This window comes from Ornithinimicrobium carbonis (assembly GCF_050703245.1).
In the GTDB taxonomy this organism is placed as follows: domain Bacteria; phylum Actinomycetota; class Actinomycetes; order Actinomycetales; family Dermatophilaceae; genus Ornithinicoccus.
Genome location: NZ_CP192647.1, coordinates 1,355,945 through 1,411,429, shown reverse-complemented (window position 1 = coordinate 1,411,429; position 55,485 = coordinate 1,355,945). Strand labels below are relative to the sequence as shown.

The 55,485-nt window shown below is 73.5% G+C and carries 57 protein-coding genes (2 of these 57 only partly in view); 19 read left to right on the top strand and 38 right to left on the bottom strand.

The window, feature by feature from the left end:
* From ACQ95T_RS07120 to ACQ95T_RS07085, 8 genes are all read right to left on the bottom strand, one after another.
* Positions 1–232, bottom strand: the 5' end (the start) of a protein-coding gene (locus ACQ95T_RS07120; protein ID WP_425940591.1) for an anti-sigma factor domain-containing protein. The gene continues 614 nt to the left of window position 1, outside the view; 232 of the gene's 846 nt are visible here — the first part of the coding sequence; the start codon lies at positions 230–232; its stop codon lies off the left edge, out of view.
* Entirely contained in the window at positions 229–831 is a 603-nt protein-coding gene (gene sigK, locus ACQ95T_RS07115; protein WP_425940589.1) for an ECF RNA polymerase sigma factor SigK, read from the bottom strand. The genes ACQ95T_RS07120 and sigK overlap by 4 nt, the downstream gene beginning before the upstream one ends.
* Positions 798–1,268 (bottom strand): DUF3040 domain-containing protein, encoded by a 471-nt coding sequence (locus ACQ95T_RS07110; RefSeq protein ID WP_425940587.1) that lies wholly within the window; start codon positions 1,266–1,268, stop codon positions 798–800. Before ACQ95T_RS07110 ends, sigK begins: the two co-directional genes overlap by 34 nt.
* Positions 1,269–1,335: 67 nt before the next feature.
* Positions 1,336–2,598 carry a DNA polymerase IV gene (gene dinB / locus ACQ95T_RS07105; RefSeq protein WP_425940585.1) on the bottom strand — a complete coding sequence of 421 codons (1,263 nt, stop codon included), beginning with the start codon at positions 2,596–2,598 and terminating at the stop codon, positions 1,336–1,338.
* Positions 2,592–2,744 carry a hypothetical protein gene (locus ACQ95T_RS07100; RefSeq protein ID WP_431473697.1) on the bottom strand — a complete coding sequence of 51 codons (153 nt, stop codon included), beginning with the start codon at positions 2,742–2,744 and terminating at the stop codon, positions 2,592–2,594. The genes dinB and ACQ95T_RS07100 overlap by 7 nt, the downstream gene beginning before the upstream one ends.
* A gap of 5 nt (positions 2,745–2,749) precedes the next feature.
* Entirely contained in the window at positions 2,750–6,535 is a 3,786-nt protein-coding gene (locus ACQ95T_RS07095; RefSeq protein ID WP_431473696.1) for a DNA polymerase III subunit alpha, read from the bottom strand.
* A 102-nt stretch (positions 6,536–6,637) separates the two neighbouring features.
* Complete coding sequence (locus ACQ95T_RS07090) at positions 6,638–7,108, bottom strand: SAV_6107 family HEPN domain-containing protein (RefSeq protein WP_425940581.1); 471 nt, start codon at positions 7,106–7,108, stop codon at positions 6,638–6,640.
* A gap of 104 nt (positions 7,109–7,212) precedes the next feature.
* Positions 7,213–7,524: a DUF6504 family protein gene (locus tag ACQ95T_RS07085; protein WP_431473695.1), complete on the bottom strand. Its 312-nt coding sequence runs from the start codon at positions 7,522–7,524 to the stop codon at positions 7,213–7,215.
* A 378-nt stretch (positions 7,525–7,902) separates the two neighbouring features.
* Here ACQ95T_RS07085 and ACQ95T_RS07080 point away from each other — a divergent pair, with 378 nt between their 5' ends.
* Entirely contained in the window at positions 7,903–8,994 is a 1,092-nt protein-coding gene (locus ACQ95T_RS07080; RefSeq protein ID WP_425940577.1) for a polyprenyl synthetase family protein, read from the top strand.
* A gap of 108 nt (positions 8,995–9,102) precedes the next feature.
* On the opposite strand, the gene ACQ95T_RS07075 is transcribed toward ACQ95T_RS07080, so the two are convergent.
* A complete protein-coding gene (locus tag ACQ95T_RS07075) occupies positions 9,103–9,465 on the bottom strand; it encodes an Rv2175c family DNA-binding protein (protein ID WP_425940575.1) in 363 nt (120 codons plus the stop codon).
* A gap of 168 nt (positions 9,466–9,633) precedes the next feature.
* Here ACQ95T_RS07075 and ACQ95T_RS07070 point away from each other — a divergent pair, with 168 nt between their 5' ends.
* Positions 9,634–10,938 (top strand): LysM peptidoglycan-binding domain-containing protein, encoded by a 1,305-nt coding sequence (locus ACQ95T_RS07070; RefSeq protein ID WP_425940573.1) that lies wholly within the window; start codon positions 9,634–9,636, stop codon positions 10,936–10,938.
* 107 nt (positions 10,939–11,045) lie between these two features.
* Positions 11,046–13,172: a Stk1 family PASTA domain-containing Ser/Thr kinase gene (pknB, locus tag ACQ95T_RS07065; protein WP_425940571.1), complete on the top strand. Its 2,127-nt coding sequence runs from the start codon at positions 11,046–11,048 to the stop codon at positions 13,170–13,172.
* Between the two features lie 3 nt (positions 13,173–13,175).
* On the opposite strand, the gene ACQ95T_RS07060 is transcribed toward pknB, so the two are convergent.
* From ACQ95T_RS07060 to ACQ95T_RS07040, 5 genes are read right to left on the bottom strand one after another with little or no spacing between them, the layout of a single operon-like run.
* A complete protein-coding gene (locus tag ACQ95T_RS07060; protein WP_425940569.1) occupies positions 13,176–13,778 on the bottom strand; it encodes a molybdopterin-dependent oxidoreductase in 603 nt (200 codons plus the stop codon).
* Between the two features lie 10 nt (positions 13,779–13,788).
* Complete coding sequence (locus ACQ95T_RS07055) at positions 13,789–14,853, bottom strand: threonine aldolase family protein (protein ID WP_425940567.1); 1,065 nt, start codon at positions 14,851–14,853, stop codon at positions 13,789–13,791.
* Positions 14,854–16,227, bottom strand: a complete 1,374-nt coding sequence (locus ACQ95T_RS07050; protein ID WP_425940565.1) for a class II 3-deoxy-7-phosphoheptulonate synthase — start codon at positions 16,225–16,227, stop codon at positions 14,854–14,856.
* A 35-nt stretch (positions 16,228–16,262) separates the two neighbouring features.
* Complete coding sequence (locus ACQ95T_RS07045) at positions 16,263–17,000, bottom strand: 1-acyl-sn-glycerol-3-phosphate acyltransferase (protein WP_431473694.1); 738 nt, start codon at positions 16,998–17,000, stop codon at positions 16,263–16,265.
* Positions 16,928–17,155, bottom strand: coding sequence for a hypothetical protein (locus ACQ95T_RS07040; RefSeq protein WP_431473693.1), 228 nt, complete (start codon positions 17,153–17,155; stop codon positions 16,928–16,930). The genes ACQ95T_RS07045 and ACQ95T_RS07040 overlap by 73 nt, the downstream gene beginning before the upstream one ends.
* Before the next feature lie 97 nt (positions 17,156–17,252).
* Between ACQ95T_RS07040 and ACQ95T_RS07035 the strand changes: the two genes are divergently transcribed.
* Positions 17,253–17,846: a hypothetical protein gene (locus ACQ95T_RS07035; RefSeq protein WP_425940562.1), complete on the top strand. Its 594-nt coding sequence runs from the start codon at positions 17,253–17,255 to the stop codon at positions 17,844–17,846.
* Between the two features lie 72 nt (positions 17,847–17,918).
* Here ACQ95T_RS07035 and ACQ95T_RS07030 read toward each other — a convergent pair whose 3' ends face one another.
* The 3 genes from ACQ95T_RS07030 to ACQ95T_RS07020 all read right to left on the bottom strand — a co-directional run bounded on the left by ACQ95T_RS07030 (position 17,919) and on the right by ACQ95T_RS07020 (position 20,713).
* On the bottom strand, positions 17,919–18,620 hold the full coding sequence (locus ACQ95T_RS07030) for an endonuclease/exonuclease/phosphatase family protein (RefSeq protein WP_425940560.1): 702 nt from the start codon (positions 18,618–18,620) through the stop codon (positions 17,919–17,921).
* A gap of 135 nt (positions 18,621–18,755) precedes the next feature.
* Positions 18,756–19,754, bottom strand: coding sequence for an ROK family glucokinase (locus ACQ95T_RS07025; protein ID WP_425940558.1), 999 nt, complete (start codon positions 19,752–19,754; stop codon positions 18,756–18,758).
* Positions 19,751–20,713 carry an ROK family glucokinase gene (locus tag ACQ95T_RS07020; protein WP_425940554.1) on the bottom strand — a complete coding sequence of 321 codons (963 nt, stop codon included), beginning with the start codon at positions 20,711–20,713 and terminating at the stop codon, positions 19,751–19,753. Before ACQ95T_RS07020 ends, ACQ95T_RS07025 begins: the two co-directional genes overlap by 4 nt.
* Before the next feature lie 227 nt (positions 20,714–20,940).
* On the opposite strand from ACQ95T_RS07020, the gene ACQ95T_RS07015 reads away from it, so the two are divergent.
* Positions 20,941–22,749: an AMP-dependent synthetase/ligase gene (locus tag ACQ95T_RS07015; RefSeq protein WP_425940552.1), complete on the top strand. Its 1,809-nt coding sequence runs from the start codon at positions 20,941–20,943 to the stop codon at positions 22,747–22,749.
* 92 nt (positions 22,750–22,841) lie between these two features.
* Here the strand turns inward: ACQ95T_RS07015 and ACQ95T_RS07010 are convergent, their stop codons facing one another.
* A complete protein-coding gene (locus ACQ95T_RS07010; protein ID WP_425940551.1) occupies positions 22,842–23,204 on the bottom strand; it encodes a hypothetical protein in 363 nt (120 codons plus the stop codon).
* Positions 23,205–23,308: 104 nt separating this feature from the next.
* Here ACQ95T_RS07010 and ACQ95T_RS07005 point away from each other — a divergent pair, with 104 nt between their 5' ends.
* Positions 23,309–24,619 (top strand): DEDD exonuclease domain-containing protein, encoded by a 1,311-nt coding sequence (locus ACQ95T_RS07005; protein ID WP_431473692.1) that lies wholly within the window; start codon positions 23,309–23,311, stop codon positions 24,617–24,619.
* Entirely contained in the window at positions 24,538–25,062 is a 525-nt protein-coding gene (locus ACQ95T_RS07000) for a hypothetical protein (RefSeq protein WP_431473691.1), read from the top strand. Before ACQ95T_RS07005 ends, ACQ95T_RS07000 begins: the two co-directional genes overlap by 82 nt.
* A 77-nt stretch (positions 25,063–25,139) precedes the next feature.
* Here ACQ95T_RS07000 and ACQ95T_RS06995 read toward each other — a convergent pair whose 3' ends face one another.
* From ACQ95T_RS06995 to ctaE, 6 genes are all read right to left on the bottom strand, one after another.
* Entirely contained in the window at positions 25,140–25,421 is a 282-nt protein-coding gene (locus tag ACQ95T_RS06995; RefSeq protein WP_075958909.1) for an Lrp/AsnC family transcriptional regulator, read from the bottom strand.
* 36 nt (positions 25,422–25,457) lie between these two features.
* The gene (locus ACQ95T_RS06990) at positions 25,458–25,793 is read right to left on the bottom strand and encodes a metallopeptidase family protein (protein ID WP_425941019.1); all 336 of its coding nucleotides are present in this window, start codon (positions 25,791–25,793) and stop codon (positions 25,458–25,460) included.
* 88 nt (positions 25,794–25,881) lie between these two features.
* Positions 25,882–27,693, bottom strand: coding sequence for a cytochrome bc1 complex cytochrome b subunit (gene qcrB / locus ACQ95T_RS06985; RefSeq protein ID WP_425940548.1), 1,812 nt, complete (start codon positions 27,691–27,693; stop codon positions 25,882–25,884).
* Complete coding sequence (qcrA, locus tag ACQ95T_RS06980) at positions 27,690–28,766, bottom strand: cytochrome bc1 complex Rieske iron-sulfur subunit (RefSeq protein ID WP_425940546.1); 1,077 nt, start codon at positions 28,764–28,766, stop codon at positions 27,690–27,692. Before qcrA ends, qcrB begins: the two co-directional genes overlap by 4 nt.
* A 1-nt stretch (position 28,767) precedes the next feature.
* Positions 28,768–29,571 carry a cytochrome bc1 complex diheme cytochrome c subunit gene (gene qcrC / locus ACQ95T_RS06975; protein WP_425940545.1) on the bottom strand — a complete coding sequence of 268 codons (804 nt, stop codon included), beginning with the start codon at positions 29,569–29,571 and terminating at the stop codon, positions 28,768–28,770.
* 76 nt (positions 29,572–29,647) lie between these two features.
* Positions 29,648–30,301, bottom strand: a complete 654-nt coding sequence (gene ctaE, locus ACQ95T_RS06970; RefSeq protein ID WP_431473801.1) for an aa3-type cytochrome oxidase subunit III — start codon at positions 30,299–30,301, stop codon at positions 29,648–29,650.
* A 215-nt stretch (positions 30,302–30,516) separates the two neighbouring features.
* Here ctaE and ACQ95T_RS06965 point away from each other — a divergent pair, with 215 nt between their 5' ends.
* Complete coding sequence (locus ACQ95T_RS06965) at positions 30,517–30,939, top strand: hypothetical protein (protein WP_425940543.1); 423 nt, start codon at positions 30,517–30,519, stop codon at positions 30,937–30,939.
* 114 nt (positions 30,940–31,053) lie between these two features.
* The gene (gene trpD, locus ACQ95T_RS06960; RefSeq protein ID WP_431473690.1) at positions 31,054–32,040 is read left to right on the top strand and encodes an anthranilate phosphoribosyltransferase; all 987 of its coding nucleotides are present in this window, start codon (positions 31,054–31,056) and stop codon (positions 32,038–32,040) included.
* Between the two features lie 159 nt (positions 32,041–32,199).
* On the opposite strand, the gene ctaF is transcribed toward trpD, so the two are convergent.
* The 7 genes from ctaF to trpS all read right to left on the bottom strand — a co-directional run bounded on the left by ctaF (position 32,200) and on the right by trpS (position 38,991).
* Positions 32,200–32,475: an aa3-type cytochrome oxidase subunit IV gene (gene ctaF / locus ACQ95T_RS06955; RefSeq protein WP_431473689.1), complete on the bottom strand. Its 276-nt coding sequence runs from the start codon at positions 32,473–32,475 to the stop codon at positions 32,200–32,202.
* Positions 32,476–32,606: 131 nt separating this feature from the next.
* Entirely contained in the window at positions 32,607–34,382 is a 1,776-nt protein-coding gene (gene ctaD / locus ACQ95T_RS06950; protein ID WP_425940538.1) for an aa3-type cytochrome oxidase subunit I, read from the bottom strand.
* Positions 34,383–34,397: 15 nt separating this feature from the next.
* Positions 34,398–35,285 (bottom strand): aa3-type cytochrome oxidase subunit II, encoded by an 888-nt coding sequence (ctaC, locus tag ACQ95T_RS06945; RefSeq protein WP_425940536.1) that lies wholly within the window; start codon positions 35,283–35,285, stop codon positions 34,398–34,400.
* A 26-nt stretch (positions 35,286–35,311) separates the two neighbouring features.
* Positions 35,312–36,061 carry a leucyl/phenylalanyl-tRNA--protein transferase gene (gene aat, locus ACQ95T_RS06940; RefSeq protein WP_425940534.1) on the bottom strand — a complete coding sequence of 250 codons (750 nt, stop codon included), beginning with the start codon at positions 36,059–36,061 and terminating at the stop codon, positions 35,312–35,314.
* A gap of 179 nt (positions 36,062–36,240) precedes the next feature.
* Complete coding sequence (locus tag ACQ95T_RS06935; RefSeq protein WP_425940533.1) at positions 36,241–36,594, bottom strand: HesB/IscA family protein; 354 nt, start codon at positions 36,592–36,594, stop codon at positions 36,241–36,243.
* 169 nt (positions 36,595–36,763) lie between these two features.
* Positions 36,764–37,858, bottom strand: a complete 1,095-nt coding sequence (locus tag ACQ95T_RS06930; protein ID WP_425940531.1) for a glycerate kinase — start codon at positions 37,856–37,858, stop codon at positions 36,764–36,766.
* 2 nt (positions 37,859–37,860) lie between these two features.
* The gene (trpS, locus tag ACQ95T_RS06925) at positions 37,861–38,991 is read right to left on the bottom strand and encodes a tryptophan--tRNA ligase (RefSeq protein ID WP_425940529.1); all 1,131 of its coding nucleotides are present in this window, start codon (positions 38,989–38,991) and stop codon (positions 37,861–37,863) included.
* A 360-nt stretch (positions 38,992–39,351) separates the two neighbouring features.
* Between trpS and ACQ95T_RS06920 the strand changes: the two genes are divergently transcribed.
* Entirely contained in the window at positions 39,352–39,852 is a 501-nt protein-coding gene (locus ACQ95T_RS06920) for a hypothetical protein (protein ID WP_425940527.1), read from the top strand.
* A 76-nt stretch (positions 39,853–39,928) separates the two neighbouring features.
* Here ACQ95T_RS06920 and ACQ95T_RS06915 read toward each other — a convergent pair whose 3' ends face one another.
* Positions 39,929–40,888 (bottom strand): glutathione S-transferase family protein, encoded by a 960-nt coding sequence (locus ACQ95T_RS06915; protein ID WP_425940525.1) that lies wholly within the window; start codon positions 40,886–40,888, stop codon positions 39,929–39,931.
* Positions 40,881–42,260, bottom strand: a complete 1,380-nt coding sequence (locus ACQ95T_RS06910) for a dipeptidase (protein ID WP_425940523.1) — start codon at positions 42,258–42,260, stop codon at positions 40,881–40,883. The genes ACQ95T_RS06915 and ACQ95T_RS06910 overlap by 8 nt, the downstream gene beginning before the upstream one ends.
* Positions 42,261–42,328: 68 nt before the next feature.
* On the opposite strand from ACQ95T_RS06910, the gene ACQ95T_RS06905 reads away from it, so the two are divergent.
* On the top strand, positions 42,329–42,928 hold the full coding sequence (locus ACQ95T_RS06905) for a DUF3043 domain-containing protein (protein ID WP_425940521.1): 600 nt from the start codon (positions 42,329–42,331) through the stop codon (positions 42,926–42,928).
* A gap of 221 nt (positions 42,929–43,149) precedes the next feature.
* Here ACQ95T_RS06905 and ACQ95T_RS06900 read toward each other — a convergent pair whose 3' ends face one another.
* Positions 43,150–43,368, bottom strand: coding sequence for a hypothetical protein (locus ACQ95T_RS06900; RefSeq protein ID WP_425940520.1), 219 nt, complete (start codon positions 43,366–43,368; stop codon positions 43,150–43,152).
* Positions 43,369–43,554: 186 nt separating this feature from the next.
* Here ACQ95T_RS06900 and ACQ95T_RS06895 point away from each other — a divergent pair, with 186 nt between their 5' ends.
* Both ACQ95T_RS06895 and ACQ95T_RS06890 read left to right on the top strand, forming a co-directional pair.
* Complete coding sequence (locus ACQ95T_RS06895) at positions 43,555–44,163, top strand: DUF937 domain-containing protein (RefSeq protein WP_431473688.1); 609 nt, start codon at positions 43,555–43,557, stop codon at positions 44,161–44,163.
* A 259-nt stretch (positions 44,164–44,422) separates the two neighbouring features.
* Positions 44,423–44,944: a bifunctional adenosylcobinamide kinase/adenosylcobinamide-phosphate guanylyltransferase gene (locus ACQ95T_RS06890; protein WP_425940517.1), complete on the top strand. Its 522-nt coding sequence runs from the start codon at positions 44,423–44,425 to the stop codon at positions 44,942–44,944.
* A 97-nt stretch (positions 44,945–45,041) separates the two neighbouring features.
* Here the strand turns inward: ACQ95T_RS06890 and ACQ95T_RS06885 are convergent, their stop codons facing one another.
* Entirely contained in the window at positions 45,042–45,275 is a 234-nt protein-coding gene (locus ACQ95T_RS06885) for a hypothetical protein (RefSeq protein ID WP_431473687.1), read from the bottom strand.
* Positions 45,276–45,497: 222 nt separating this feature from the next.
* On the opposite strand from ACQ95T_RS06885, the gene ACQ95T_RS06880 reads away from it, so the two are divergent.
* A complete protein-coding gene (locus ACQ95T_RS06880; RefSeq protein WP_425940513.1) occupies positions 45,498–46,316 on the top strand; it encodes a helix-turn-helix transcriptional regulator in 819 nt (272 codons plus the stop codon).
* Between the two features lie 61 nt (positions 46,317–46,377).
* Here the strand turns inward: ACQ95T_RS06880 and gcvT are convergent, their stop codons facing one another.
* Positions 46,378–47,484, bottom strand: coding sequence for a glycine cleavage system aminomethyltransferase GcvT (gene gcvT / locus ACQ95T_RS06875; protein WP_425940511.1), 1,107 nt, complete (start codon positions 47,482–47,484; stop codon positions 46,378–46,380).
* An 86-nt stretch (positions 47,485–47,570) separates the two neighbouring features.
* Between gcvT and ACQ95T_RS06870 the strand changes: the two genes are divergently transcribed.
* On the top strand, positions 47,571–49,091 hold the full coding sequence (locus ACQ95T_RS06870) for a leucyl aminopeptidase (protein ID WP_425940509.1): 1,521 nt from the start codon (positions 47,571–47,573) through the stop codon (positions 49,089–49,091).
* 130 nt (positions 49,092–49,221) lie between these two features.
* On the opposite strand, the gene ACQ95T_RS06865 is transcribed toward ACQ95T_RS06870, so the two are convergent.
* A complete protein-coding gene (locus ACQ95T_RS06865; RefSeq protein WP_425940507.1) occupies positions 49,222–49,398 on the bottom strand; it encodes a DUF5302 domain-containing protein in 177 nt (58 codons plus the stop codon).
* 207 nt (positions 49,399–49,605) lie between these two features.
* On the opposite strand from ACQ95T_RS06865, the gene lpdA reads away from it, so the two are divergent.
* From lpdA to ACQ95T_RS06845, 4 genes are all read left to right on the top strand, one after another.
* Positions 49,606–50,985: a dihydrolipoyl dehydrogenase gene (lpdA, locus tag ACQ95T_RS06860; protein WP_425940505.1), complete on the top strand. Its 1,380-nt coding sequence runs from the start codon at positions 49,606–49,608 to the stop codon at positions 50,983–50,985.
* 86 nt (positions 50,986–51,071) lie between these two features.
* Positions 51,072–53,156, top strand: a complete 2,085-nt coding sequence (gene sucB, locus ACQ95T_RS06855) for a 2-oxoglutarate dehydrogenase, E2 component, dihydrolipoamide succinyltransferase (RefSeq protein ID WP_425940503.1) — start codon at positions 51,072–51,074, stop codon at positions 53,154–53,156.
* Between the two features lies 1 nt (position 53,157).
* Positions 53,158–53,709, top strand: coding sequence for an NAD-dependent epimerase/dehydratase family protein (locus tag ACQ95T_RS06850; protein ID WP_431473686.1), 552 nt, complete (start codon positions 53,158–53,160; stop codon positions 53,707–53,709).
* Complete coding sequence (locus ACQ95T_RS06845; RefSeq protein WP_431473685.1) at positions 53,679–54,200, top strand: DUF1731 domain-containing protein; 522 nt, start codon at positions 53,679–53,681, stop codon at positions 54,198–54,200. The genes ACQ95T_RS06850 and ACQ95T_RS06845 overlap by 31 nt, the downstream gene beginning before the upstream one ends.
* Before the next feature lie 144 nt (positions 54,201–54,344).
* On the opposite strand, the gene ACQ95T_RS06840 is transcribed toward ACQ95T_RS06845, so the two are convergent.
* Positions 54,345–55,485, bottom strand: partial view of a protein kinase domain-containing protein gene (locus ACQ95T_RS06840; RefSeq protein ID WP_431473684.1) — the 3' portion only. Its footprint extends 746 nt past the window's final position; 1,141 of the gene's 1,887 nt are visible here — the last part of the coding sequence; its start codon lies beyond the right edge, outside the window — the gene reads right to left on this strand; the stop codon is at positions 54,345–54,347.

The window sequence follows — 55,485 nt, the reverse complement described above, 5'->3', positions numbered from 1 at the left end:
CGGTCTCGGCAGCGACCGTGTCCAGCACCCGGCGGCGGAGCGCGGCCGGAGGGGCGACCTCGAGGCCGGCGGACAGGTCGACGGCCGCCTCGCGCAGCTCCTGCACCACGGCGGTGCAGTCGGAGCAGCCCTCCAGGTGCGCCTCGAAGCGAGCGCGTTCGGTCTCGTCGACGGCGTCGACGGCGTACGCCGCGGCCAGGTCGTGGACCTGGTCCGTCCCGTCCTCGTTCATCCCTGCTCACCTCCTGACATCGTCCGGCGCAACGTGCGCAGCCCGTCGCGGATCCTCGTCTTGGCCGTCCCCAGGGGGACCTGGGTGCGCTCGGCCACCTCGCGGTGCGTCAGCCCCTCGAAGTAGGCGAGCATCAAGGCCGTGCGGTGCGGCTCCCCCACCGTGTCGATGGCACGGCGCACGCGCGTGGCCTCCACGCGCAGCTCACCCGCCTCGGCCGTGGAGTCGAAGGGCACGGTCTCGTGCAGGGATTCGTAGCGGTGCAGCCGTGCGGATTGGGCCTCCTCGGAACGGACCCGGTCCACGGCCCGGCGGTGGGCGATCGTCATCAGCCAGGCGAGCGCCGAACCGCGACCGGGATCGAAGGCTGCGGCCTCGCGCCAGACCTGCAGGAGGACCTCCTGGGTGACGTCCTCGGCCATGGCGGGGTTGCGCAGCACCCGCAGGGCCAGTCCGTGGATCCGCGGCGCCACGGCGTCGTAGAGGTCGGCGAAGGCGTCCTGGTCCTGGTCGGCGACGCGCAGCAGCAGGGCGGCCAGCTCGGTCGCCTCGGTGGTCGAGGGACTCAGAAGGGGCCCTGCTCCTTGCGGCGGTCCCACTGCTGCTCCATGCGGTCCATGAACGAGCCGCCCTTGGGTCCGCGAGGTGCCTTGGGTCCACGACCGCCGCCGCCACCACCGCCACCGTCGCCTCCACGTCCGCCGCGTCGAGGACCACCGCCCCGCGGCCTGCCGTCGGGACCGACGGAGGTGAGGGTGGGTCCGTGGTGACCCGGCGTGGCCGCCCAGGCTCCGCCGAGCACCATGGCCAGGAAGCCGATGGCCCCGACCCAGATCATCTGCGACATGACCCCGACCAGGACGAGCGCGAGACCACCGACGGCGACGAGGACGCCCAGCGCGAGGCGGCGGCGGTCCAGCCCGTGGCCGGGTCCGGACGCGGTGCTCTTCAGCGTGGTGGCCAGGCGGGGATCCTCGGCGTAGAGGGCCTTCTCCATCTGCTGCAGGACGCGCTGCTCGTGTTCGGAGAGGGGCACGGGGACCTCCGGTGGGTGGTGAGGCGGGTTCCGGCGGTGGTGCTGCCGACACCCATGTCGTTGAGGATCAGGATATGACGCCAACGCGCGAATCACTAGCGGGAGTTCCCGCCCGCCCGGGGGGAGTCGTCGCACGGTGCTCCTGGTGCTGCCGGGACCGGTCCGGGAGCAGGCTGGCGGGCCGGACCGCGTGCCGTCCGAACCGGGCTGCGGCCCGGTCCACGGCACGCTCGGCCTCCCGCCATCCCTTCTCCGGCTCGTCCAGGCGGCCCTGGACCAGCGTGGTCCCGGCGTCGGTGACGCCCTCGACCCGCACCCCCAGCATCCGGATGCGGGCCCGCTGCAGGCCCAGGGAGTCGTAGAGCGCGCAGGCGGTGGCGTGGACGTCCCTGGTCACGTCGGTGGGCACGGCGACGGTGCGCGAGCGGGTGATCGTGGTGAAGTCGGAGAACCGGACGGTGAGCACCACGGTCCGGCCCAGGACGGCGGCGTGCCGCATCCGGCTGGCCGTGCGCTCGGACAGGTGGAGCAGCTGGCGGCGGACCACCGCCGGGTCGTCGACGTCGTGGGCGAAGGTCTCCGAGGACCCCACGCTGCGCTCCCGCCGGGCGGGGGTGACGGGGTCGTCGTCCCTCCCCCAGGCCAGGTCGAGCAGCCGGTGGGCGGTCTGCTCCCCGAACGCCCGGCGCAGGGTGGCGACCGGCACGTGGGCCAGCTCGCCCACGGTGTGCAGCCCCAGCCGGTGCAGCTCCGTCTCGGTCGCCTCCCCCACCCCCCAGAGGGCCCCGACGGGCAGGGGGTGCAGGAAGGGCACCACCTCGCCGCGGGTGACCAGGCGCATCCCGTCGGGCTTGGCCGCCCGGGAGGCCATCTTGGCCACGGTCTTGGTCGGGGCGCCGCCCACGGAGCAGGTCAGCTCCTGCTCGTCGGCGACGGTGTCGCGGATCCACTGGCCGATCTGCTCCGGGGTGCCCCACTGCCGGCCGGTGCTGGAGACGTCGAGGAAGGCCTCCTCCATCGACACCGGCTCCACCCGAGGGGTGACCTCGGCGAAGATCGCCATCACCGCCTCCGACACCCGGGCGTAGCGGTCGTGGTCGGGGCGCACCACGGCCGCCGCTGGGCACAGGCGGCGTGCGGTGGCCATCGGCATCCCCGAGCGCACCCCGAACGCCCGCGCCTCGTAGGTGGCCGACAGCACCACGCTGCGCCATCCTCCTCCGACGACCACGGGCCGCCCCCGCAGCTCGGGCCGGTCGAGCAGGGACACCGCCGCGTAGAAGGCGTCCATGTCCACGTGCAGGACCTCCACCGCAGCGGGCCTCACCATCCCGAGCTCCCCGGGCTGGAGTGCCACAGCTTGGCGGCCGGGGTGCTGCGGGCGTGGCCGCCCGCCGGACGGATGTCGGCGTAGGGCGACTGCCGGAACCCCGAGGCGTGCACGAGGACCCGCCGGGTGCCGTCGCCGGTGGGCACCGGTGTCAGTGCCCGGGCCTGTTCCTCGACGGCCGCCATCGCCGCCCGCACGCCCTCGAGCCCGCCGCGCTCCCACGCGCCGGACAGCATCCCGAGCTCCCACGCCCCCGTCGCCCGGACCGAGACGCCGCGCGGCCCGGTGCGGCGGACCACCCCGCGCACGAGCAGCAGCCAGGAGTGGAAGATCGTCGTCGCGTACGGACCCTGCACGTCCTCGAAGAAGGTCGCGTCGGCCGGGCCGGTGCCGTCGTCCAGGGTGAGGAAGACCACCCGGCGGCGGAGCGCACCGGCGGGGTCTGGGTGGCCACCTTGGCCCCGGCCAGGAGCACCTCGGCGGCGTTGCGCCGGGAGAGCAGGTCCCGGGAGCGGGTGGCCCCCAGCGCCTCGAGCATGGGCCGGTAGGTGGCGACCACGTGCTGGCTGACGTCCAGGCCGAGCACCTCCAGCTCGGCGTGCAGCTGCTCGGCCGGGGTCATCTCCGGCAGCCCGCTGCCCACCACCTCCGGTTCGTCGCCCAGGTCCAGGGCCAGCTGGGTGGACGGCCCGGGCTGCTCGTGCCAGCCGCGACGCCCCACCGCCTGGGCGCGGGTCCGGGCGGCCACCTCCCCCTCGACCACGGGGGCCGGACGGCGCCGGCCCGCGCGGGTGCGTCCCGAGGCGGTGTCGGCGTGCCGGCTCCACCGGTCCAGCTCGCGCACGTGCAGCAGCAGGTCGCGACGGGTCAGCCCACCCCGTCCCGCGGCGCGGCGGCCGACCCGGTGCAGGGCGTCGAACCCGCCGGCCATCACCAGCCGCTCGGCGGTGGGGCGGCTGGGCCGCGCCCGCTGCCACAGGTCCGACAACGAGGAGTAGGGCTGCCCGGCGACGATCCGGCGCACCTCGTCCTCGCTGATGCCCTTGACGTCGGTCAGGGACAGCCGGACGCCGTAGCCGTGCGCCCGGTGCTCCACCGCGGACATCACCCGGTCGACCCGGTCGGGGCGCCGGCCCAGGACGGCGCGCCGGGTCAGGTCCTGACCGCCGTCCCCGTCACCGCCGCCCGACCCGTCGGCCGCCCCGCCCGGCCCGTCGCCCTGGTCCGGGCGTCCGTACCCGTCCCCGCCGTCCTCCTCCCCCTCGCCGGGACCGACCCGCTCCACCCGGTAGACGTCGGTGGAGGCGTTGACGTCCAGCCCCAGGACGTGGACCCCCATGCTGCGGGCCTCGTCGAGGATGAGCCGCTTGGGGTACATGCCCGGGTCGTGCGTGAGCACCCCGGCCAGGAACGCGGCCGTGTGGTGGGTCTTCAACCAGGCCGACTGGTAGGTCGGCAGCGCGAACGCCGCCGCGTGCGCCTTGCAGAAGCCGAACGAGGCGAACGCCGCCAGCACCTCCCAGATCCGGTCGACGTCCGCCGGCCGGTAGCCCCGGTCGGCCGCCGCGGCCCGCCACCACAGCTCGACCTCGGCCTGTCCCTGGGGGGTGCCCATCGCCCGGCGCACCTCGTCGGCCTGGGCCAGGCTCACCCCGGTGGTCTCGGCCACGATCTGCAGCACCTGCTCGTGGAAGACCACCACCCCGCAGGTCTGCTCCAGGTAGGGCACGAGGCTGGGGTGCAGGTACTCCGGCTCGCCCCACCCCTGCCGGGCGTTGAGGAAGGGCCGGATCATGTCCGACTTGACCGGGCCCGGCCGGAACAGGGAGATGTCGATGATGATGTCCGAGAACGTCTCCGGGGCGAACTTGCCGACCAGCTCGCGCTGTCCGGGCGACTCGATCTGGAAGCAGCCCAGGGTACGGGTCGACTGGATCAGGGCGTAGGTCTCCTCGTCGTCCAGCGGCACCTGGGACCGGTCGTTCAGGTCGACCCGGACCTCGTCGACCCGGGCGACCTCCTGGACGGCGTGGGCCATCGCCGACTGCATCCGGATCCCGAGGACGTCGAGCTTGAGCAGCCCCATCTCCTCGACGTCGTCCTTGTCGAACTGGCTCATCGGGAAGCCCAGCCAGCTGGCCTCCACCGGGGTGCGGTCCAGCAGGCCGGTGTCGGACAGGATCACCCCGCAGGGATGCATCGCGATGTGCCGGGGCAGACCGTCGAGGGACTCCACCAGCTCCAGCAGCAGCTGCATCCGGGGGGCGTCCAGCCCGGCGGCGCGCAGCTCGGGCAGGTCGCGGACCGCGGCCCGGGCGTCGCGGGCACGCACGTGGGGGAAGGCCTTGGCCAGCACGTCGACCTCCCCCGGGGGCATCCCCAGGGTCGCGGCCACGTCGCGGACGGCGTGCCGCACCCGGTAGGTCTCGGCCATCGAGACGCAGGTCACCCGCTCGGAGCCGAACCGCTCCAGGATGCGTTCGTACATCTCGGTGCGCCGGGCGGACTCCACGTCGACGTCGATGTCCGGCAGCTGCGCACGCAGCGGGGAGCAGAACCGCTCCATCAGCAGGCCGTGCTCCATCGGGTCGACCCCGCTGATCCCCAGCAGGTAGGTCACCAGGCTGCCGGCGCCCGAGCCGCGCGCCGCGACCCTGACCCCGTTGTCGCGGATGAGGTCGCACACGGCGGCGACGGTGAGGAAGTAGGTGGGGTAGCCCAGTCCGGCGATCACGCCCAGCTCCTCGTCCAGCCGGCGGCGGACCCGGTCCAGGTATGCCGTGCCCGCACCGGGGTAGCGCCCGGGCACGGCGTCGGCGCACCGACGGGTCAGGACCTCGTGGGCCTGGCCGACGCCGCTCACGCCGAGCACCTGCGGCTCGGGCAGGTGGACCGAGCCGATGCCCAGGTCGGAACGGGCGTCCTGGGAGCACTCGCCCGCCAGGGCCAGGGTCTCCCGCAGCAGCGCGCCGGCGTCGGCACCGCCACCGGCGGCCTCGGCCAGGGACCGGGCCCGGGCGTGCATGGTCGCGGTGCTGGCGAGGTGACCGGCGGTGCTGACCCGGTCCAGGTGCCGCTCGTCGAGGGCGACCATCCGCCGGGCCGCGTCGAGGACGTCGACCACCCTGGCCTGCTCGGGGACGGCGTGCCGCACCGCCGCCGTCAGCACGGCGGGGACGCCGCACTCGAGGGCCAGCGCCCAGGTGCGCGCGGCGTGCCCGAGGCTGCCGGGGGTGCCCTCAGGACCGCCGTGGACGACGAGCTCGACCCGCAACGACCCCGGCGGCAGCAGCCGGCGCCACGCCTGCAGCCGTGCCCGGGCCAGGTCGCGGCGCCGGGCGAGCACGGCCCGCCCCACGTCGGAGTCGGGACCCAGGAGCACGACGACCGGGGAGACGCCCTCGACGGGCGAGGCAGCCCGTGCGAGGAGGTCGGTCCGGGTGCGCGGAACCCCCCGCTCCCCCGCCAGGTGGGTCTGGGTGACCAGCCGGCACAGCCGTCCCCACCCGGTGCCCGGCGCCAGTCCGGCCCGCTGCCCCCGGGCCAGGACGACGACCCGGGGCTGCTGGTCGTCCACGAGGCTGCCGCCCTTGGCCGGGGAGGAACGGCCCGGCGCCCCCAGCTCGATCCGGGCCGGGCCGGCACCACGGTCCTCCCCGGGCCGGGCGAGGACGCCCCCACCCGCACCGGTTCCGGCTCCCTGCCCGAGGGCCAGGTCGACCCCCAGCACCGGGGTCAGCCCCGCGGCCGAGCAGGCCCGGACGAACCGGACCGCGCCGTAGAGCCCGTCCCGGTCGGTCAGGGCGAGCGCCGGCTGGCCCAGCTCGACCGCCCGCTCCACCAGCGCGTCCGGGTGGGACGCGCCGTAGCGCATGGACGCGCTGGAGGCCACGTGCAGATGGACGAAGTCGTCGGGCGACGGTGAGAGCGAGGGCATCGGGATCAGGGGTCCTGTCAACGAAAGAGGGGGACGCCGGCCGGGGGCCGGCCGGTCGGGGCTCAGCTCGGCCGGTCGGGGCTCAGCTCGGCCGGCCGGGGCTCAGCTCGGCCGGACGGGGGTCAGCTCGGCCGACAGCGGCAGACCGCACGGCAGGTGCAGGCTGGCCCGGACCAGCTCCAGGAACCGCTCGCCGGAACGCACCAGGTCGTCCGCGTCCCGGGCGGTGACCACCGCGGCCCCCCGCTCCAGGGCCAGCCGACGACGGCCGGACTCGGCGAAGAAGGCCGCCCACTCGGTCAGCTCGGGTGCCACCGTGGGCAGCACCTCCCACACGCTGCGCGGCCTGGCGCGGCGGCTGGGGGCGCTGCGGGCCGCCAGCAGGGCCGCTCCGGCCCGCAGCGCGGCGAGGTGGGCCTGGGTGTAGCGCTCGGACGCGGTGCTGCTGTGGCATGCCTGCAGCAGCCCGCCGCGGGACCGGTCCAGCAGGTCCAGCACGGTGCCCGCCGGAGCGGTCGGTCCCTCGGGGGCGGGGGTGGCCCCCCGGGTGGTGGTGATGGTGGTGGTGGTCATCGCACTCTCCTCGTCTCGTCGTGCCGCTGGTCCTGCTGGTCCTGCTCGCCCTGCTCCGCCGCTGTCCTGCTGGTCCCGCTGTCCTGCTGGTCCGGCTGTCCTGCTCAGTCGCTGACGCGCTCCAGCCGCCACTGCTCGTCCTGCACCAGGTCGTAGACGCCCCGGCCGAGGGTCCGTCCGGCCGAGGCCTCCACCCGCCAGACCTGCTGCTCGAGCACCGTGCCGGACGACCCGCCCGGCGCCCCCTCGCCCGGCACCCCCTCCCCCTGCTGGCGCCACCACGGCACCCGCTGCGTCCACTGGGCGAGGACGCCGCGGACCACGTGGACCCGTCCCTGCCACAGGAACGTCGTCGGGACCTCCCCCCGGCCCGGGTCGCCCAGCGCACCCCGGCGCCACCCCGGTTCGAGCCGCACCGGTGCTCGTCCGGGTCGCCGAGCCTGACCTCCACCAGATCCTGGTACCGCCTGCTCATCTGCACACCTCCGCCGTGTTCGAACCTGTGTTCGATACGGACAAATGTACGAGCACCGACCGACAACCTCAACCCCTCCGCCGCCGCCGGCAGGAGGATCCGCAGGTGGGAGGGCCAGAACTCGTCCGACCGCCGTGCCTCGAGACCTCGGACGCCGGGCAGGAGCGGCCCTGTGGACGAGAACCGCACCGGAACCGGCGCTGCGGGCAGGATGGGCACCGGTCCGGGCCACGGGCGGGGATGGCCCGGGCCGCACGCCCCGCACCGCGGGTTAGGCTCCTCGGGACGGACCCCGGTCCCCGAGCTGAGGAGATGCCCCGTGGCGCACGCCCACCCGCTGGACGGCGTCGACCTGAGGCACCGCGTGCAGCGCGCCCTGGACGACCACCTCGCGCACCAGCGGGAGGTGCTGACCGAGCTCGGTGCGCCGATGGGCCCGCTGGTGGACGCGGTGGCCGACCTGCTCGCGGGCGGCAAGCGCCTGCGGGCGGCCTTCCTCTACTGGGGCTGGCGCGCCGCCGGCCGGCCGGACGACGACGCGGTGGTCAGGGCCGCGAGCTCGATGGAGGTCTTCCAGGCCGCCGCCCTCCTGCACGACGACGTCATGGACAACAGCGACCGGCGGCGGGGACGCCCCACGGCCCACCGCGCCTTCGCCGAGCAGCACCGGACCCAGGCCTGGAACGGCGACCCCGAGCGGTTCGGGCACGCCGCCGCCATCCTCGCCGGGGACCTGTGCCTGAACTGGACCGACGAGCTGTTCGCCACCAGCGGCCTGCCGGCCGAGGCCCTGGCCCGGGCCCGTCCCGAGTTCGACCGGATGCGCACCCAGCTCATGGGCGGACAGTTCCTCGACATGCTCGAGGCCGTCGTCGGCTGGAACGACCTGGCGTATGCCGAACGCGTCGAGCGCTCCCGCACCGTCATCCGCTACAAGAGCGCCCGCTACTCGGTGCAGCAGCCGCTCCTCGTGGGCGCGCTCGCCGGGGACGCGGACCCCGCGCTGCTGGCCGCGCTCGCCGACTACGGCGCCCGGCTGGGCGAGGCCTTCCAGCTGCGGGACGACGTCCTGGGGGTCTTCGGCGACCCCGGGCACACCGGCAAGCCCGCGGGCGACGACCTGCGCGAGGGCAAGCACACCGTGCTGGTGGCTCACGCGCTCGAGCTCGCCGACGAGCCCGGGGCCGAGCTGCTGGCGGCCAGCCTGGGCGACCCCGACCTCGACGAGGCCACCGTGGAGGCCTGCCGCCAGGTGCTGCGCGACAGCGGGGCGCTGGCGCGCACCGAGTCGATGATCGAGGAGGCGGCCACCGCGTCCGCCCGCGCCCTGCAGGCCGTGCCGGACCTCGACCGGGAGGCTGCGCAGGCCCTGGTGGAGCTGGTCGCCATCTGCACCGACCGCCACCTCTGAGACCGGGCCGGCCGGTCGGCGCGCAGAACCGTCGGGGTGCGTCGACGACGGCGATCGGCTGGACGTCGGATCCCGTCGCGAGCTCGCCGCGCCTCCTCCTCGGTCAGCTCACAGCGCGTCCTCCTGGGCCCGCCGCCGGACCTCGGTCTTGGCCCCGGCGTGCAGGGAGGCGACCGGGCTGCCCCCGGGCAGGGTGTCGTCCGGACGGTGCAGCCACTCGACGATCTCCTCGTCGCTCATCCCCCCGTCTGCCAGGACGGTGATCGTCCCCCGCAGCGGAGGAAGAGGCCCGTCCTCGCCGAGGAAGCCGGCGGGGACCATGACCGCGTTGTTGGGCCCCCGCCGCAGGCCGATCAGCTCACGGTCCTGCAGCCAGCGCCGCACGGTGAGGAGGGGAGCGCCGGTCCGCTCCATGATCTCGGGGACGCTCAGCCAGCCGTCGCTCGGAATTACATCGATGCCATTTACCACATCTTCTAGTCAATCACATGGAGCGACACACCGGCAGAGTGGTGCGGCCGTCCAAACCCTAGTACTGTCCCTCGTGCCTCACCAGTTCCTGGACTTCCCCTGAGTCCCGGATCCCCCTTGGGGCACCGGTCGTCCCGTCCGTACTCTCCTGCCCCGGAGGTTCCTTCTGTGAGCCCGCTCTTCGCCGCCATGCCTCCTGCCGACCTGCCGAGCATGGCCTACGTCCCCACCTCCCTGCACACCTCCGAGCTGGTGACGGCGAAGTCCACCACCTACACGGTGCGCTCCGGTGACACGGTCTACGGCATCGCGGCCCGGCACGGGGTCAGCCCCGAGGCGGTCGTGCGGGCCAACGGGCTCAGCCAGGGCGGGCGGTGGATCCTGCCCGGGGCCACGCTGGTCATCCCCGGCAGCGGCAGCAGCAGCAGCGCGGTCCCCGCCCCGGCACCGACGAGGAGCACGCCGACCCCCTCCGGCACCGCGCCGACCCGCGCCGCCTCCGGCACCGTGACGGTCCGCTCGGGCGACACCCTCTCCCAGCTCGCCCTGCGCCACGGCACCAGCGTCAGCGCGCTGGTCTCGGCGAACAGCATCACCAACTCCCGGCTCATCTACCCCGGCCAGGTGCTGACCATCCCGGGGTCCTCGACCCCGAAGTCCTCCCCGTCGGCCCCGGCGCAGCGTCCGACGCCCACCGCACCGCGCACGCAGGCCCCCTCGACCACGGGCGGCACGGTCACCGTGCGCGCGGGCGACACCCTCTGGGGCATCGCCCACCGGCACGGGACCACCGCCTCCGCTCTCGCCGGTGCCAACGGCATCTCCACCTCCGCCTTCATCCACCCCGGGCAGTCGCTGCGCCTGCCGGGCAGCACCGCCGGGGCTCCCGGTCGGAGCGCCACCCCCGCCCCGGCGCCCTCCGCGCCGGCCGGCAGCACGCCGACCCGCGCCTACGACGAGTCCACCGTGGGCGACTACAAGAAGGGCGAGAAGGTCGAGGACACCTTCCTGCACTACCGCTACAGCGACGGCATCGCCCGGGCGGCCGCCGCCAACCGCGACTACCTCGCCGGGGTCGACGTGCCCTCCGCCAGCCAGATGAAGGCGCTCATCGTGGAGACCAGCCGCCGCCACGGCGTCGACCCCACGCTCATGGTGGCGCTGTCCTACCAGGAGTCGGGCTGGAACCAGCGGGCCGTCTCCCCCGCCAACGCCATCGGCGCCATGCAGGTCATCCCCAGCTCCGGCGAGTGGGCCAGCTCCCTGATCGGCCGCGAGCTGAACCTGCTCGACCCCGAGGACAACGTCGAGGCCGGGGTCGTCATCATGCGCACCCTGCTGCGCTCGGCGGACTCCCGCGAGCACGCGATCGGCGGCTACTACCAGGGGCTGGCCAGCGTGCGCCAGCACGGCCTCTTCCCCGACACCCAGCAGTACGTGCGCAACATCACCGCCCTCATGCGCACCGTCTGAGGCGCACGCACCGCAGCACTGCAGCACCCGCGCGGGAACCCCGGCGCGAGCCTCCGCGGCGCCCCGGCCTCCCACGGTCGGGGCACCGCGCTCCGTACAGTGGCGGGGTGAGCGCGTCCACCGACAACGACCACGCCCTCGGGCGGGTCGTCGACGGCCGCTACCGGGTCGAGGACGTGCTGGCCCACGGCGGCATGGCCACGGTCTACCGCGCCCGGGACCTGCGCCTGGACCGGCCGGTCGCCCTCAAGGTCATGCGCGCCGACCTGGCCGCCGACGAGCAGTTCGTCGGGCGGTTCGTCCAGGAGGCGCGCACCGCCGCCCGGCTCTCCCACCCCCACGTCGTCCCGGTCTACGACCAGGGCGAGGACGACGGCCTCGTCTTCCTGGCGATGGAGCTGGTCGAGGGCGCCACCCTGCGCGACGTCATCGCCGACCGGGCGCCGCTGTCCCCCCGTGCCGCGCTGCGCCTGCTCGAGCCGGTCGTGGAGGCCCTCGCCGCCGCGCACGCGGCCGGCCTGGTGCACCGGGACGTCAAGCCCGAGAACGTCCTCCTCGGCCGGGGCGCCCACGGCGGCGCCGTCAAGGTCGCCGACTTCGGCCTGGCCCGCCTCGACGTCGCCGACGCGCACACCACCGAGGTGCTCTGGGGCACCGCCGCCTACCTGGCCCCCGAGCAGGTCGAGCAGGGCCGCGCCGACCCCCGCACCGACGTGTATGCCGTGGGCCTGCTCCTCTTCGAGCTGCTCACCGGCCGCAAGGCCTTCCCCGGCCAGGACCCGCTGCGGGTGGCCTACGAGCACGTCCACGTCGGCGTCCCCCACCTGCGCGACCTGGTGCCCACGGTCCCGGCCGGCGTCGAGGAGCTGGTCCTGCGGTCCTCGGCGACCGAGCCGGGCGACCGCCCCCCGGACGCCTCCTGGCTGCTGACCGAGCTGCGCTCCCTGCGCCGCTCGCTCACCGACGAGGAGCTGGACGCCGTGCCGGTTCCTCCGCCTCCTGCGGGCGACGCGACGGTGCCGGTGGCCGTCGACCGGCACGGCGCCCACGGCCGGGCCTCCGGCCGCACCCCCGCCGGTCCGGACGACGCGGACCAGACCCAGGTCATGGGCCTGCAGCCGCGCGAGACGACCCGGCAGATCCCGACCGGAGGAGACCGCCGAGGCGGGTCCGCCGCGGCGCCCGCCGAGGGCCACTACGCCCGCACCACCGGCAACCGCACGGGCCGTAGGACCGCCTCGCCCGCCCCGACCGGGCCGCCGGCCCCTCCCGCCCGGGAACGCCGGGACGCGGGAGCGACGGCATACCCCCCTGCTGGCCGGGGCGCCCCGGCGCGCCGCCGCGGAGGAGCCGCGGCCTGGGTGCTCGCGCTGCTGCTCGTGGTGCTGGGGGCGGGCGGGGCGTACGGCTTCTGGTACCTCACCGAGGGTCCGGCCGTGCACTCGGCGATGCCGACCGTGGTGGGCCTGAGCGAGGAGCAGGCGCGGACGGCGCTGGACGCCGAGCAGCTGGACCCCGTCGTCGAGCTCGACTTCTCCGAGGACGTGCCCGCCGGGACGGTCGTCTCCGCCGACGCCGCCCCGGGCGCCGAGCTGCGGCACGGCACCGACGTGCGCCTCGTCGTCTCCCAGGGCCCGGAGCGGTATGCCGTGCCGCGCCTGGCGGGGCTGACCGTGGACGAGGCGACGCGGGCCCTGGAGGAGGCCAGCCTGCAGCTCGGCGCGCGGACGGGCCGGTTCGACGAGACGGCGCCCGCGGGGACGGTCCTGGAGACCGACCCGGACGTCGGCACCCAGCAGCCGCCCGGGACCGCCGTGGCGGTCGTGGTCTCCGACGGACCTGCCCCCGTCGACGTGCCGGACGTCACCGGACGGACCGAGCAGCAGGCGCGGGACGCGCTGACCGGCGCCGGGCTCGTGGTCGAGGTCTCCGACGAGCGCGTCTTCGACGACGAGGTGCCGGACGGCGCGGTGGTCCGCCAGTCGCCCGGCCCTGGAGCGGTGGAGCGCGGCTCGACCGTGCGGCTGACGCTCTCGCAGGGACCCGAGCTGGTCGAGGTGCCCGACGTCGTGGGCCGGCAGTTCTCCTCCGCCGAGGCCGAGCTCACCGAGCTGGGGCTGACGGTGGTCCGCGAGGACGTGCGCGGCGGGTTCTTCGGCACGGTCCGGGAGCAGTCCGTCGACCCGGGCACGGAGGTGGCCCCGGGGACGGAGGTCGTGCTCGCCGTCGTGTGAGCCCTACCCCTGGTGGGCCCAGCGCTCCTCGAGGTCGACCCGGCCCCGGGGGTGCCAGCCCCGGGCCTCCCAGTAGCCCTGCTGCTCGGTGTGGTGGTAGCTGATCTCGGCGATCCACTTGGGGCCCTTGAACCCGTACAGGTGCGGCAGGACGACCCGGGCGGGCCAGCCGTGCTCGCGGGTCAGCGGCTCCCCGTCGACGTGCGTGGCCAGCAGGGCGTCGGGGGCGAGCAGGTCCTCCAGGAGGACCGCGGAGGAGTAGCCGCGGGCGGCGGCAAGGACGACGTGCACGGCCCCGTCCTCGGGCGGGGCGAGCCGGACGATGTCGGCCAGGCGCACCCCTGCCCAGCGCAGGCCGGGGACGCTGTGCCGGTCCACGCAGTGCAGGGGGGCGTGGACCTCGACCCGCTCCAGCCGGTCCAGCATCGCGCGGTCCACGACCGTCTGCCCGCCGTCGGCCGTGGCTCCCCGGACGGTGAGCCGCCAGCGCTCCCCGTCGACCTGCGGGACCTTGCCGTAGTGCGAGGCCTGCCAGCGCCCGGTGGCCCGCTGACCGGGGGGCAGGGCCTGGGCGTCCCCCGGTCCGTGGTCCCCCCGCGTGGTCACGTCGCTCCGCTCAGGCCGGAGCCCGGCGCAGCAGCCCGTCGAGGACGTCCACGGCCGCGTCGGTCATCGGGTCGTCCACGTCCAGGTGCCACACGTAGCGGGCCTGGCGCGGACCGGTGGGGTAGCCCAGCACCCCGGCCCCGGCCGCGGCGGCGACGAACGCCGGGCCGCCCCAGCTGGCCGCCCCGACGTCCAGGACGAGGATGTTGGTCTCGACCGCGGCCGGGTCGACGGTTCCGGCGGCGGCCTGCGCCAGCGCCTCGGCGGCCCGGTTGGTGCGGGCGTGGTCCTCGGCCAGCCGCTCGACGTGGTGGTCCAGGGCGTGCAGCCCGGCGGCCGCGAGCAGGCCGACCTGGCGCATGCCGCCCCCGAGACGCTTGCGCCATACCCGCGCCTCCTGGATCCGCGCGGCGTCCGCGGCCAGGACCGAGCCGACCGGCGCCCCGAGCCCCTTGCTCAGGCACACCGAGACCGTGTCGGCGCACGCGCCGTAGTCGGCCAGCGGGGTGTCGGTGGCCACGGAGGCGTTCCACAGCCGGGCGCCGTCGAGGTGGACCCCGACGCCGACCTCGGCCGTGGCCTCGCGCAGACGGCGCATGTCCGCCAGCGGCTGGACGGTGCCGCCGCCGAAGTTGTGCGTGTTCTCCACCACGACGCAGGCGGTGCTCACCTGGTAGGCACCCCCGTCGGGGACCATGACCGCGAGCGCGGTGTCCACGTCGAGCAGCCCGCGGTCGGCGACCCAGCTGCGGGTGGTGATGCCCGAGAACGCCGCGGCGGCGCCGAGCTCGGCCCGCAGGACGTGCGCCAGGTGGTCGGTGATCACCTCCTGGCCGGGGCCGGCGTGCAGCCGCAGCCCGACCTGGTTGGCCATCGAGCCGGTGGGCATGAACAGCGCCGCCTCGTGGCCGAGGAGCTCGGCGACCCGCTCCTCCAGCCGGGCGACGGTCGGGTCCTCGCCGTAGACGTCGTCGCCGACCTCGGCGTCGACCATCGCGGCCCGCATGGCGGGCGTCGGCCGGGTCAGGGTGTCCGAGCGCAGGTCGGCGACGACGGCTCCGGGCCGCGAGCTCATCTAGTGGACGCCCCGCTCGAGCATCTCGGCGACGACGAAGGCCAGCTCCAGGCTCTGCTGGTGGTTCAGCCGCGGGTCGCACAGGGTCTCGTAGCGCAGGCCCAGGTCGTCCAGGTCGACCGGGTTGACCCCGCCGACGCACTCGGTGACGTCGTTGCCGGTCAGCTCGACGTGGATGCCGCCGGGGTGGGTGCCGGCCTCGGCGTGCGCGGCGAAGAAGCCGCGGACCTCCTCCACGACGTCCTCGAAGCGACGGGTCTTGTGCCCGCTGGGCGAGGTGAAGGTGTTGCCGTGCATCGGGTCGCAGACCCAGCTGACCCGGGAGGCCTCCTCGCCGAGGGAGGTGAGCAGGGCGGGCAGCACGTCGCGGATGCGCCCGGCACCCATCCGGGTGATGAAGGTCAGCCGCCCGGGCGTGCGCTCGGGGTCGACCTTGTCCATGAGGGCCAGCACGGTGTCGCGGTCGGCCGTGGGGCCGAGCTTGATCCCGACCGGGTTCTGCACCCGGGAGACGAAGTCGATGTGCGCGCCGTCCAGGTCCCGGGTGCGCTCGCCGACCCAGACGAAGTGGCTGGCGGTGTCGTAGAGCAGCCCGGTGCGGTGGTCGCGGCGCACCATCGGCCGCTCGTAGTCCAGCACCAGCGCCTCGTGCGCGGAGAAGAACTCCACCCGGCGCATCTCCTCGGCGTCGGCCACCCCGGAGGCCTCCAGGAAGCGCACGGCCCGGTCGATCTGGTTGGCCATCTGCTCGTAGCGCTTCTGCGCCGGGCCCTGGATGAAACCCTTGTTCCAGGCGTGCACGCTGCGCAGGTCGGCGAACCCGCCGCTGGTGAAGCCGCGCACGAGGTTCAGCGTCGCCGAGCTGGCGTGGTAGGCCCGCAGCAGCCGGTCGGGGTCGTGCCGGCGCGACCCGGGGGTGAACTCGAAGCCGTTGACCATGTCGCCCCGGTAGGCCGGCAGGGTCACCCCGCCGCGGGTCTCGGTGTCCTGGCTGCGCGGCTTGGCGAACTGCCCGGCCATCCGGCCGACCTTGACGATGGGCGTCCCGGCGCCGTAGGTCAGCACGACGGCCATCTGCAGGATGGTCTTGATCCGGTCGCGGATGTTGGGACCGGTGACGTCGGCCAGGGTCTCGGCGCAGTCGCCGCCCTGCAGGGTGAAGGCCTTCCCGGCGGCGACGGCGGCCATCCGCTCCCGCAGCAGGTCGGCCTCGCCGGCGAAGACGAGCGGCGGATAGGTCCCGAGCACCGAGAGGACCTGCGCGAGCTCGGCGGGGTCCCAGCTGGGCTGCTGCTTCGCCGGAAGGTCTGGCCAGTCGATGGCGGTCCCGGGGACGGGGACGACGCCGGTCGTGTCGGTGCTCACCCGCACCATGGTAGGAGACGAACGACGGTGGGTATGACGTGGCGTCAGGCGGGCGGGGGCGCGGCGGGGCCGCGGTCCTCGGGCCCGGACGCCTCCGGGGGCGCGCCACCCTCCGGCCGCGCGCGTCGGGTGGCCAGCCCCTCGCGGGCCTTGTCCGCCGCCTCGGTGAGGCCGGCGCGCGCCCGCTCCCGGGCGTGCTCGATGTTCTCCCGGGCCTGCTCCAGACCCTCGCGGGCCTGCTCGATCCCACCCCGGGCGCGGGCTGCCAGGCGTCCCTTGACGCTGGCCGCGTACTCGTCGACGTAGTCCTGACCCGAGAGCCGCTGCAGCTCGCGCATGACGTCGTCGGTGATCTCGCGCAGCGCCTGGTGGTTCTCGACCTGGCCGGCGTACTGGGGGTAGTGCATCGGGCGGCCGATCCGCACGCCGACCTGCACGACGTTGGGGATGCGCTGACCGGTCGGCTGGGCCTTGTCGGTGTCGATCATCGCGCAGGGGACGATCGGCACGTCGGCGGCGACGGCGAGGCGGGCCATGCCGGTCTTGCCCCGGTAGAGGCGCCCGTCCGGTGACCGGGTCCCCTCGGGGTAGATGCCGAACAGCCCACCCTGGCGCAGGACCTCCAGGCCCTTCTCCAGCGCCACCATCGAGGCCTGGCCGCCGGAACGGTCGATCGGGATCTGGCCGGCCGCCGTGAAGAACTGCTTGGTCAGCCAGCCCTTGACGCCCGGTCCGGTGAAGTACTCCTCCTTGGCCGGGAAGGTGACCCGCCGGTCGACCATGAGCGGCAGGAAGATCGAGTCGGAAAGGAGAGGTGGTTGCTGGCCAGGATCGCTCCCCCGCTGGCGGGGACGTGCTCCCTGCCCTCGACCCAGGGGCGGAAGACGACCCGCACCGCCGGGCCGACGACGATGTGCTTGAGGATCCAGTAGAACACGGTGCTCTTCTCCTGCCGACGGTCAGCGGACGCACTCTACCGTTGTCAGGTCACCGTGCGAGGATGGCCGCGTGCAGCCGACCGCCAGGAGGCGCCCGTGACCGACCGCGGCCACCCGCCCGAGCCCGAACGGCCCGACGACGTCGACCGCCGCTTCCGCGAGATCGTCGCCGGGCTGGGGACGGACCTGCCCGCGGGGCCGGGCAGGCCCGAGGGGCCGCGCAGGCCCGGGCCGTCGGGCGCGGGCGGCCGCTTCGGACCCGCCGACGGGGTCAACCCTCCCCTGCCGGGACCGCCCCCGGCGGGACCGCCCCCGGCGGGTCGCCCCGCGCAGGACCGACCGCAGGGGCCTCCGCCGGCCGGCCGTCCCCGGCACCCCGGTCCGGCCGAGGCCGGCGGCCCGCCCGAGGGGATGGCCACCGACTTCCGGTCCTACTCCCCGCCCGAGGAGGAGGACCACTTCGTCCCGCCGCCCACGCCGCCCCTGCCGGCCGGCGACCTGCACTTCTGGGCGATCCTCGTGGGCCTCGTCGGCGGCCCCCTGCTCGTCCTGCTCTCCGCGGTCCTGCCGGTCCTGGACCCGGGGTGGACCGGGCTCGGCGCGGCCCTGACCGTCGCCGGGTTCGTGCTCCTGGTGCTGCGTCAGCCCCGGCAGCGCCACCACCGGGACGACTGGGGCGCCCAGGTCTGAGCGCGGCCCCGTCGGGCCGGGGCCTGGACTGTCACGTCCCTGCCCGGGCCCGGCCCGGACCCCGACGCGGGCTCAGAACTCCAGGTCCACCCAGACGGGCAGGTGGTCGGTGGCCTCGGCGAGCGCCATACCCTCCAGCAGCGCCGGGTCGCCCGGCGTCACGGCCCGGTGCCCCCGGGCGAAGATCGCGTCGATGCGGCGGTGCGGCCGCTGCGCCGGGTACGTCGGCCGGTCGTCGCTGACCTCGGTCAGCGCGCCGGCCAGCACCCCCCAGGCCGGGCCGGAGCCCTCCTCGTTGAGGTCGCCGCCCACGACGAGCGGGCCGTCGCCCAGCTCCGGGGAGGCCGCGAGCTCGGCGAGCACGGTGCGGACGTGGTCGACCCGCTGCTCCTCCTTGAGCGAGAGGTGCACCGAGACCACGGTCACGGGGGCCAGCCCGACCGCCTCCACGCGGGCGACGGTGTAGCTGCGCGGGTTCTCGCGCAGGCCCACCGGCAGACGGCGGTCCTGGGAGTCGGTGGAGCGGATCCGCAGACCGGTCATCAGGCTCGTCCCGCTGAGCAGCCGGGTCCTCCCCGACCACAGCAGCCCGGTGCGCCGCGCCAGCGCCGTGATCGCGTAGTCCGACCCGGGGTAGCGCGGCACCTCCTGCAGCAGCAGCACGTCGGGGTCGACGGCCCGGACGACGGCGGCCGCCGCGGTCGCGTCGTCCTTGAGTCCCCGCAGGTTGTAGCTGGCCACGCGCAGGCCGGTGCGCTCGGTGTTCTCGGGCATGCGCCCCATTCTCCGGTATGCGGCCGCACGCCTCCGCGCCCACCCTCCCCGGAGCCGGACCCCGGCGACGTCCCGACGTCCCCCGGCTCGGGGGAGCACGGCCCGGGGTCGGCCCGGGGCCGGCTCAGGGTCGGCTCAGAAGACGGGCTCGGTGGGCCCGAGCGAGGTGCGGGCCAGGTCGGCGGCCCCGACCAGGCCGGCACCCACCCCCAGGGCGGCGGCCCGCACGGGCGGCACCGGGCGGTGGCCGCGGCCGACCAGGTGGCGGGCGAGGGCCTCGCGTGCCGGACCCAGCAGCAGCTCCCCCGCCTCGCTCGCCCCACCCCCGACGACCACCGCCGCGGGGTCCAGCGCGGCGACGAGGTTGGCCAGGCCGATGCCCAGCCAGCGGCCCACCTCGGTGAGCAGCTCGCCGGCGACCCGGTCCCCGGCGGCGGCGGCCGCCGTCACGTCCTCGCCCTGGAGCCGGTCGACGTCGCCCCCGCTCCGGTGCAGCAGCGCGCCGAGGTCGGGAGCACCGGCCGCGACCAGGTCCACGGCCTCGCGGCGCAGCACCGAACCGGAGGCGTACTGCTCCCAGCACCCCCTGTTGCCGCACTCGCAGGGGCGGCCGCCCGGCACCAGGACCATGTGGCCGAACTCCCCCGCCAGGCCGTGCCGCCCCCGGTCGAGCCGGCCGTCCCGGACGACGGCCCCGCCGATCCCGGTCCCCAGGGTGACCACCAGCAGCGGGCTCTCGCCCCGCCCGGCCCCGAAACGGTGCTCGGCCCAGGCGGCCGCGTTGGCGTCGTTGTCGACCACGACCGGGCGGGCCAGCCGGGACCGCAGCCGCTCCTGGAGCGGCTCGTCGCGCCAGGACAGGTGCGGGGCGAAGACGACCCGTCCCTCGCCGGCGGAGACGAACCCGGCGGCACCGACCCCGACCGCGGTCACGCCGCGGTCGGAGGCGACCGGCAGGGCGATCAGCTCCTCGACCGCGGCGACGACGGCGTCCTCGACCACCCGGGCGGCGGTCGTCCGGTCGGGGGTGTCGTGCCGGACCTGCTCGACCACCCGCCCCTGCGGGTCGACGAGACCGGCCTTGATCCGGGTGCCGCCGACGTCGACCCCGACGGCCAGGGAGCCGCCGGTCACGCCCGCCGGGCGGCCAGGTCGGCCGCGCCGATCATGCCCGCGCTGTTGCCCAGCTCGGCCAGGGCCATCGGGATGAGCGTGCGGTGCCCGCGACCGGTGAGGTGCCGGGCGAAGGCGTTGCGGGCGGGCTCCAGGACCAGGTCGCCGGCAGCGCTGACGCCGCCGCCGATCACGATGAGGGCCGGGTCGAGGACGGCGGCGAGGCTGGCGGCGCCCTCACCGGTCCAGCGGCCGATGTCCTCGAGCAGCTCGGTGGCCGCCGGGTCGCCCTCCAGCGCCACCTCGGTCACCATCTGGCCGGTCAGCGTCGCCGGGTCGCCCCCGCACCGGTCCGAGAGGGTGCCCGCGTGGGGCGAGCCGCCGGCCACCAGCGCGCGGGCCTCGCGCACCAGGGCACTGCCGGAGGCGTAGACCTCGAAGCACCCCTTGTTGCCGCACCCGCAGCGGTGACCGTCGGGCACCACCCGCATGTGGCCCACCTCGGCCCCCATGCCGTGCGCCCCCCGCATGAGCACCGAGTCCACGATGATGCCCCCGCCCACCCCCGTGCCCAGCGTGAGCAGGACCGTGTCGTCCACGTCCCGGGCCGCGCCGAAGCGGAACTCGCCCCACGCCGCGGCGTTGGCGTCGTTCTCGATGACGACCGGCAGTCCGACCAGCTCCTCCAGGCGGGCCTTCAGCGGCTCGTCGCGCCAGGCCAGGTTGGGCGCGAAGACCACCGTCTCCCCCGCCTTGTCGATGAACCCGGCGCACGCCGCCCCCAGCGCCGAGACCCGGTTCCCGTCGGCGGCGACGGCGCGCTGCAGCTCCTCGGTGACGTCGGCGACCGCCCGCGCGATGAGGTCCGGGTCCTGCGCCGGGGTCTCCCGGCGCGCCCGGTGCAGCACCCGCCCGTCCTGGTCCACCGCGCTGGCGGCGATCTTGGTCCCGCCGATGTCCACTCCGACGCAGATGCCCACTCCCGGTCCTCTCCCTCTTCTCGCTCCGGCCGCGCTCGGGGAGCGCCGGCGCACCTCGCGCCTCCTGCCCGGCAGCCTATGCCGTGGTGCCGGGTGGCGCCCGGGACGCCGCCGGTGCCCGGGACGCCGCCGGTGCGCGGGACGCCGCCGGTGCGCGGGACGCCGCCGGTGCGCGGGTATCGTGGGCGGCGCACCTCCCCCGCCCCCGTCCGACGAGGAGCCCTGCCGTGCAGGACGTCACCGTCCCCCCGCTCATCCCCTCCACGACCGACGGCAGCACCTCCACGTATGCCGTGGAGTGGGCCGAGCGCGAGCCCTCGCGGGTGATGATGAGCCGCCAGGGTCCCGAGGGGTGGAGCGCCGTGACCGCCGCGGAGTTCCGCGCCGACGTCGACGGGCTGGCCCGCGGGCTGGTCGCCGCCGGCATCGAGACCGGAGACCGCGTGGCGGTCATGAGCCGCACCCGCTACGAGTGGACCCTGGTCGACTTCGCCCTGTGGAGCGTGGGCGCGGTGCCCGTGCCGGTCTACGAGACCAGCTCCCGGGAGCAGGTGGAGTGGATCGTGCAGGACTCCGGGGCGGTCGCGATGATCGTGGAGGACCAGCACCTGCTCGGCGTGGTCTCCTCCGTCCGGGAGGTGCTGCCGACGCTGCGGGACGTCTGGTGCATCGACGGGGGGTCGTTGGACGAGCTGGTGACCGCCGGGCAGGACGTCCCGGTCGAGGAGGTCGCGCGCCGGCGCGACGCGCTCGTGCGGGCCGACCTGGCCACGATCATCTACACGTCCGGCACCACCGGCCGCCCCAAGGGGTGCGAGCTGACCCACGACAACTTCATGGCCCTCTCGGAGAACGCCGCCGAGCGCCTTGCGGTCGTCATCAAGGCGCCCGGGGCCTCCACGCTGCTCTTCCTGCCGCTGGCGCACGTGTTCGCCCGCTTCATCCAGGTCGTCAGCGTGCACGCCGGAGCCCGCCTGGGCCACACGCCGGACCCCAGGACGGTGCTGCAGGACCTGGCCGGCTTCCGACCCAGCTTCCTGCTGTCCGTCCCGCGGGTGTTCGAGAAGATCTACAACTCCGCCGAGCAGAAGGCCGAGGCCGCTGGTCGCGGGCGCATCTTCCGGTGGGCGGCCCAGGTCGCCCAGGACCACAGCCGCGCCCAGGACCGCGGCCGCGTCGGCGTGGCCCTCAGGGCGCAGCACGCCCTCGCGGACCGGCTCGTCTACGCCCGGCTGCGGGCGGCGATGGGCGGGAAGGTGGAGTACGCCATCTCCGGCGGCGCCGCCCTCGGCGAGCGGCTGGGACACTTCTACCGGGGCATCGGCGTCCTGGTGCTGGAAGGCTACGGCCTCACCGAGACCACCGCCCCCGCCACGGTCAACACGCCCGACATGATCCGCATCGGCACCGTCGGGCGGCCGTTCCCGGGCGTGTCGGTCCGGGTCGCCGACGACGGCGAGATCCACGTCAGGGGCGTCAACGTCATGCGGGGCTACCACCACGACCCCGAGGCGACGGCCGAGGTCCTGCAGGACGGCTGGTTCCGCACCGGCGACCTCGGTGAGCTGGACCAGGACGGGTTCCTGCGCATCACCGGCAGGACCAAGGAGCTGCTCGTCACGGCCGGTGGCAAGAACGTCTCCCCCGGGCCGCTGGAGGACCGCCTGCGGGCCTTCCCGCTGGTGTCCCAGTGCATGGTCGTGGGCGAGGGACGCCCCTTCGTCGCCGCGCTGGTCACCCTCGACGAGGAGATGCTGCCCACCTGGGCGGCGGCCCAAGGGCTGGACGGCCTGACGACGGAGCAGGCCCGCACCCACGAGGCGGTCCGCGCCGAGGTGCAGAAGGCCGTGGACGCGGCCAACGAGAGCGTCAGCAGGGCCGAGTCCATCCGCACGTTCGCCATCCTCGGAGAGGACTTCACCGCCGAGAACGGCCTGCTCACCCCGTCGATGAAGCTCAAGCGGGGGCGGATCACCGAGCGGCTCCAGGCCGAGATCGACCAGCTGTACACGCGCTCGGCACCCCGCCGGGACTGAGGCTCGGCCTCGGCCGGGCCTCGCCGGGCCTCGGGGGCCGGCGGTCGGCCCTCGGGCGGTCGGCCCCCGACGGTCAGCAGGCCGGCCTGGCGTCAGCCCGCCGCCCAGTGCCGGGAGTCGACGAGCTCCGCCCGGGCCGAGGACGCCTCCTCCGGCGTGACGAGCCCGGCGCGGACGAACGCGCTGACGGCGGCCAGCTCGTCGGTGTCCAGCCGGACCCTCGGGGGGCCGGTCCCGACGCCGTCCTCCCGGTCGTCCAGGTCGTCCAGAAAGCCCCGGTCGTCCTGGTCGTCCAGGAAGACCCGGTCGTCCGGGACCTCCCGGTCGCCCTGCGGGCGGGTCGGCGCGGCCGTCGGGGTCTGCAGCCACACCGCCCCCAGGACGGGGACGAAGCAGTCACCGCAGTGACGTCCCCGCACCGGACAGGTCTGGCAGTCGATGGTGGTCGTGGTCATGTGGTCCACCTCCTTGTCCTCGACGCTAGGACGCAGGTCCGACATACCCCCGACCGCGTGTCGGGAGCAGGGGTCTGTCGGAGGACCCGTCTACGTTCGGTGGCATGCAGATGGTGCAGGCGACGTTCGAGGACCTGGGGGTCTCCCTGGCCGACGTGACCTTCGTCGTCGTCGACCTGGAGACGACCGGCAGCTCGCCCGCCGGCTCCCAGATCACCGAGGTCGGCGCGGTCAAGGTGCGCGGCGGCCAGGTGCTGGGCGAGTTCCAGACGCTCGTGCGCCCGGGGTCGCCCATCCCGCCCTTCATCAGCGTGCTGACCGGCATCACCAACGCCATGGTCGCCGACGCCCCCTCGATCCGCACCGTGCTGCCCCAGTTCCTCGAGTTCGCGGCCGGCTCGGTCCTGGTGGCCCACAACGCCGGCTTCGACATGTCCTTCCTCAAGGCGGCCGCCGCGGAGACCGGGCACGCCTGGCCGGGGTTCGCGGTCATCGACACCGTCCGGCTGGCCCGGCAGCTGGTGCACAAGGACGAGGCCCCCAACCACAAGCTGTCCAGCCTGGCCCGGCTGTTCGGCGCCGCCACCACGCCGGACCACCGCGCCCTGCACGACGCCCGGGCGACGGTCGACGTCCTCCACGGCCTCATGGAGCGGGTCGGCAACCTCGGCGTGCACACCCTCGAAGAGCTGCAGTCCTACACCTCGCGGGTCAGCACCGCGCAGCGGCGCAAGCGGTTCCTGGCCGAGGCGATGCCCTCCGCGCCGGGGGTCTACGTCTTCCGCGACGGTCGGGGCGAGCCGCTGTACGTCGGCACCGCCTCAGACCTGCGCCGCCGGACCCTGACGTACTTCACGGCCTCCGAGACCCGCCGTCGGATGGCCGAGATGGTCGGCCTGGCCGAGTCCATCACCCCGATCGTGTGCGCGACCAGGCTGGAGGCTCAGGTGCGCGAGCTGCGCCTCATCGCCGAGCACAAGCCGCGCTACAACCGGCGGTCCCGGCACCCGGAGAAGGCCGTGTGGGTCAAGCTCACGGCCGAACCCTTCCCGCGCCTCTCGATCGTGCGCACGGTCCGGTCCGACGACGCCCACTACGCCGGGCCGTTCACCAGCAGGCGCACCGCGGAGTCGGCCGTGACCGCCGTGCACGAGGTGGTGCCGCTGCGCCAGTGCACGGCGCGGATCGCCGCGCGCGCCACGCAGGGCTCGGCGTGCGTGCTCTTCGAGATGGGTCGCTGCGGCGGCCCGTGCGTCGGAGCCCAGTCCGTGGAGGAGTATGCCGAGGTCGTGCGCCGGGCCACGGAGGCGCTCACGGCAGCTGCCGGGACGTCATGTCCTCGCTGCGCACGCGGCTGGACGCCCTGGCCGCGCAGGAGCGGTTCGAGGAGGCCGGGACCCTGCGGGACCGGATGATGGCCCTGGTGCGGGCCGCGGCCCGTGCCCAGCGGCTGCGCCCGCTCATTTCGACCACCGAGCTGGTCGCCGCCCGCCCCCGCGAGGTGGGGGGCTGGGAGGTCGTGTGCGTGCGCTACGGCCGTCTGGCCGGCACCACGACCACGCCGCCGGGGGCGGACCCGATGCCGTACATCGAGGCCCTGCGCCAGACCGCCGAGGTGGTCGAGGGCCCCGGAGCCCTCCCCGAGGAGAGCGAGCTGGTGCTGGGCTGGCTGGAGAAGCCGGGCACGCGGCTCGTCGACCTCGAGGGGACGTGGACCTGCCCCGTGGACGGGGCGGGTGCCTCCCGAGCCGAGCTGGAGCCGCAGTCCACCTCCTGGGGCAACCCCGACCACCTCGACGCGACCCCGGCACGGCCGTGGGACCGTCCGGTCGGGGCGGTGGCCGGCACCTCGGTCTGACGGGCCCTGGCTGCCCTCGGTGCGGTGGACGGTGCCCAGGGTCTGACGGGTGCCGACAGCCGTCCCCCCGGCCGTCCTCAGCCGTCGAGACCCAGGTCGAACCCGGCGTCCAGGTCCTCGTCGGAGTAGGTGCGGAAGGCGATGTGGGTGCTGGTCTCCAGCACACCGGCCACCTTGTTGAGCCGGTCGGCGATGACGTCGTGGAAGTCCTCGTGGCGCGAGACCCGCGCGACCGCGATGAGGTCGACGTCGCCGGTCACCGAGTAGACCTCGCTGATGCCCTCGATGGCCGCGATCTCGCGCGCCGCCTCGGGGATGCGGGCCACTTCTGCCTTGATGAGCACGATCGCCGAAATCACCAGGCCACTGTAGCGCCCGAGGCCCGGCCCGGACCCTCAGCCCCAACCCAGCTCGTGCAGCGCCTCGTCGTCGATGCCGAAGTGGTGGGCGATCTCGTGGACCACGGTCACCGCGATCTCCTCCAGGAGGTGCTCGCGGTCCTCGCACATGCGCACGAGCGGACCGCGGAAGATGGTGATCCGGTCCGGGAGCGTCCCGCCCCAGGACAGGTCGCGCTCCGTCAGGGGAACCCCGTCGTAGACGCCGAGCAGCTCGGGATCCTCCGGCGGCGGTTCCTCCTCGACGAGGAAGACCACGTTGTCGAGCTGGTCCATGAGCTCGACGGGCACCAGGTCCAGCGCGTCACCGACCGCCTCCTCGAACTCGGTCATCGACAGCGAGGCCGGGTCCTCCCCGGGCACCGACGACGGCGCCCCGTCCTCCGGTGGAGGGACGGGGCGCTCGTCGGGGGCGTGGTCGTCAGCGACGACCGGCCCCGATGCTGTCGTCCTCGACGTGCCCGGCGGCGGGGGCCCCGGGGACGTCCGAGACGGACTCGGAGTGCTGCTCGATCCCGGCGGCCGCGTCCGGGGTGTCCAGCGCCTCGTGCTCGCCGTGGTGGTGGGCGGCGGCCAGCTCGGCCGGCGTCACCGGGGCGATCGCGTCCTTGTAGTAGAACCGCGACAGCGCGTTGCGCGCACCGGAACCGCCGCCGGGGCGACGGACACCGTGCTCGTCGACGCCACCGGACTCGAGCCCGAGCGGGCGCGGGGTGTCGTGCTGGACCAGGGCCCAGCGCTCGTACTCGTCCATCGGCTCGTGCACCTCGAAGAAGCGTCCCTCGGGGGTGCGCACGATGCGACCGGTCTCGTGCCCGTGCAGGACCTTCTCCCGGTCGTGCCGCTGCAGCGAGAGGCAGAGCCGCTTGGTTAGGAAGAACACGATGACCGGAAGGACGAAGAACATCAGCCGGAAGAACATGGTGATGTCGTTGATCGACAGCTGCAGCTTGATCGCCAGGATGTCGTTGATCGTGGCCAGCGCCAGGACGACGTACATCGAGATGGCGGCCAGGCCCACGGCGGTCCGGGTCGGCGCGTTGCGCGGGCGGTCCAGCAGGTGGTGCTCGCGCTTGTCACCGGTGACCCAGGCCTCCACGAACGGGTAGATCCCCAGGATCAGCCACACCAGCGGCAGCAGCAGCAGCGAGCCCAGGAAGATGTTCATGCTCCACACGGTGCCGAAGATCTCGAACTCCAGCCATCCCGGCAGCAGGCGCAGGGCCCCGTCGGAGAACCACATGTAGAAGTCGGGCTGGGACCCGGCGGTGACCTGGGTCGGGTCGTAGGGACCGTAGACCCACACCGGGTTGATCTGCACCAGCGCAGAGACGAGGGCGGTGATCCCGAAGACGACGAAGAAGAACCCGCCGGCCTTGGCCGCGTAGACCGGCATGACCGGGAAGCCCACCACGTTGTTGTTCGTCCGCCCCGGACCGGGGTACTGGGTGTGCTTGTGGATGACCACCAGCGCCAGGTGGGCCACGAAGAGGCCCACGAGGATCGCCGGGATCAGCAGCACGTGGACGATGTACAGGCGCGGGATGATCGCCTCGCCGGGGAACTCGCCGCCGAAGACGAAGAAGGTCATCCAGGTGCCGATGACCGGGGCGGACATCATGAACCCGTTCATCGCCCGGATGCCGGTGCCCGAGAGCAGGTCGTCCGGCAGCGAGTAGCCGGCGAAGCCCTCGATGGCCGCAAGCAGCGACATGACGACGCCGATGACCCAGTTGATCTCCCGCGGCTTGCGGAAGGCACCGGTGAAGAACACGCGGGCCGCGTGCAGCGCGACGCCGACGATGAAGAACAGCGCCGACCAGTGGTGCAGCTGCCGCATGAGCAGGCCACCCTTGACGTCGAAGCTGATGTCCAGCGTGGACTTGTAGGCCTCGGACATGCCGATGCCCTTCAGCGGCACGTAGGAGCCGTCGTAGGTCACGTGACCCAGGCTGGGCACGAACCAGAAGGTCAGGAAGGTGCCGGTGATGAGCGCGATGATCATGGAGTACATGGCCACCTCGCCCAGGAGGAAGCTCCAGTGGTCGGGGAAGACCTTCTTGAGGCCGAAGCGCATCGCCTTGGCCAGACCGGTGCGGTCGTCCACCGGGCTGAGCACCTTGGGGAAGCGGGCGTCCGCGGAGGCCTGGTCGGTCGGGTCGATCGCCGTCGTCGTCGAGGCGCTCTCCCTGCGCAGGTGCCCCGCACCCTGCGGGACGTGGGTGGAGCTCATGCGTCGTCTCCCATCAGAAGGCCCGGGCGTTCACGCTCGAAGAAGCTGGTGCCCACCGGCTCGCGGAAGCTGTCCGCCGCGACGAGGTAGCCCTCGTCGTCGATGGTGATCGGCAGCTGCGGCAGCGGCCGCCGTGCCGGACCGAAGATGACCTCGCAGTCGTTGGTCATGTCGAAGGTCGACTGGTGGCACGGGCAGAGCAGGTGGTGGGTCTGCTGCTCGTAGAGCGCCACCGGGCAGCCGACGTGCGTGCACACCTTGGAGTAGGCGAACACCCCCTCGACGCCCCAGTCCAGCTGCTTCTGGCTCTGCACGAGGGAGGGGTCGAGGCCGACGACGATGACCTGGGCCTCGGCCTTGACGATGAGCAGCTCGTCGGCGGGCAGGTCGTGCGCCTCCTCCCCGACGTAGCCCTCGGGCATGACGTGGAAGACGGACCCGCGGGTGACGTCCGCGGCCCGGATCGGCACCCCGGCGGGGTCGATCATCAGCCGCATGCCGGCCTCCCACACCGTGTCGTAGAGCTCACCGCGCGGACGCGGTCCGAGCCCCGCGGCGACGGGCACGACGAGCGGCAGGGCGAACAGGCCGAGCGCGCCGCCGGCCGAGCCGAGGATCGCGGTGCGGCGGTTCAGCTGGGAGCTGCGCCACCCGTGCGACAGGACCCGGGCGACGGCCTGGCGGTCGTCGTCCGGGGAGGCCTGCGGGTGACGCTCCTCGATCTGCTCCACGTCGGGCATGAGCGTCTTGGCCCAGTGCACGGCCCCGAGGCCGATCCCCAGCAGGGACAGCCCCATCGTCAGGCCGAGCGCGACGTGGAAGAGGTTGACCTCGCCGATCCCCACGATCGTCCCCTTGAGCTCGGGGTCGATCGCGAAGTAGGCGACGAGGAAGGCGATCGAGGACAGCGCCGAGACGGTGAACAGCACCACGACCTGGGTCGCGGCCCGTCGGGCGGCCTTGTCGTCGACGTCCGCGCGCCGCGGGGAGTGCGGCGGCAGACCGGGGTTGGGGAAACGGTCCTGGGACGCGGGGTCGCTCAGGGCCGGCAGGTCGTTCTCGTGGGTCGCCACCTCAGGCCGCCTTCCGTCCGATCCAGACCGCTGCCGCGATCATCACGCCGATGCCGATGGTCCACACGAACAGCGCGTCCCCGGCCGGGCCGACGCTGCCCAGGCCGGCGCCGCCGTGGGAGTTGCCGCCGTCCTCGATGTACTTGAGGAAGGCGATGACGTTCTCCTTGTCCTGCGGGGTGAGGTTCTCGTCGTTGAACACCGGCATGGACTGCGGACCGGTGAGCATCGCCTCGTAGATGTGCTGCGGCTCCACGCCCATGAGGGTCGGCGCGTACTTGCCGCGGGTCAGGGCACCCCCGGTGCCCGAGGAGTTGTGGCACATCGCGCAGTTGGTGCGGTAGAGGGCACCACCGTTCGCGATGTCGGCGCCCTCCAGGTCGAGGTACTCCTCGTCCGGCACGTCCGGGCCGGGGCCGAGGGAGTCGACGTAGGCGGCGAGCTGGGAGATCTGCTCCTCGCTGAACTGCACCTGGGAGGCGTTCCGCTCGGCCTGCACCCCCGGCGCCGGCAGCGGCATACGCCCGGTGGAGACCTGGAAGTCGACAGAGGCCGCACCGACACCGATCAAGGACGGCCCGATCGGGTCCACGCCCTGGGCGTTCTTTCCGTGGCAGGTGGCGCAGTTGGCCAGGAAGAGCTGCTCCCCGGCCTCGACGTCGTCCTGGGTGGCGGTGGCGGCGGAGGTGCCGGGTGCGGCCTTGGGGGCGAACGCTGCGTAGGCCGTACCCGTGAAGGTCAGGCCCAGGAGCAGCAGGACCAGCAGCGCCAACGGGCTGCGGCGACGTGCGGCGAGAGAACTCACTCGTCGTTCCTTCCGAGGGTGGTCGGGGCGGGCGGGTGGGCCGCTGTCGGCCGTTGACGTGGGCGGGGTCATGGCGTCACTGCAGCAGGTAGATCACGGCGAACAGGGCGATCCACACGACGTCGACGAAGTGCCAGTAGTAGGAGGTGACGACCGCGCCGGTGGCCTGCGCGTGGGTGTACCGCCTGGCGGTGAAGCTGCGGCCGATGATGAGCAGGAAGGCGATCAGCCCGCCGGTCACGTGCAGCCCGTGGAACCCGGTGGTGATGTAGAAGACCGACCCGTAGGGGTCGGCCGTCGGCGTGACCCCCTCGCTGGTGAGCGTGGCGTACTCCCAGACCTGGCCGGCGATGAAGGTGGCCCCGAAGAGGTACGTCAGCACGTACCACTCGCGCATCCCCCAGCCCTCGGCCCCCAGCGGGTTGCCGATCTTGAAGATGCTGCCGGTGCGGTGCGGCACCCCGCGCTCGGCCTTCCAGACCCCGAACTGGCACCACACCGAGGAGATCACGAGGATCATCGTGTTGATGGTGGCGAAGCGCACGTCCAGGAACTCGGTGCGCTCGGCCCACATGTCGGGCGAGACCGACCGGATGGTGAAGTACATCGCGAAGAGCCCGGCGAAGAACATGATCTCGCTGGAGAGCCAGACCATGGTGCCGACGGCCGTCATGTTCGGCCTGGTCGCCGGCCCGTGCATCGTCGCGTGGAACCGGTCCGCGTCGGTCATCGTTGCTGCAGGTGTCGTCGCCACCCGGACATTATGGCCCAACGTCGTAGATGAATGTGCACACCCCGCCCCGCGCGCCGCCCGCGGGAGCGCCGGAGGGGAAGAACCCGAGGTCACCGGTGCCCTCCGAACGGGACGGTCGGGCGGTCGGGACGGGCAGGGTTGGACAGCCGGGGGCGTCCGTCCGCGGCGGCCCACCCGCTACGATCGTGCGCATGACCGTCACCCCCGCCGCGTCCCAGCACCCTGACACCCAGGCCCGCAGCATCTCGGTCCTGCTCTTCAGCGACGACCGCTCGGTGCGCGACCAGGTCCGGCTCGGCGTGGGGGACCACCCCGCCCACGACGTCGTCGTGGAGCGGTGGCACGAGTGCGCGACGGCCCCGGCCGTCGAGGCCGCCGTCGGCACCGGGACCTACGACGTGCTCATCCTCGACGGCGAGGCCCAGCCCTACGGCGGGATGGGGCTGGCGCGCCAGCTCAAGAGCGAGGTCTACGACTGCCCGCCCATCGTCGTGCTCACCGGCCGGCCCGTGGACGGGTGGCTGGCCACCTGGTCGCTGGCCGAGGCCGCCGTGCCCCGTCCGCTGGACCCCGAGAAGCTGGCCGACACCGTCGCCCTCCTCGCCCGCCGGTGACCGGCGGAGCGACCCCCCGGACCGGCGAGGACGCCGGGACCACCTGGCCGGACCTGCTGACCGCCCTCGTCGCCGGCCGGCCGGGACCTCTCCCGCGAGCAGACCTCCTGGGCCATGGGCCTGATCATGTCCGGCGAGGCGGGCCCGGCCCAGGTCGCGGCCTTCCTCACCGGCCTGCGGGCCAAGGGGGAGACGGTCGAGGAGATGGTCGGCCTGTCGACGGTCATGCTCGAGCACGCCGAGCACCTGAGCGTCGAGGGCCCGACGATCGACATCGTCGGCACCGGCGGCGACCGCGCCATGACCGTCAACATCTCCTCGATGTCGGCCATCGTCATGGCCGCCGCGGGTGCGGTCGTCGTCAAGCACGGCAACCGCGCCTCCTCCAGCCGGTCCGGCTCCGCCGACATGCTCGAGGTGCTCGGCGTGCGGCTGGACCTCTCCCCCGCCCAGGTCGCCGACCTCGCCGGGCAGGTGGGCATCACCTTCTGCTTCGCCAACGTCTTCCACCCCTCGATGCGCCACGTCGCCCCGGTGCGGCGGGACCTGGGGATCGCGACGGCGTTCAACTTCCTCGGTCCGCTGACCAACCCCGCCCGCCCCCGGTATGCCGTGGTGGGCTCGGCGGACGCGCGCATGGCACCCCTGATGGCCGGCGTGTTCGCCGACCGGGGCACCCGGGCGACCGTCTTCCGCGGCGACGACGGGCTCGACGAGATCACGCCGGCGACGACGAGCCGCGTGTGGTGGGTCGAGGACGAGGGCCGCGTGCACGAGTGGAGCCTGGACCCGGCCCGCCTCGGCGTCCCCCGGCACCCGGTGGACGCCCTGCGCGGCGCCGACGCCGAGCACAACGCCCGGGTGGCGCGCGAGCTGTTCGCCGGCTCGACCGGCGCGGTCCGCGACGCCGTGCTGCTCAACGCCGGCGTCGCCCTGGCGCTGCTGCAGGCCGGGGAGACCGGCCCCCACCCGCGCACCGAGGACGAGCTGCACGCCCACGTGCGGGCCGGGATGGACCGCGCCGCCCGCGCGCTGGACGAGGGGGCCGCCGCCGGCCTCGTCGAGCGCTGGGTCCGGGCCAGCCGCGACCTGACCACCTGACCGTCCGCCGACCCCGACGCCGGCCGCCCTGGTCCGACCCGGGCCGGTCACGTCGACCCGGGCCGGTGCCGTAGACCCGGCCGGTGCTGTGCCGTTACCCACGCAAGAACCCCCGGCCACAAGGCCGGGGGTTCTTGCGTCGACGTGGGTGGGGCTGGCTCAGACGGCCCGCTCGCCGCGGAAGTACTCGAAGGTCCAGCCCAGCAGCGACAGGACGAGGAACGGCGCGGCGACCACGACGAGCCACCAGCCGACCGCGACGCCGAGGACGGCGACGGAGATCGACAGGCCCAGCCACAGCGGCCACCAGGAGTAGGGGGCGAAGTGGCCGTAGTCACCGGTCTGGTCGGCGATCTCGCCCTCGAGGCTGTCCTCGGGGCGGGCGTCGACCGTCCGGCCGGACAGCCAGAAGAACCAGGCCACGAAGGCCGTCATCAGAGCCGTCAGGAGCAGGCCGATGATCCCGACCCACTCCCCCCGCCGTCGGTGAAGTAGGCGTAGATGATCCCCACGACGACGAAGAAGGGGACCAGGTAGGCGAAGACCTTGGCTTCGGACCTCACGGCTTAGCGCTCCTCTCCGGTGCGGCCACCGGTCTCGGTGCCGACGCGACCGTTCGGGTCGGTGTCGGGGCCGCCCAGCAGCTCCTCGGCGACGGACTTGTCCGGCTCGGGGGACTCCATGGTCCCGACCTCCGGGTGGTGCAGGTCGAACGCCGGCCGCTCGGAGCGGATCCGCGGGATCGACTCGAAGTTGTGCCTCGGGGGCGGGCACGAGGTGGCCCACTCCAGCGAACCGCCCCAGCCCCACGGGTCGTTCACGGTGACCTTGGGCGTCTTGAAGCTGTGCCACACGTTGTAGAAGAACGGCAGCATCGAGACGGCCAGCACGAACGAGGAGACCGTCGAGAGCTGGTTCATCCAGGTGAACCCGTCCTCGGGCATGTAGTCGGCGTACCGGCGCGGCATCCCGATGACACCCAGCCAGTGCTGGATGAGGAAGGTGCCGTGGAAGCCCAGGAAGAGGAGCCAGAAGTGCACCTTGCCCAGGGTCTCGTTGAGCATGTGGCCGGTGAGCTTGGGCCACCAGAAGTAGTAGCCGGCGAACATCGCGAAGACGACCGTGCCGAAGACCACGTAGTGGAAGTGGGCCACGACGAAGTAGGAGTCGGTGACGTGGAAGTCCAGGGCCGGGCTGGCCAGGATGACGCCCGTCAGTCCGCCGAAGAGGAAGGTCACCAGGAAGCCGACCGCCCACAGCATCGGGGTGTCCATCGAGATGGACCCCTTCCACATGGTGCCGATCCAGTTGAAGAACTTCACCCCGGTCGGGACCGCGATGAGCATCGTCATGATCGCGAAGAACTCGAGCAGGACCGCGCCGGTGGCGTACATGTGGTGCGCCCACACCGACACCGACAGGGCGCCGATCGCCATCGTGGCGAAGATCAGGGTCTTGTAGCCGAAGAGCGGCTTGCGCGAGAACACCGGGATGATCTCGGTGATGATGCCGAAGAACGGCAGCGCGATGATGTAGACCTCGGGGTGGCCGAAGAACCAGAACAGGTGCTGCCAGAGCATGGCGCCACCGTGGGACGGGTCGTAGATGTGCCACCCGAAGATGCGGTCGACCGCCATCCCGAAGAACGCGGCGGCCAGCACCGGGAAGACCATGAGGACCAGGATCGAGGTCACCAGGATGTTCCAGGTGAAGACCGGCATCCGGAACATGGTCATGCCGGGGGCGCGCATGCACACGATGGTGGTGACGAAGTTGACCGCACCGAAGATCGTGGCGAAACCGGTCACCGCCAGGCCGAGGACCCACAGGTCACCGCCGAGGCCGGGGCTGTGCGTCGGGCCGGCCAGCGGCTGGTAGGCGAACCAGCCGAAGGACGCGGCGCCCGAGGGGGTGAGGAAACCGCCGACGGCGATGAGGCTGCCGAAGAAGAACATCCAGTAGGCGAGCATGTTCAGCCGCGGGAACGCCACGTCCGGGGCGCCGATCTGCAGCGGGATGAGCGCGTTGGCGAACCCGGCGAACAGCGGGGTCGCGAACATCAGCAGCATGATCGTGCCGTGCATGGTGAACAGCTGGTTGAACTGGTCGGGGTTGTCCACGACCTGCAGACCGGGCGTGAACAGCTCGGCGCGGATGATGAGGGCCATGAGGCCGCCGACGACGAACCACGCCATCGTGGTGGCGAAGTAGAGGTTGCCGATGACCTTGTGGTCGGTGGTCGTGAGGACCTTGACGGCCAGCCGGACGAAGGAGTCCTTGTCCTCCGGCCGCCTGGGTGGGGTCAGTGCCCCCTGCGTGTCTGGTGAGGTGATGATCGCCACTGGTAGTCCTCCGCGTCAGCGTCCGGCCGGCTCGACGAGCTTGTCCTGCTGGTCGATCTGAAGTTCGTACTGGTCGAGGTCGTTGCCCAGGATGCCGGTGTTGCCGGAGTCCCGCAGGCCCTCGATGAAGGTCTCGTACTCGCCCTGGGGGACGACCTCGACCTGGAAGAGCATCTCGGAGTGGTAGGCGCCGCAGAGCTCGGCGCACTTGCCCTGGAAGACCCCCTCCTCGGTGGTCGTCACCTGGAAGATGTTGACGCGCCCGGGCACCATGTCCAGCTTCTGCAGGAACTGCGGCACCCAGAACGAGTGGATGACGTCGCGCGAGGTGAGCACGAACTCCACCCGGCTGTCGACCGGCAGGACCATCGTGGGCAGGGTCTCGGGCAGGCCCTCCTCGCCCTTGTTCAGGTCGTTGGCCTGGATGCCGGAGACGTGGACGTCCTCGTTGATGTAGTTGAAGTCCCAGCTCCACTTCTTGCCGGCGACGTTGACGACCACGTCCGGGTCGTCCTGCCGCTCCAGCATCGTGTTCTGGACCTCGACGGTCTTGCCGAAGATCGCCGCGACCATGAGGATCGGGACGACCGTGTAGAGGATCTCCAGCGGCACGTGGTAGCGGAACTGCGGGGGCAGATCGTCCTCGCTCCGGCGGCGGTAGGCGAAGACGGCCCACAGCATGAGGCCCCAGACGAGCAGGCCGATGACCAGCGCCGCGATCCAGACCGCGTTCCAGAAGAAGACGATGTCGTCGCCCGCCTCGGTCACGGGCTCGGGGAGGTAGCCCCGGGTGAAGGCCTCGCCGCAGCCGGACAGGAGCACCGCGGCCATGCCGGCGGTCGCGACCAGGCCGAACCGTCGGGCGGACCGACCGCCGGGCCTGATGTTCTCACGCCTCTGCACTGGACACCTCACACTTTCTCGGACCTTCACCGGGCATGACGTTCGCACACCTTACCGTCACCACTCGGGGATTCTCGCACGACGTGCGACGGCTTGTCGTGCATCCCGCGCCACCGTTCCGGAAGGTCCTCGGCGACCGCGGTGGACAGCATCCTCAGGTATGCCGTGCGGGGCACGTCCCGCACCCCCAGCGAGGCCAGGTGCGGGGTGGACCACTGCACGTCCACCACCCACGGCAGGCCGTCCTCGGAGAGCACCTGCACGAGCCCGACCACGGCGGCCTTGGACGCGTCGGTGACGCGCCGGAACTTGGACTCGGCGGCGAACAACCGCCCCACCGCCAGCCCGTACAGCCCGCCCACCAGGGCACCGTCCTGCCAGACCTCCACCGAGTGCGCCCAGCCGAGCTCGTGCAGACGGGTGTATGCCGTCACGAACGCCGGCGTGATCCACCGCCCGCCGCGCGCGGGGTCGGCGCACCCGGCGACCACGTCCTCGAAGGCGGTGTCCACCCGCAGCTCGAAGCCGCGCAGGGACCGGCGCAGGGACCGGGAGACGTGCAGGTCCCCCGGCAACAGGACCCCCCTCGGGTCGGGCGACCACCAGCCCAGCGGCGGCCGTCCACCCACGCCCAGGCCCATGGGGAACAGGCCCGAGCGGTAGGCCTGCAGGACCGTCCCCGGCTCCAGGTCGGCCCCGATCCCCACGAGGTCGTCCCCCGGCGTGGCGCCCTCGGCGGTGAGGTGCCACTGCGTGGGTGGCGGCTCGACGGGCATGGGCACATGGTCGCAAACCCGGGCACCCGGTGCGCGAGCGCGCCGCTCCCCGTCCCCCGCAGCTCCCCTGGCCCTCGAGGCTCCCCCTGCCCTCGCGGCATACCCCCTCGGTCCGCGGCATGCCCCCGGGACGACGAAACGCCCCCGTCCCGGCGGGGACGAGGGCGTGTCGTGCAGGCTCAGCTGAAGCTGTCGCCGCAGGCGCAGGAACTGCCCGCGTTGGGGTTGTCGATGGTGAAGCCCTGCTTCTCGATGGTGTCCGCGAAGTCGATCGTGGCCCCGTCGAGGTAGGGGGAGCTCATCCGGTCGACGACGACCTCGACGCCACCGAAGTCGGCGACCAGGTCGCCGTCGAGGGTGCGCTCGTCGAAGTACAGCTGGTAGATGAGGCCGGAGCAGCCGCCGGGCTGGACCCCGATGCGCAGGCGGAGGTCGTCGCGACCCTCCTGCGCCAGCAGGCTCTTCACCTTCTCGGAGGCCACGTCGGTCAGGGTCACGCCGTGGGTCGTGGTGCTCTGGGTGGTGTCGGTCATGCTGCGGGGTCCTCTCGCTGAGGTGGTCGGTCTGTGGAGGCAACGTCGTCGTACCGGCTGGTGTTCCCGGCCCGGGCGAGCCTTCCGGGGCCAGCCTACGTCAGGTCCGAGCCTGCTCCGACAATTCGTCGATTCGTCGTTTTCCTGGGCGGGTCCGCGGCGCGACGGATCAGGCGCGGGGCGGCGGGGTCCACGTCCGGGCGACCCGGGCAGCGGTCGCGCCCAGGTCCTCCCCGGCGCGGGGCTCGTAGCTGCCGCTGACCCCCAGGGCCATCCCCTCCCGTCGCCCGACGGCCACCTCCCCCGCGAGCACGACCGTCGGGGTGGCGGTCTCCAGCGCGGCCCGCGCGGTCTCGGCGACGACGCCGTCGTGGACGGTCGCCCCGTCGTAGGCGGTCGTCACCAGGACGAGCAGCGAACCGGGCAGGCGCCCGCGCAGGCCGAGCTCGTCGAGCAGCAGCCTGGCCCCCGGGACCGTGCGCGCACCGAGCAGCTGCAGCGCGTAGCCCACGCCGCCTCCGGCACCGGCCCCCGCCTCGCGCTCGGGGCGGCGCGGCAGGCCGGTGAGCAGGTCCCGGGCGGGCGGCAGGACCTGGTTGACCCGGTCGCTGAGGCGGCCCAGCCCGCCCTCGAGCCGCTGGGAGACCTCGGGGGCCACGCCGTGGTGCTCGGTCAGCAGGGCGCTGGCGCCGCCGAAGCCCAGCAGGGTCGCCTCCGTCGTCGTGGCGAGGACGAGGTGGACGCCGCCCCACTCTGCGCGGACCGCGGGCAACCGGGCCAGGTCCTCCCCCGCACCCAGGGCGGTGAGCAGGCCGAGGCCGCCGTCGTGGCAGGCCAGCGGGCCCACGCCGACGACGATCCGGTCCGCCCCCGCGCCCCGCGCGGCGGTGAGGAGCGCACCCACGCCGGCACTCGTCATACCCTCCGGGTCGCGGAGCGACTCGTTGTCTATCAGGTGCCGTCCGCAGGCCTGGGCGGTGTCGAGGTATGCGGTGCGCGTCCCGTCGCGCTCGACGAGCGCGATCCCGGCGGGCACCTCTCCCCCGGCGGGTCCGGGGACGACGACCGGGTGGACGGTCCCGCCCAGCGTGCGTGCCACGGCCTCGGCGAACCCGGCTCCCCCGGCGTGGCTGGCGTGCGCCTCGACCGTGGCGTGCGTCGCGGTGGCGGACCACCCGGCGGCGGCCTGCTCGGCGGCCTCGTGCGGGCCGAGGTCGCCGAAACCCTCGGCCACCACGACGACGCGGGGTCCGGCCGGTGCCATGGTCAGGCGTAGACCATCTGCATCGCCTCGCGCACCTCGTCGAGGGTGGCGTCGGCGACCGCGTTGGCCCTGGCGTTGCCCTCGGCGAGGAGGCGGCGCAGCTCGGCGGGGTCGGCGTCGAGCTCGGCGCGGCGGGCGCGGACGGGCGCGAAGTACTCGTTGACCGCCTCGGTGACGAGCTTCTTCAGCGTTCCCGAACCGCCGTCGCCGATCTCCTCGGCGACCGCGCGGGGGTCGCGGCCGGTGGTCAGGCCGGCGATCTGCAGGAGGTTCGACACGCCGGGGCGCGCCTGCGGGTCGTAGGTGATGTGCCGGTCGGAGTCGGTGACCGCCTTCTTGAGCACCTTGGCGGTCTCGTCGGCGCTCATCCGCAGCTCGATGGTGTTGCCGCGCGACTTGCTCATCTTGGTGCCGTCGGTGCCGAGCAGGTTGGGCACCTCGGAGAGCAGGGCGTCGGGGGCCGGGAAGACCGGCGCGCTCTTGTCGCCGGCGCGGCCGTAGCGCTCGTCGAACCGCCGGGCGACGACGCGGGTCTGCTCCAGGTGGGGCAGCTGGTCCTTGCCGACCGGCACGACGTTGGCCTTGCAGAAGAGGATGTCGGCGGCCTGGTGGACCGGGTAGGTGAGCATGAGCCCGCTCATCGGCCGGCCGCCCGTCGCCTCCTGCTCGGCCTTGACGGTGGGGTTGCGCCGCAGCTCGCTGTCGGTGACCAGGGATAGGAACGGCAGCATGAGCTGGTTGAGCGCCGGGACCTGGGAGTGGGCGAAGATCGTCGTCCGGGCCGGGTCGAGGCCGATGGCGAGATAGTCGGCCAGCAGGCTGAAGACGCGCTCCTGCATGAGGTCGACGCCGTCGCGGTCGGTGATGACCTGGTAGTCGGCGATGAGGACGAAGGTGTCCACGCCCTTGTCCTGCAGGGCGACGCGGTTGCGCAGGGACCCGAAGTAGTGGCCCAGGTGCAGGTGGCCGGTGGGCCGGTCGCCGGTCAGCATCCGGAACTGACCGGGGTCGGTCTCCAGCTGGCGCTCGATCTCGGCGCTGCGGGCCACGCTGCGGGCGAGCGAGGCGGCGGAGGTGGAGTCGGCCAGGGCCTCGGAGCTGTCGTCCAGGGGGGTCACGGGTGCGTCGGTCACGGGGACCGATGCTACGGGACGGGACGCGCTTGATGGTCGTCACGTCAGCCCCGGGGAGGGGGCCCTCCGAGGTTGGCAGCGGCCGCGCTGTGGCCGATGTCTCAGGTGAACTCTGGGCGCAGGCTGTGCGCAGAGGCTTGACCCGGGGGCACCGGACGCTACAGTGAGGCCAGCGCCCGTGCTACCACCCAGTGTCGACAAGGGGAACCAACAGTGACTTCTCAGCAGACCGGTGGGCTCAAGCCCACCCGTAGGACCTTGGTCAAGGGGGCTGCATGGAGCGTCCCCGTCGTGGCGATGGGGCAGACCGCCCGAGCACAGGACGCGGCCTGCTCGCCCTTGTCGTGCCCGTGCCTCACAGTGGACACCACCGCCGATGCTTGCCGCTGCCCGGGCCAGAGCGCCGATGGCTATGAGTTCGCCTACTTCATGGACGTCTGCTTCTACAGCGACTGCACCACGGACACCACAGTGACGGTGACCCGGGTCTACACCAATGTCGACCTCGGCCTTGAGGCGCCTCAGACTCTCCTCGTTCCGGCTGGAGGCTTCGCTTGCCTGACGCAGGACGTCTGGTACTCCTCCAACAGCAACGTCAACGTCAACGTGGACTTCTTTATCGGTGACGCGTCCGACAACATCCTGACGCTGGGATTCAAGGCCCCCGTGCAGGAGTGCACCAACTGCGCAGGCACGACCGCGTCCACTGATGAGGCCACCGAGTCGGCGCGGATTTCCAGCACGGAAGCCGACGCCCAGGAGGAGGCCACAGCAGTCGAGCCTGCCCCAACTACGGTCGAGCCGGCTCCGGCGGAATCCACCACCGACCAGGCCGAGACCACGGCTGGCCCGACCGGCTGACAACGCCTTACCGAGAAGGCCCCCGAACCGCAACGGTTCGGGGGCCTTCTCGCGTCCGGGGCGCCGGGCGCAGCAGTCAGCGCATCGACTCCCGGCCCGCCGGCTCGTCCCACACGGAGGTGTCCGGTCCCTTCGGCACGACGCCGGTCGGGTTGATGTCCAGGTGCGTGGCGTAGTAGTGCGCCTTGATGTGGTCGAAGTTCACCGTCGAGCCGAAGTCCCACGTCTGCCACAGGTCACGCGCGTACGCCCACAGCGCCGGCATCTCGGTCAGCTTCTGCCGGTTGCACTTGAAGTGCCCGTGGTAGGCCGCGTCGAAGCGCACCAGCGTCGGCCACAGCCGGATGTCGGCCAGGGTCAGCTGCTCCCCCACGAGGTACCGCTGACCTGAGAGCCGCTCCTCCAACCAGTCCATCCGCGCCCACAGCGCGTCGTAGGCCTTCTCGTAGGCCTCCTGCTTCCCGGCGAAACCGCACTTGTAGACCCCGTTGTTGAGGTCGTGGTAGACGAGCTGGTTGACCTCCTCGATCTCCTCGCGCAGGTGCTCGGGCCACAGGTCCGGGGCGTCGGGACGCCGGTGCTCGTCCCACTCGGTGACGAAGTCCTTGACGATCTGGTCGAAGTCGTTGGTCACCACCATCCGCGTCCGCGTGTCCACGACCGCCGGCACCGTGACGCCCGACTCCGGGTAGCCGTCCGGCCGCGCGTCGTAGGCGTCCTTGAGCTTGGGGATGTCGAGCACCGGGTCGACGCCGCCGGGGTCCAGGTCGAAGGTCCAGCTGTCCTCGTCATGCACCGGTCCGGCGACCGCCATCGAGATCACGTCCTCCAGCCCCATGAGCTTGCGGGTCAGGATCGTCCGGTGTGCCCACGGGCACGCCCTCGACACCGCGAGGCGGTAGCGGCCCGGCTCCACGGCATACCCGTCCCGCCCGTCCTTGGTGATCCGGGTCTCGATGTAGCGGGCCTTGCGCTCGTAGCTGTCCTGCACGTACGCGCCGGTGCCGCCCTGCTCGGTCGTCTGGTCCTCACTCATGCGTGCCATCCTCGCCCAGAGCACCGAGGCGTTCCAGCAGAAGGGCCTCGGCGATGCACACCCGCTCGAACTCGCCCAGGTGCAGGCTCTCGTTCGCCGCGTGCGCCCGGGTGTCGGGGTCCTCGACGCCGGTGACGAGGATCGCCGCGTCCGGGAAGCGCTCGGCGAAGGCCGCGACGAACGGGATCGACCCGCCGACGCCGATGTCGACCGGCTCGGTCCCGTCCCACGCGTCGCGGAAGGCGGCACGCGCCGCGTCGTACACCGGCCCCTGTGCGTCCGCGGCGAACCCGCGCCCGTCGTCGTCGTGGGTCACCGTCACCTGACACCCCCAGGGGGCGTTCGTCTCGAGGTGGTGGACCAGAGCCTGGTATGCCGTGCGCGGATCCTCCGCGGGGTGGATCCGCATCGACAGCTTGGCCCGGCCCACGGGGGTGAGCAGGTTGGCGGCCTTGTCCACCGACGGGGCGTCGATGCCGATGACCGTCATCGAGGGCTTCGTCCACTGGCGCGACAGGATCGACCCGGTGCCGATCGGCTGGACGCCCTCGGCGAGGCTGGAGTCGCGCCGCAGGTCCTCCTCGGAGTAGTCCAGGTCGGCGGCCTCGCTGCTCATCAGCCCCTCGACGGCGACGTCGCCGTGCTCGTCGTGCAGGGTCGCCACCAGCCGGCACAGGGCGGTGAGGCCGTCGGGGACCGGACCGCCGTAGAGACCGGAGTGGACCCCGTGGTCCAGCGCCCGGACCTCGACCACCGCGCGGACCAGGCCGCGCAGGGTCGTGGTGAGCGCGGGGACGCCGATCTTCCAGTTGTGCGAGTCCGCCAGGACGATCGCGTCGCAGGCAAGCCGGTCGCCGTGGCGCTCGAGGATGCGCGGCAAGCTATCGGAGCCGACCTCCTCCTCCCCCTCGACGAAGACGGTCACGCCGACCGGCGGCCGGTCACCGTGGGCCCGGAGCGCGGCCACGTGCGCCATCACGCCGGCCTTGTCGTCGGCCACGCCCCGGCCGTAGAGCCGCTCCCCCACCAGCGTCGGCTCGAAGACCGGGGTGTCCCAGTCGGCCTCGTCGCCGGGCGGCTGCACGTCGTGGTGGGCGTAGAGCAGGACGGTCGGCGATCCCTGCGGACCGGGGCGGTGGCCGATGACGGCGGGACGGCCGCCCTCGCGGACGATCTCGACCTCCATCCCCTCGGCGCGCAGCAGGTCGGCGACGGTCTCGGCGCTGTCCTCCACGTGCCGCTGGTCGAAGGAGTCGAGCGAGACCGAGGGGATGCGGGTCAGCGCCTCCAGGTCGGAGCGGACGCCGGGCAACAGGTCGCGCACGCGGGCGGCCAGCTCCTGGGTGCGCTCGGGAGAGGTGTGGTGGCTCATGCACCCGACCCTAGGGTGCGCCCCGGTGCCTGGCAGGGGCGGGTGGCGCGGCCGCATACACTGGGTCGGTGCTGTTCGGGAAGAAGACGACGGAGACCGCCACGTCCACCACGACCTCGGTGGAGCCGGTCGGCGACCCGTCGCGCCCCTCCGGCAAGGGGCGTCCGACCCCCAAGCGGCGCGAGGCCGAGGCGGCCAACCGGCGCCCGCTCGTGACCGGCAGCACCAAGGGGAGGTCGCCGGAGGAGAAGCAGAAGATCCGGGAGCAGCGCGCCCGGGTCCGGGAGGGGATGCTGCGCGGCGAGGAGAAGTACCTGCCGCCGCGCGACCGGGGTCCGGAGCGTCGGTTCCTGCGCGACGCGGTCGACCGCCGGTGGAACATCGGCGAGATCCTGCTGCCGGTGATGATCCTCATCCTGGCGCTGTCGCTCCTGCCCTTCGGCTGGGCGCAGAACGGGATGTTCCTGTCGGCCTACGCCCTGATGCTCTTCGGCATCATCGACTCCTGGCTGCTGTGGAAGCGCACCAAGAAGGACTTCGTCGCCGAGTTCGGGCACGAGCCGGCCAAGGGGTCGGCCTGGTACGTCGTGCTGCGCGCCTTCCAGATGCGCGGCTCGCGCATCCCGCGACCGGCGGTCGACCGCGGCGCGGACCTCGTCCGGCGCTGACGACCCGGGCGCGCCTGCTCGTCACCCGCGCCGGCTAATCAGACCGGCGCCTGCGTCATCCCTGCGCGCCTGCTCGTCACACGCGCCCGCCGTCAGACCGGCGATTGGGCCATCCCTGCGCGACTGCTCGTCACACCGGCGACACGCCCGGCCGGATCGACCCCTGGGGTGCACGTGAACCCGTCAGGTCGAGTCGCCCGTGCGTGTCCCGACTCTCCGCGTCACTCCGCGGCCGGGCTCAGGCTCATCGGCCCGTAGACGACGTCCTCGTCGCGCTTCAGCGTCACCGCCTGCACCCCGGCGTCGGCCAGCGTGCCCCACTCCTGGGACAACCACGCCTCGGCGTCCGCCTGGGTCGGGAAGGTCACCGACGCCATGCCCAGGTCGCTCACCGGTGTGCCGTCGGCCTGCTCGTAGCTCCACGTCCAGCTCTCGCTCATGGGCCCACCGTAGGCGGATCGGTGCAGCCTGACCATCCGGCGGCGGTCGACCTCACCGTCCGGTGGCCTTGGGACGTCCCCGTCGGCGGCGTCCACCTCCGGTGGTCGACCTGCCGACGTCGGTGCCGCTCACTAGGCTGACGACGACGGCGGTCGACCCGGGCCCGCCACGACGAAGGGACGACCATGCTCGAGGACCTCATGCGCGCCATCCCGACCGACCAGCTCGCGCAGCGGGTCGGTGCCAGCGAGGACGAGACCCGCGAGGCCGTGCGCACCGCGCTGCCCGCCCTGGTCGCCGGTCTCGGCGCCAACGCCCAGCAGCCGCAGGGGGCCGCGTCGCTGCTGGACGCGCTGGGCCAGCACCAGGACGACCTCGCCGACGACCCGCGGGTGGACGCCGTCGACGAGCAGGACGGTGAGAAGATCGTCAGCCACGTCTTCGGCGGCCGGACCGACGACGTCGCCCAGCAGCTCGGTGGCCTCGGCGGCCCGCAGACCTCGGCGCTCGTGCGCCGGCTGCTGCCGATCCTCGCGCCGATCGTGCTCTCCTGGCTGGCCAAGCAGGTCAGCGGCCGGGCGGGTGGCGGCCTCGGGGATGGTGGCGGCGGACGGACGACCGACATGGGTGGCGGCCGTAGCAGGGACACCGTGGCGGTGGCGCCGGCACGACGGACGGGCCGTTCGGACGGATGGACGGTGAGCGGGACGCACCCGTCGACGTCGACCTCCCCCGGGGCGACCGCGACGGCACGGCCGACGCCCGGCGCCCCGGCGGCCAGGGCGGGGACCTGACCTCGGTGCTGCAGGACGTCCTCGGCGGCGCGCTCGGTGGTGCGACCGGTCGGGGGCAGCAGTCCCAGGGTGGCGGTTCGATCCTCGGCGACGTGCTCGGCGGCATCCTCGGCCGCCGCTGACGGACCGCCCCGGGGCGTCCAGGGGCGGGGTGCGGGTCGCTATGCTGTGCCCACCGCGCCCCCGCCCGTCCCGTCCCCCGTGGCCGTCTGGTGCGCCGGTGCGCACGCGAGCGAGACCGACCGAGGAGACGCTGCCCATGACGACGACCCTGGTGATCGGTGGCCCCCGCAACGGGACGGCCCGGCACGCCCGTTCCCTCTTCTCCGGACACCCGCAGGTGACCTGCGTGGTGACCGCGGACGAGGACGGGGCGGACCAGGGTCCTGGCACGCCCGACGGGTGGCGCGTCGTGCGCACCCGGGACCTCAGCCGCGCGCTCCTCGGCTCCCGCCACCCGGTGCTGGTGGACGACCTCACCTGCTGGCTCCGCGGCATCCTCGACGACCAGCAGCTCTGGGACGACCCGGCCGCCGCCCACGAGACGGTGGAGGACCGGCTCGCCGAGCTCACGGTGGCGGCCAGCGCGATGCCCTTCGACGTGATCGTGCTCAGCGCCGAACCCTCGTGGTCGCCCCGCCCCACCGACGACCGTGACGCCCTGTTCGTCGACCTGCTCGAGCACACCAACGAACGGGTCTCCGCCGTCAGCGGCCAGGTCCACGCCGTCCTGGCCGGCCGCGTGCTGGACCTCAGCGACGCGGCGCTCGTCGGCCGCTGACCGACAGCTCCGTCACCGGCACGCACGGCGGCCCCGGACCTCTCGGTCCGGGGCCGCCGCTGGTGCCGGGCAACCCTCCGGCGTCGGCGTGGAGGAGCTACTCCGCGGCCCGACCGTGCGCGCCGAACCAGGCGGACGCCTTCTGCGCCGGCGCCCAGTCCGGCGACGCCTCGACCGGCCCGGCACCGCACGCGCCCTCCACCACGTCGGCCGGGTGGGACGGACCACCGACCGCGACGGCCATCCCACCGGCCCCCAGGACCCCGGCCAGCGCTCCGGCGGAGACGCTGGCGAGGATCCGGCGACGAACTGCTGCGTCCATCTCTGCCATCTCCTTGATCGCCCCCCGCCCGGGGCTCGTCGCCCGGACCGTCGGGGTGCAGCTGGTGCTGCACCTCCACCGTGCGACGGCACGCCACCCCGGGGAAATACGAGGAACGGAGCATTACGCGCTTGCGCGTATGGCGTCGGCCGCGCGGTCGGTCCTACCCTGGAACCTGCTGCAGGAACGCCGTCGCCGGCGGACGGCGCAGCGACGTTGCGAGGTGAGGACATGGGAAGCAGGGGCGTCAGCGCACACGACATCGCCCTGTTGCAGGACATCCTCGACCTGGCCCGGCCAGGTCGGCACCCGCCGGGCCGGGACACCGTGTTCGCGATGCTCACCCGGGTCGAGCAGCTCATCGGCAGCGACTGGATCAACTTCCAGGACATGCACGTGGGTCCTCGGTTCTGGCGCAGCTGGGTGCAGTTCACCTCCCACGGCGAGCAGGGATGGCTCGCCGGCACGGACCTGGCGACCTTCGACGACGGGTCCGCGGGCGCCGAGCTGCTCGACCGGTACTGGTGGCAGCTGAACTGCAGCCTCGTGGACCGTACCGGCCAGGCGAGCGTCACCTCGAGCTGCTCGAGCTACGGCGAGCGGGCCTGGGCCGAGCACCCCGCGAACAAGGAGTACCTCCACACCGTGGACGAGATCCTCCTGGCCTACCCCTTCGGCGGGACCGGAGGTTCGCTGCGCATCCTGGCCGGGCGCGACGAGGGCCGCCCCTTCACCGAACGCGAGACGGTGCTGATGGAGCTGCTCCTGCCACACCTGCGACCGCTCCTGGAGGCCACCCTCGCCACGGAGGTGGGCGGGCAGCGGCCCGTGCGCCAGGAGCGAGTCCCGCTGACCGCACGGCAGCGCGAGATCATGCACCTCGTCGCGGCCGGGATGTCGAACCGGCAGGTCGGACGACAGCTCGGCCTGTCGGAGAACACGGTGCGCAAGCACCTGGAGAACGCCTACGTCCGGCTCGGGGCGCAGAGCCGCACCGAGGCGGTCGCGTGGCTGCGGGATCTGGAGGCCGCCGGGGTCGGCGTCGGCTGACCGGCCGGGCCGGGGTCGGCCGACCGGCCGGGCCGGGGTCGGTCCGGCCTGACCGGGACGGTCAGGAGCTGGCGCCGCCCTCCACGAACGGCGGCTTCTTCACCTGCGCCGCGACCTGACGGCCGCGCACGTCGATCGTCACCTCGTCACCCTCGGTGACCCCGCGGTCGAGCAGGGCGAGCGCGATCCCCTGCTTCAGCGTCGGTGAGAACGTGCCGGAGGTGACCTCACCGATCGTGGTGCCCTCGGCGTCGAGCACCGCGCACCCGGCCCGCGGGATCCCCCGGCCGGTGACGAGCAGACCGCCGCCGAGCCGGGACTCCTTGGCCTCCCGCTGCGCGGCCAGCGCCTCCTTGCCCCAGAACGCGTCCTTCTTCCAGCCCACGGCCCAGCCGGTCCGCGCCATCACGGGCGTGATCTCGCGCGAGAGCTCGTTGCCGTGCAGGGCGTAGCCCATCTCGGTGCGCAGCGTGTCCCGCGCCCCGAGGCCGCAGGCCAGCCCCTCGAGCGGGGTCATCGCCTCGACCAGGGCGTCCCAGACCTCCTCGGCGTCCTGCACGCCGCACACCACCTCATACCCCTTCTCCCCGGTGTACCCGGTGCGGCAGACGGTGACCGGCCGGTCGCGCCAGGTGGTGTCGACGAAGCTCATGTAGTCGTGCAGGACCGGCAGGCCGGCGGCCTCCATCGCCTCGTCGACGCGCGGGCCCTGCACGGCGAGGATCGCGTAGGCCTCGTGCACGTTCTCCACGGTGACGCCCTCGGGCGCGGCCTCGACCAGCCGGCGCACCACCTCGGCGGTGTTGGCCGCGTTGGGGATGAGGAACACGTCCTCGTCCGAGCGCAGGTAGGCGATGAGGTCGTCCACGACCCCGCCGTCCTCGTCGCAGCACATCGTGTACTGCGCCTTGCCCGGCTCGATCCGCTCCAGGTCGTTGGTCAGACAGCGGTTGAGGAAGTCCTTGGCCCCCGGCCCGCTGACCCGCGCGTTGCCCAGGTGCGAGACGTCGAAGATGCCGACCCGCTCGCGCACGGCGGTGTGCTCCGCGACGACCCCCCCGCCGGGGTACTCGATGGGCATCGACCACCCGGAGAAGTCGGCCATCTTGGCGCCGAGCGCGGTGTGGCGGCGGTGCAGCGGGGACGTCTTCGTCGTGGAGTCGCTCATGCTGGGCAGCCTAGCGCCGAGCACCGTCGGGGGTGGCTTACCCTCGTGGGGAACTGACCGGACGAACCGACGAAGGACGTTGCTCGATGGCCGAGAACCGCCGCACCACGCTCACGCTCACCGACCAGGATCCGGCCGCGGTGCAGGCCGACGTCCTGGTCCTGGCCGCCACCAAGGACGACGGGCAGGTGAACCTCGTCGCCGACGCCCTCCCGGAGGAGACGGCCGGGCACGTGCAGTCCGCCCTCACCGCCCTCGGCGCCGAGGGGGGCGCGGAGGAGACCACCCGGCTCACGGCAGTCCCCGGCGTCTCCGCGGAGCTCGTCGTCGTCGTGGGTATGCCGTCGGGCCCGGCCTCCCGGACCGAGCGCCTCCGGCGCGCGGCCGGGGTCGCCGCCCGGGCCCTGGGCGGGAAGGAGTCGGCCGCGTTCGCCCTGGGCCAGTCCTCGACCGAGGAGGCGGTGGCGGTGGGCAGCGGTGCCGTGCTCGGCGCGTACACCTTCGCCGAGCACCACGGGGTCGGCAAGGCCGAGTCGGCCAAGCCGGCCCTGGGCCGGGCCGTGGTCCCCGGCGTGCCGGCCGAGGAGGTGGAGACCGCGACCGCGCAGGCCCGGGCCGTCGTGGACGCCGTCCGCTACGCCCGCGACCTGGTCAACACCCCGCCGAACCTGCTCTACCCCGAGTCCTTCGCCGAGAGCGTGACGGAGCGGGCCGCCGGCTCCTCCGTCGAGGTCGAGGTCTGGGACGCCGAGCGGCTGCAGCAGGAGCGCTGCGGCGGCATCCTCGGCGTCGGGCAGGGCTCCGGCCGGGGGCCGCGCCTGGTCACCCTGCGCTACGAGCCGGAGGGTGCCGGCAAGCATCTGGCCCTGGTCGGCAAGGGCATCACCTTCGACTCCGGCGGCCTGTGCATCAAGCCCGGCGCCTCAATGGTGACGATGAAGATGGACATGGCCGGTGCCGCCGCCTGCGCGGCGGCCGTGGTCGCCATCGCCGAGCTCGGCCTGCCGGTGCGGGTCACGGCATACCTCTGCCTGGCCGAGAACATGCTGGGCGAGCTGGCGCAGCGCCCGGGCGACGTGGTCACCATGCGCGACGGGCGCACGGTGGAGATCATCAACACCGACGCCGAGGGGCGCCTGGTCATGGCCGACGGGCTGGCGCTGGCGACCGAGCAGGGTCCCGACGCGATCGTCGACGTGGCCACGCTGACCGGTGCCTGCATCATCGCGCTGGGCGACCGGACGATGGGCGTCATGGGCAACGACGACGCGCTGCGCGAGCAGGTCGTCGAGCTGGGCAACGAGGTCGGGGACACCGCCTGGCCGCTGCCGCTGCCCGAGGAGATCCGGCCCAGCCTGGACACCGTCGTGGCCGACCTCAAGCACACCGGCGAGCGGTCGGCGGGCGCGAGCGTGGCGGCGACCTTCCTGCAGGAGTTCGTCGGCAAGCGCGGCGAGGGCGAGGAGGCCGAGCAGATCCCGTGGGCGCACCTGGACATCGCCGGGCCGGCGTTCAACGAGAAGACGCCGTGGGGCTACGTGCCCAAGGGCGGCACCGGCGCGGCCGTGCGCACGCTCGTGGAGCTGGCGCGGAGCTACGCGCGCTGAGCGCGGGCGCCGCGGCGCATTCGTGGCAACAGTCTCGTCCCGGCCACCGTGGCGCCGTCGCCATGACACGCACGAGGGGCACCGTCCGGTCCGGACGGTGCCCCTCGCGGCCTTCTCGGACGAGGTCCGCTCAGCCGCTCTTGCGGCGGAACATCTGCTGGGTCCCGGAGGTCTTCGCGTCGCGGGCGCCACCGACCTTGCCGCGCTCGGAGTGGTCCGAGACGTCGGTCCCGGCGTGGGCCTGCTTCTTGGCGAGAGCCTCACGGAACTTGGCCTTGACGTCGTCCGTGGCCTGGGAATCACTCATCGGCCACCTCCTTCTGTGCGGGGACTGGACGGGCTCAGCCTCCCACCTCGGTGACACGGCTGTCACGCGGATATCGCGGGCGCCGGCAAGGGGAGGTCGAACGAGTGCACGTGTCGTGACGGCCCGGCGCCCGGTCCGGGCGGCCCGCGCGTGCACTCGTTCGGCCCGACCCGCCGCTCCCCCGACCCGGGTGGCAGGATGTGGCCCATGCCGACATCGACGTACGACATCGTGATCCTCGGTGCCGGGAGCGGGGGTTACGCCTGCGCCCTGCGTGCCGCCCAGCTAGGGCTGACGGTCGCCCTGGTCGAGGAGGACAAGGTGGGCGGCACCTGCCTGCACCGCGGCTGCATCCCCACCAAGGCGCTGCTGCACACCGCCGAGGTCGCCGACATGGCCCGCGACAGCGAGCGGTACGGTGTCCTCGCCAGCCTCGAGGGCGTCGACATGGCCAGGGTCCACACCTACAAGGACGGCGTGGTCGGGCGGCTCTACAAGGGGCTGCAGGGGCTGGTCAAGGCCGCCGAGAACGTCGAGCTGGTCACCGGCACCGGGCGCCTGACCGCCAAGGACACCGTGACCGTGGGTGACCGCGAGCTCACCGGGCGCACCGTCGTGCTGGCCACCGGCTCCTACGCCAAGACCCTCCCGGACGTGCCGATCGGCGGTCGGATCATGACCAGCGACCAGGCCCTGACGCTCGAGGAGGTCCCGCAGCACGCGATCGTCCTCGGCGGCGGCGTCATCGGCGTCGAGTTCGCCTCGGCCCTGCGCAGCTTCGGGGCGGAGGTGACCGTGGTCGAGGCGATGGACCGGCTGGTCGCCATGGAGGACCCGGCCGTCTCCAAGACGGTGGAGCGCGCCTACAAGAAGCGGGGTATGAAGATCCGCACCGGGGCAAAGGTGACCGGCACCTCCCAGGACGAGCAGGGGGTCAGGGTCGAGCTGGAGGGTGGGGACGTCCTGGAGGGCGACCTGCTCCTTGTCGCGGTCGGCCGCGGCCCGCGCACCGAGGGCATGGGCTACGAGGAGGTCGGGGTCGAGCTCGACCGCGGTTTCGTCCCGACCGACGAGCGCCTGCGGACCAACGTCGAGGGTGTCCGCGCCGTCGGCGACCTCGTCCCCGGCCCCCAGCTGGCCCACCGCGGCTTCGCGCACGGCATCTTCGTCGCCGAGGACGTCGCCGGTCTGGAGCCGGCGCCGGTCGAGGACCACCTGGTCCCCAAGGTCACCTACTCCGACCCCGAGATCGCCTCGGTGGGGCTCTCCGAGGCCCAGGCCCGGGAGAGGTGGGGCGAGGAGGTCGCGACCTACGAGTACAACCTCGGCGGCAACGGCAAGTCCCAGATCCTGGGGACGGCCGGTTTCGTCAAGCTCGTGCGCTCGGGCCCCGACGGCCCCGTCGTCGGCGTCCACATGGTCGGCGCGCGGATGGGTGAGCAGGTCGGCGAGGCCCAGCTCATCGTCGGCTGGGAGGCCCTGCCCGAGGACGTCGCGCAGTTCGTCCACGCCCACCCCACCCAGAACGAGGCCCTCGGCGAGGCCCACCTGGCCCTCGCCGGCAAGCCCCTGCACGCCCATGCCTAGCCGCCCCGCCACCGGGTGCGCCTGACCTGACCCGACGCCAGCCCGCACCGTAGACTGCAAACCCCCGCCACGAGGAGAGACAACAGATGTCGGAACGCGTATCGATGCCGGCCCTCGGTGAGTCCGTCACCGAGGGGACAGTGACCCGTTGGCTCAAGGAGGTCGGCGACAGCGTCGCGGTCGACGAGCCGCTGCTGGAGGTCTCGACCGACAAGGTCGACACCGAGATCCCCTCCCCCGTGGCCGGTGTGCTGCTGGAGATCCTCGCCCAGGAGGACGACACCGTCGAGGTCGGCGCCGACCTGGCCGTCGTCGGTGAGGAGGGTGAGTCCGCCGGCAGCGGGGACTCCTCCGACGACGCGCAGGCCGACGAGGCCGAGGAGGCCGACGCGGCACCCGAGGCCGAGGCTCCCGCCGAGGAGCCCGCGGACGAGCCGGCCGAGGAGCCCGCCGACGAGACTGCCGAGGAGCCCGCCTCCGACGAGGACGCCGAGGAGTCCGCGCCCGCGGAGTCCGGTTCCGGGGGTTCCGGTGGTGGCGGTGGTGAGGTCTCCGGTGGGGAGACCGTGACCATGCCGGCGCTCGGTGAGTCCGTGACCGAGGGCACCGTCACCCGCTGGCTCAAGGCCGAGGGCGACGAGGTCGAGGTGGACGAGCCGCTGCTGGAGGTCTCGACGGACAAGGTCGACACCGAGATCCCCTCCCCCGTGGCCGGCGTGCTGAGCAAGATCATCGCCCAGGAGGACGAGACCGTCGAGGTCGGCGGGGAGCTGTGCATCGTCGGGGGCGAGTCCTCCGGCGGGTCCTCCGGCGGGGGCGGTGAGCAGGCCTCCGCGCAGGAGGATGCAAAGAAGGACACGTCGTCCAGCTCCGACGAAGGTGCCTCCGACGAGGGTGCCTCCGACGAGGGTGCCTCCGACGAGGGTGCCTCCGACGCGAGCGACAACGCGGAGGACCGCGAGGACGCGGCGCAGTCCGCCGACAGCGACCTGGCCGAGGAGACCGAGGTCCAGGAGGAGGCCGCTCAGGAGTCGCAGACCAAGTCCGAGACGGGCGAGGCCAACGACGACGCCGCCGAGATGGAGGAGCCCGAGCCGGCCGTCGGTGTGGGCGTCTCCTCCTCCGAGAGCGGCACCTCCTCGCACAAGGACGTCTCCGACGTCCCTGCCCCCGGTGACGGTGGCCAGGCCGGGGAGAAGACCCAGCAGCAGCAGGACGTCAGCGCCTACGTGACGCCGCTGGTCCGCAAGCTCGCGGCCCAGCACGGCGTCGACCTCAACGCTCTCGAGGGCACCGGGGTCGGCGGACGCATCCGCAAGCAGGACGTCCTCGACGCGGCCAAGGCGAAGGAGGCCGAGCAGGCCGCCCCCGCCGAGGAGGCCGCTCCCGAGCCTGCGTCCGCCCCCGCGGCGGAGAAGCCGGCCGACAAGCCGGCGGCGAAGGCGGCCGGCGGCGATCCGGACGCCAAGCGCGGCACGACCGAGAAGATGTCCCGCCTGCGCAAGGTCATCGCCAGCCGTATGGTCGAGTCCCTGCAGGTCAGCGCCCAGCTCACCACGGTGGTCGAGGTCGACGTGACCAAGGTGGCGCGTCTGCGTCGGCGTACGAAGGACGACTTCCTGAAGCGGGAGGGCACCAAGCTCTCGTTCATGCCGTTCTTCGCCCTGGCCGCGGTCGAGGCGCTCAAGGCGCACCCGATCGTCAACGCCAGCGTGGAGGAGGACTCGATCCAGTACCACGCCTCCGAGCACCTCGGCGTCGCGGTCGACACCCCGCGCGGCCTGCTGGTGCCGGTCATCAAGGACGCCGGCGACCTCAACATCGCCGGGCTCGCCCGCAAGATCGCCGACCTGGCCGAGCGGACCCGCGACAACAAGGTCACCCCGGACGAGCTGTCCGGCGGCACGTTCACGCTGACCAACACCGGGTCGCGCGGTGCGCTGTTCGACACCCCGATCATCAACCAGCCCAACGTCGCCATCCTCGGCACCGGCGCGGTCGTCAAGCGCCCGGTCGTCGCGGTCGACGAGGACGGGATGGAGACGATCGCGATCCGCGACATGGTCTACCTGGCGCTGAGCTACGACCACCGCGTGGTCGACGGGGCCGACGCCGCCCGCTTCCTCAACACGATGAAGGAACGCCTCGAGGACGCGAGCTTCGAGGTATGAGGTGACGCAGGCACCGGCGCCCTCCGGGCGCACGGTCGCCGTCACCGGCGCCAGCGGGCTCATCGGCTCCGCCCTGTCGAGCACGTTGCTGGGGCGCGGCGACCAGGTGGTCCACCTGGTCCGCCGCGCCCCGCGCGCGCCCGGTCACCCCGCGCTGCCCTCCGGGGTGTTCGAGCGGGCGTGGCAGCCGGGTGCCGAGCTGGCCCCCGACGTGCTCGACGGCGTCGACGCGGTGGTGCACCTGGCCGGGGCCGGGATCGGCGACAAGCGGTGGACCACGGCGCGCAAGAAGCTCCTGCGGGACTCGCGGATCGACGGCACGGGCACGATCGCCCGGGCGGTCGCCGCCCGCCCCGAGAGGGTGCGCGACCCCGTCTGCTGTCCGCCTCCGGCGTCGGCTACTACGGCGAGCGGCGGGACGACGTCCTCACCGAGACGAGCGATCTGGGCGAGGGTTTCCTGGCCGACCTGTGCCACGACTGGGAGACCGCCACCTGGCCCGCGGAGAAGGCCGGCGCCCCGGTGGCCCACCTGCGCACCGGGATCGTGCTGACCCGGCGCAGCGGGGCCCTGGCCAAGCTGATGCCGCTGGCCGTGCTGGGGCTCGCCGGACCGCTCGGCGGGGGCGACCAGTTCTGGTCGTGGATCACCCTGCACGACCACGTCCGCGCGATGGTCTTCCTGCTGGACCACCCGACGGTGACCGGCCCGGTGAACCTCACCGGGCCCCACCCGGACACCCAGGCCGACGTGGTGCGCGCCCTGGGTCGCGAGCTGCACCGCCCGGCCGTCCTGCCCGTGCCGTCGTTCGCCATGCACCTGGTGCTGGGCGAGCTCGCAGGAGAGATCCTCTACAGCCAGCGCGCCCTGCCCACGGTCCTCACCGGTGCCGGGTTCGCCTGGGACCACCCCGACCTGAGGACGGCGATGGCCTGGGTGGGTCAGGAGGGCAAGCAGTTCGAGCCGCCGAGCGACCCGGTGCCGCCGCCCGACGGTTCGACACCTCCGGGAGACCCCACTCCCCTCGAACCGCTCACCCCCTGAAGGGGACCCGGCACCCCACGACAGGGACCCCCACGACACCGGGTCGACGTCAGGTGCAGGGGGACCGGTCGCCGCTGCGGCCCCCCACGCGGTCGACGTCAGGTGCAGGGGGACCGGACGTCCCCGCGGCCCCGCACGCGGTCGTCACCGGGGGCCTGGCAGCTGGTCACCCCGTGGGGGCCGGTTCCCAGGACCACAGCAGCCACCGCTCGTCGATGCGGGCCAGCTCGATGCGGACCCGCTCGCTGCTCGTCGGCACGGGGTCCAGCCGCCCACCCCGCCCGTCGCGCGCCTCCAGGGCCGCGCGGGAGACGGTGGACGCACGGCGATGCGGTCGGTGACGGCGTCGGTGCCGGCGTCGACGTCTGCCTCCCTGGCGGGCGTGCCGTCCGGGACCAGCGTGGCGTCCTCGACCCGGAAGGTCACGTCCGGGTAGCGCACGCCCGACTCCCGCAGCCGGGCGAGCTGCTCGGTCTCGGACGCCTCCGCCGGGGAGTCCGGCGCCACGATGCCGAGCAGCAGCACGTCGTCGGCCCGCTCCCAGGCCTCCCCCCGACCGTCGAGAAGCACCTGGAGGGTGTCGAACAGCTCGTCCTCCGGAGGACCTTGCTCCGGTAACGTCGTGGCGGTCGCCTCGGCGGACCGTTGCTCCACACCGTCCCCGTCAGGCAGTTCCGGGGTCAGGACACCGGGACTGCCTGACGTTCCTGCCGGGCGATGGCCGTCCTCCGTCGCCGCCGATGGGGAGGCCGGATCGCCGGTCGACGCGGGTGCCAGGTCGGCCGTCGGCGCGGGCGCAGGGTTGGTCGTCCCGGACCGGGCCTCGACGAGCTGCGGCCGGACGAGGGCCACCGCCGCGACGATCAGCAGCAGCGAGGCCAGCACCAGCACGGCCGGCACCACCACCTGCTGCACCCTCCCCGGGTCCCGCCGGTCGGGGTCCCAGCGGCCCGGGCCCCGGGAGCCCTTGCTGCGTCCCGGTCTCCCGGGGGCGGGTGCCTCCCCTCGGCCGGTGCTGCGGCGACGACGGTGGCTGCCTCCGCCCCCGCGTCGTCCACCGTCGGCCGGGGCAGCATCCAGGTCCGCCCTGGCCTCGGAGCGCAACCGCTCGGTCAGACCGTGCGCAGGGTCGGCGTCGGGAGCCACCTCGACCGGCTCCGGCGCGGTGCACGCCAGCAGCGCGAGCGCCACCTCCTCGGCGTCGGGCCGCGCCTCCGGGTCGGGCGCCATGCACCGCAGCACCAGGTCGGTCAGCCCGGGAGGCAGGTCCGGGGCCAGCTCGGGA

Coding starts and splice junctions, on each gene's coding strand:
- ACQ95T_RS06900 (WP_425940520.1), bottom strand. CDS start 43,368: ATGAGCGAGAGCTGGACGTGGAGCTACGAGCAGGCCGACGGCACACCG.
- gcvT (WP_425940511.1), bottom strand. CDS start 47,484: ATGAGCGACTCCACGACGAAGACGTCCCCGCTGCACCGCCGCCACACC.
- ACQ95T_RS07050 (WP_425940565.1), bottom strand. CDS start 16,227: ATGGTGCGGGTGAGCACCGACACGACCGGCGTCGTCCCCGTCCCCGGG.
- ACQ95T_RS06885 (WP_431473687.1), bottom strand. CDS start 45,275: ATGGCAGAGATGGACGCAGCAGTTCGTCGCCGGATCCTCGCCAGCGTC.
- trpD (WP_431473690.1), top strand. CDS start 31,054: ATGGGCCTGATCATGTCCGGCGAGGCGGGCCCGGCCCAGGTCGCGGCC.
- ACQ95T_RS07000 (WP_431473691.1), top strand. CDS start 24,538: ATGTCCTCGCTGCGCACGCGGCTGGACGCCCTGGCCGCGCAGGAGCGG.
- ACQ95T_RS06930 (WP_425940531.1), bottom strand. CDS start 37,858: ATGGCACCGGCCGGACCCCGCGTCGTCGTGGTGGCCGAGGGTTTCGGC.
- ACQ95T_RS07090 (WP_425940581.1), bottom strand. CDS start 7,108: ATGACCACCACCACCATCACCACCACCCGGGGGGCCACCCCCGCCCCC.
- ACQ95T_RS07010 (WP_425940551.1), bottom strand. CDS start 23,204: ATGACCACGACCACCATCGACTGCCAGACCTGTCCGGTGCGGGGACGT.
- ACQ95T_RS06870 (WP_425940509.1), top strand. CDS start 47,571: ATGGCCGAGAACCGCCGCACCACGCTCACGCTCACCGACCAGGATCCG.
- ACQ95T_RS06935 (WP_425940533.1), bottom strand. CDS start 36,594: ATGACCGACACCACCCAGAGCACCACGACCCACGGCGTGACCCTGACC.
- ctaE (WP_431473801.1), bottom strand. CDS start 30,301: ATGACCGACGCGGACCGGTTCCACGCGACGATGCACGGGCCGGCGACC.
- ACQ95T_RS06865 (WP_425940507.1), bottom strand. CDS start 49,398: ATGAGTGATTCCCAGGCCACGGACGACGTCAAGGCCAAGTTCCGTGAG.
- ctaF (WP_431473689.1), bottom strand. CDS start 32,475: ATGACGGCCTTCGTGGCCTGGTTCTTCTGGCTGTCCGGCCGGACGGTC.
- dinB (WP_425940585.1), bottom strand. CDS start 2,598: ATGGTGAGGCCCGCTGCGGTGGAGGTCCTGCACGTGGACATGGACGCC.
- ACQ95T_RS06890 (WP_425940517.1), top strand. CDS start 44,423: ATGACGACGACCCTGGTGATCGGTGGCCCCCGCAACGGGACGGCCCGG.
- ACQ95T_RS06990 (WP_425941019.1), bottom strand. CDS start 25,793: ATGACCGAGTTCGAGGAGGCGGTCGGTGACGCGCTGGACCTGGTGCCC.
- ACQ95T_RS06910 (WP_425940523.1), bottom strand. CDS start 42,260: ATGAGCCACCACACCTCTCCCGAGCGCACCCAGGAGCTGGCCGCCCGC.
- ACQ95T_RS06965 (WP_425940543.1), top strand. CDS start 30,517: ATGACCGTCACCCCCGCCGCGTCCCAGCACCCTGACACCCAGGCCCGC.
- aat (WP_425940534.1), bottom strand. CDS start 36,061: ATGCCCGTCGAGCCGCCACCCACGCAGTGGCACCTCACCGCCGAGGGC.
- ACQ95T_RS06880 (WP_425940513.1), top strand. CDS start 45,498: ATGGGAAGCAGGGGCGTCAGCGCACACGACATCGCCCTGTTGCAGGAC.
- ACQ95T_RS07030 (WP_425940560.1), bottom strand. CDS start 18,620: ATGCCCGAGAACACCGAGCGCACCGGCCTGCGCGTGGCCAGCTACAAC.
- sucB (WP_425940503.1), top strand. CDS start 51,072: ATGTCGGAACGCGTATCGATGCCGGCCCTCGGTGAGTCCGTCACCGAG.
- ACQ95T_RS06915 (WP_425940525.1), bottom strand. CDS start 40,888: ATGAGTGAGGACCAGACGACCGAGCAGGGCGGCACCGGCGCGTACGTG.
- lpdA (WP_425940505.1), top strand. CDS start 49,606: ATGCCGACATCGACGTACGACATCGTGATCCTCGGTGCCGGGAGCGGG.
- ACQ95T_RS07005 (WP_431473692.1), top strand. CDS start 23,309: ATGCAGATGGTGCAGGCGACGTTCGAGGACCTGGGGGTCTCCCTGGCC.
- ACQ95T_RS07095 (WP_431473696.1), bottom strand. CDS start 6,535: ATGCCCTCGCTCTCACCGTCGCCCGACGACTTCGTCCATCTGCACGTG.
- ACQ95T_RS06895 (WP_431473688.1), top strand. CDS start 43,555: ATGCTCGAGGACCTCATGCGCGCCATCCCGACCGACCAGCTCGCGCAG.
- qcrB (WP_425940548.1), bottom strand. CDS start 27,693: ATGAGCTCCACCCACGTCCCGCAGGGTGCGGGGCACCTGCGCAGGGAG.
- ACQ95T_RS07055 (WP_425940567.1), bottom strand. CDS start 14,853: ATGAGCTCGCGGCCCGGAGCCGTCGTCGCCGACCTGCGCTCGGACACC.
- ACQ95T_RS07045 (WP_431473694.1), bottom strand. CDS start 17,000: ATGGTCGACCGGCGGGTCACCTTCCCGGCCAAGGAGGAGTACTTCACC.